Source organism: Nonomuraea sp. WAC 01424 (genome assembly GCF_003947315.1).
GTDB lineage: Bacteria > Actinomycetota > Actinomycetes > Streptosporangiales > Streptosporangiaceae > Nonomuraea > Nonomuraea spiralis.
The window spans coordinates 392975-450645 of record NZ_QHHZ01000008.1 but is presented as its reverse complement, the minus strand read 5'-3'; the positions used below and the strand labels follow the sequence as shown (position 1 = coordinate 450645).

47 protein-coding genes (2 of these 47 running past the window's edge) are annotated in these 57671 nt (G+C 71.1%); 30 read left to right on the top strand and 17 right to left on the bottom strand.

The genetic code is table 11. The features are described 5' to 3' along the window. On the bottom strand, window positions 1-975 hold the 5' portion of the coding sequence (locus tag DMB42_RS24175) for a sigma-70 family RNA polymerase sigma factor (protein WP_125637254.1). 663 nt of this gene lie to the left of the window's left edge; the window shows 975 of its 1638 coding nt (coding positions 1-975); it begins with the start codon at window positions 973-975; the stop codon falls past the left edge of the window. Window positions 976-1238: 263 nt separating this feature from the next. Between DMB42_RS24175 and DMB42_RS24170 the strand changes: the two genes are divergently transcribed. Genes DMB42_RS24170 through DMB42_RS24145 form a run of 6 tightly spaced genes read left to right on the top strand, consistent with a single transcriptional unit; the run spans window position 1239 to window position 5686 of the window. After that, window positions 1239-2291, top strand: coding sequence for an ABC transporter ATP-binding protein (locus tag DMB42_RS24170; RefSeq protein WP_125637253.1), 1053 nt, complete (start codon window positions 1239-1241; stop codon window positions 2289-2291). Beyond that, a complete protein-coding gene (locus DMB42_RS24165; protein WP_125637252.1) occupies window positions 2284-2961 on the top strand; it encodes an ABC transporter permease in 678 nt (225 codons plus the stop codon). Before DMB42_RS24170 ends, DMB42_RS24165 begins: the two co-directional genes overlap by 8 nt. Further along, window positions 2958-3650 carry an ABC transporter permease gene (locus tag DMB42_RS24160; protein ID WP_125637251.1) on the top strand — a complete coding sequence of 231 codons (693 nt, stop codon included), beginning with the start codon at window positions 2958-2960 and terminating at the stop codon, window positions 3648-3650. Before DMB42_RS24165 ends, DMB42_RS24160 begins: the two co-directional genes overlap by 4 nt. Window positions 3651-3690: 40 nt before the next feature. Further along, window positions 3691-4617 (top strand): ABC transporter substrate-binding protein, encoded by a 927-nt coding sequence (locus DMB42_RS24155; protein ID WP_125637250.1) that lies wholly within the window; start codon window positions 3691-3693, stop codon window positions 4615-4617. 37 nt (window positions 4618-4654) lie between these two features. Continuing rightward, window positions 4655-5137, top strand: a complete 483-nt coding sequence (locus DMB42_RS24150; RefSeq protein WP_260477900.1) for a flavin reductase family protein — start codon at window positions 4655-4657, stop codon at window positions 5135-5137. Further along, complete coding sequence (locus tag DMB42_RS24145; RefSeq protein WP_125637248.1) at window positions 5138-5686, top strand: flavodoxin family protein; 549 nt, start codon at window positions 5138-5140, stop codon at window positions 5684-5686. It abuts the gene before it with no gap. On the opposite strand, the gene sppA is transcribed toward DMB42_RS24145, so the two are convergent. The 6 genes from sppA to DMB42_RS24115 form a co-directional block, all read right to left on the bottom strand. Continuing rightward, complete coding sequence (gene sppA / locus DMB42_RS24140; protein WP_125637247.1) at window positions 5679-7376, bottom strand: signal peptide peptidase SppA; 1698 nt, start codon at window positions 7374-7376, stop codon at window positions 5679-5681. The genes DMB42_RS24145 and sppA overlap by 8 nt on opposite strands. 97 nt (window positions 7377-7473) lie before the next feature. Then, a complete protein-coding gene (locus DMB42_RS24135; protein ID WP_185844834.1) occupies window positions 7474-8832 on the bottom strand; it encodes a S8 family serine peptidase in 1359 nt (452 codons plus the stop codon). 153 nt (window positions 8833-8985) lie between these two features. Beyond that, window positions 8986-10377, bottom strand: a complete 1392-nt coding sequence (locus DMB42_RS24130) for a S8 family serine peptidase (RefSeq protein WP_125637245.1) — start codon at window positions 10375-10377, stop codon at window positions 8986-8988. Window positions 10378-10547: 170 nt separating this feature from the next. Further along, the gene (locus DMB42_RS24125; protein ID WP_125637244.1) at window positions 10548-12428 is read right to left on the bottom strand and encodes a S8 family serine peptidase; all 1881 of its coding nucleotides are present in this window, start codon (window positions 12426-12428) and stop codon (window positions 10548-10550) included. Between the two features lie 97 nt (window positions 12429-12525). Further along, the gene (gene glgB / locus DMB42_RS24120) at window positions 12526-14778 is read right to left on the bottom strand and encodes a 1,4-alpha-glucan branching protein GlgB (protein ID WP_125637243.1); all 2253 of its coding nucleotides are present in this window, start codon (window positions 14776-14778) and stop codon (window positions 12526-12528) included. Window positions 14779-14895: 117 nt separating this feature from the next. Further along, window positions 14896-18051, bottom strand: coding sequence for a BTAD domain-containing putative transcriptional regulator (locus DMB42_RS24115; RefSeq protein ID WP_260477899.1), 3156 nt, complete (start codon window positions 18049-18051; stop codon window positions 14896-14898). A gap of 73 nt (window positions 18052-18124) precedes the next feature. Here DMB42_RS24115 and DMB42_RS24110 point away from each other — a divergent pair, with 73 nt between their 5' ends. Beyond that, a complete protein-coding gene (locus tag DMB42_RS24110; protein WP_125637242.1) occupies window positions 18125-18979 on the top strand; it encodes an NAD(P)-dependent oxidoreductase in 855 nt (284 codons plus the stop codon). Window positions 18980-18998: 19 nt separating this feature from the next. Here the strand turns inward: DMB42_RS24110 and DMB42_RS24105 are convergent, their stop codons facing one another. From DMB42_RS24105 to DMB42_RS24095, 3 genes are all read right to left on the bottom strand, one after another. After that, complete coding sequence (locus DMB42_RS24105; RefSeq protein ID WP_125637241.1) at window positions 18999-20330, bottom strand: maltokinase N-terminal cap-like domain-containing protein; 1332 nt, start codon at window positions 20328-20330, stop codon at window positions 18999-19001. 3 nt (window positions 20331-20333) lie between these two features. Further along, window positions 20334-22034, bottom strand: coding sequence for a maltose alpha-D-glucosyltransferase (gene treS, locus DMB42_RS24100; protein WP_125637240.1), 1701 nt, complete (start codon window positions 22032-22034; stop codon window positions 20334-20336). Window positions 22035-22105: 71 nt separating this feature from the next. Continuing rightward, window positions 22106-24208: an alpha-1,4-glucan--maltose-1-phosphate maltosyltransferase gene (locus tag DMB42_RS24095; protein WP_125637239.1), complete on the bottom strand. Its 2103-nt coding sequence runs from the start codon at window positions 24206-24208 to the stop codon at window positions 22106-22108. Between the two features lie 293 nt (window positions 24209-24501). Between DMB42_RS24095 and glgP the strand changes: the two genes are divergently transcribed. Continuing rightward, a complete protein-coding gene (gene glgP / locus DMB42_RS24090; protein WP_125637238.1) occupies window positions 24502-27081 on the top strand; it encodes an alpha-glucan family phosphorylase in 2580 nt (859 codons plus the stop codon). Window positions 27082-27138: 57 nt separating this feature from the next. Then, window positions 27139-28035, top strand: coding sequence for a MurR/RpiR family transcriptional regulator (locus tag DMB42_RS24085; protein WP_125637237.1), 897 nt, complete (start codon window positions 27139-27141; stop codon window positions 28033-28035). Here DMB42_RS24085 and DMB42_RS24080 read toward each other — a convergent pair. Then, entirely contained in the window at window positions 27998-29908 is a 1911-nt protein-coding gene (locus tag DMB42_RS24080; protein ID WP_125637236.1) for an N-acetylmuramoyl-L-alanine amidase, read from the bottom strand. The genes DMB42_RS24085 and DMB42_RS24080 overlap by 38 nt on opposite strands. 181 nt (window positions 29909-30089) lie before the next feature. On the opposite strand from DMB42_RS24080, the gene DMB42_RS24075 reads away from it, so the two are divergent. From DMB42_RS24075 to DMB42_RS24065, 3 genes are all read left to right on the top strand, one after another. Continuing rightward, window positions 30090-30293: a hypothetical protein gene (locus tag DMB42_RS24075; RefSeq protein WP_125637235.1), complete on the top strand. Its 204-nt coding sequence runs from the start codon at window positions 30090-30092 to the stop codon at window positions 30291-30293. Between the two features lie 7 nt (window positions 30294-30300). Next, window positions 30301-30993, top strand: coding sequence for a CBS domain-containing protein (locus DMB42_RS24070; protein WP_125637234.1), 693 nt, complete (start codon window positions 30301-30303; stop codon window positions 30991-30993). A 249-nt stretch (window positions 30994-31242) separates the two neighbouring features. After that, window positions 31243-32301 (top strand): 3-deoxy-7-phosphoheptulonate synthase, encoded by a 1059-nt coding sequence (locus tag DMB42_RS24065; RefSeq protein ID WP_125637233.1) that lies wholly within the window; start codon window positions 31243-31245, stop codon window positions 32299-32301. A gap of 79 nt (window positions 32302-32380) precedes the next feature. Here DMB42_RS24065 and DMB42_RS24060 read toward each other — a convergent pair whose 3' ends face one another. Then, window positions 32381-32665, bottom strand: a complete 285-nt coding sequence (locus DMB42_RS24060) for a hypothetical protein (RefSeq protein ID WP_125637232.1) — start codon at window positions 32663-32665, stop codon at window positions 32381-32383. A gap of 114 nt (window positions 32666-32779) precedes the next feature. Here DMB42_RS24060 and DMB42_RS24055 point away from each other — a divergent pair, with 114 nt between their 5' ends. The 12 genes from DMB42_RS24055 (at window position 32780) to DMB42_RS24000 (ending at window position 46268) form a co-directional block, all read left to right on the top strand. Next, window positions 32780-33448, top strand: a complete 669-nt coding sequence (locus tag DMB42_RS24055) for a hypothetical protein (RefSeq protein ID WP_125637231.1) — start codon at window positions 32780-32782, stop codon at window positions 33446-33448. Window positions 33449-33476: 28 nt separating this feature from the next. After that, on the top strand, window positions 33477-34250 hold the full coding sequence (locus tag DMB42_RS24050) for an enoyl-CoA hydratase/isomerase family protein (protein ID WP_125637230.1): 774 nt from the start codon (window positions 33477-33479) through the stop codon (window positions 34248-34250). Between the two features lie 80 nt (window positions 34251-34330). Beyond that, complete coding sequence (locus DMB42_RS24045; RefSeq protein ID WP_125637229.1) at window positions 34331-34678, top strand: hypothetical protein; 348 nt, start codon at window positions 34331-34333, stop codon at window positions 34676-34678. Continuing rightward, a complete protein-coding gene (locus tag DMB42_RS24040; RefSeq protein ID WP_125637228.1) occupies window positions 34669-35874 on the top strand; it encodes a DUF6395 domain-containing protein in 1206 nt (401 codons plus the stop codon). Before DMB42_RS24045 ends, DMB42_RS24040 begins: the two co-directional genes overlap by 10 nt. Before the next feature lie 43 nt (window positions 35875-35917). Continuing rightward, on the top strand, window positions 35918-36760 hold the full coding sequence (locus tag DMB42_RS24035; protein ID WP_125637227.1) for a M55 family metallopeptidase: 843 nt from the start codon (window positions 35918-35920) through the stop codon (window positions 36758-36760). Between the two features lie 53 nt (window positions 36761-36813). Further along, complete coding sequence (locus DMB42_RS24030) at window positions 36814-38370, top strand: flavin monoamine oxidase family protein (protein WP_260477898.1); 1557 nt, start codon at window positions 36814-36816, stop codon at window positions 38368-38370. A 63-nt stretch (window positions 38371-38433) separates the two neighbouring features. Further along, window positions 38434-38946 (top strand): YbaK/EbsC family protein, encoded by a 513-nt coding sequence (locus DMB42_RS24025; protein ID WP_125637226.1) that lies wholly within the window; start codon window positions 38434-38436, stop codon window positions 38944-38946. Between the two features lie 127 nt (window positions 38947-39073). After that, entirely contained in the window at window positions 39074-41212 is a 2139-nt protein-coding gene (locus tag DMB42_RS55135; protein ID WP_312024754.1) for a protein kinase domain-containing protein, read from the top strand. Window positions 41213-41228: 16 nt separating this feature from the next. Continuing rightward, on the top strand, window positions 41229-42995 hold the full coding sequence (locus tag DMB42_RS56030; RefSeq protein WP_125637225.1) for a serine/threonine-protein kinase: 1767 nt from the start codon (window positions 41229-41231) through the stop codon (window positions 42993-42995). A 35-nt stretch (window positions 42996-43030) separates the two neighbouring features. Beyond that, complete coding sequence (locus DMB42_RS24010; protein WP_125637224.1) at window positions 43031-44254, top strand: serine/threonine-protein kinase; 1224 nt, start codon at window positions 43031-43033, stop codon at window positions 44252-44254. A gap of 261 nt (window positions 44255-44515) precedes the next feature. Continuing rightward, window positions 44516-45295 (top strand): electron transfer flavoprotein subunit beta/FixA family protein, encoded by a 780-nt coding sequence (locus DMB42_RS24005; RefSeq protein ID WP_125637223.1) that lies wholly within the window; start codon window positions 44516-44518, stop codon window positions 45293-45295. A 19-nt stretch (window positions 45296-45314) separates the two neighbouring features. Further along, entirely contained in the window at window positions 45315-46268 is a 954-nt protein-coding gene (locus DMB42_RS24000; RefSeq protein WP_125637222.1) for an electron transfer flavoprotein subunit alpha/FixB family protein, read from the top strand. A gap of 61 nt (window positions 46269-46329) precedes the next feature. On the opposite strand, the gene DMB42_RS23995 is transcribed toward DMB42_RS24000, so the two are convergent. From DMB42_RS23995 to DMB42_RS23985, 3 genes are all read right to left on the bottom strand, one after another. Beyond that, on the bottom strand, window positions 46330-46764 hold the full coding sequence (locus DMB42_RS23995; RefSeq protein ID WP_185844833.1) for a rhomboid family intramembrane serine protease: 435 nt from the start codon (window positions 46762-46764) through the stop codon (window positions 46330-46332). Between the two features lie 70 nt (window positions 46765-46834). Continuing rightward, entirely contained in the window at window positions 46835-48022 is a 1188-nt protein-coding gene (locus DMB42_RS23990) for an MFS transporter (protein ID WP_125637220.1), read from the bottom strand. Window positions 48023-48458: 436 nt separating this feature from the next. Continuing rightward, entirely contained in the window at window positions 48459-48968 is a 510-nt protein-coding gene (locus DMB42_RS23985) for a TetR/AcrR family transcriptional regulator (RefSeq protein ID WP_125637219.1), read from the bottom strand. Window positions 48969-49021: 53 nt separating this feature from the next. On the opposite strand from DMB42_RS23985, the gene DMB42_RS23980 reads away from it, so the two are divergent. Then, window positions 49022-50185 carry a cysteine desulfurase family protein gene (locus tag DMB42_RS23980; RefSeq protein ID WP_125637218.1) on the top strand — a complete coding sequence of 388 codons (1164 nt, stop codon included), beginning with the start codon at window positions 49022-49024 and terminating at the stop codon, window positions 50183-50185. On the opposite strand, the gene DMB42_RS23975 is transcribed toward DMB42_RS23980, so the two are convergent. Continuing rightward, complete coding sequence (locus DMB42_RS23975) at window positions 50178-51230, bottom strand: DUF695 domain-containing protein (protein WP_125637217.1); 1053 nt, start codon at window positions 51228-51230, stop codon at window positions 50178-50180. The genes DMB42_RS23980 and DMB42_RS23975 overlap by 8 nt on opposite strands. Window positions 51231-51297: 67 nt before the next feature. Here DMB42_RS23975 and mnmA point away from each other — a divergent pair, with 67 nt between their 5' ends. After that, window positions 51298-52356, top strand: a complete 1059-nt coding sequence (gene mnmA, locus DMB42_RS23970; RefSeq protein ID WP_185844832.1) for a tRNA 2-thiouridine(34) synthase MnmA — start codon at window positions 51298-51300, stop codon at window positions 52354-52356. On the opposite strand, the gene DMB42_RS23965 is transcribed toward mnmA, so the two are convergent. Further along, window positions 52353-52985: an MBL fold metallo-hydrolase gene (locus DMB42_RS23965; protein ID WP_125637216.1), complete on the bottom strand. Its 633-nt coding sequence runs from the start codon at window positions 52983-52985 to the stop codon at window positions 52353-52355. The two genes, mnmA and DMB42_RS23965, sit on opposite strands and share 4 nt — an antisense overlap. A gap of 24 nt (window positions 52986-53009) precedes the next feature. On the opposite strand from DMB42_RS23965, the gene DMB42_RS23960 reads away from it, so the two are divergent. The 4 genes from DMB42_RS23960 to DMB42_RS23945 form a co-directional block, all read left to right on the top strand. After that, window positions 53010-54002, top strand: coding sequence for a methionine synthase (locus DMB42_RS23960; RefSeq protein ID WP_125637215.1), 993 nt, complete (start codon window positions 53010-53012; stop codon window positions 54000-54002). A gap of 14 nt (window positions 54003-54016) precedes the next feature. Beyond that, window positions 54017-54436, top strand: coding sequence for a hypothetical protein (locus DMB42_RS23955; protein ID WP_125637214.1), 420 nt, complete (start codon window positions 54017-54019; stop codon window positions 54434-54436). A gap of 73 nt (window positions 54437-54509) precedes the next feature. Next, window positions 54510-56702, top strand: a complete 2193-nt coding sequence (gene ligA, locus DMB42_RS23950) for an NAD-dependent DNA ligase LigA (RefSeq protein ID WP_125637213.1) — start codon at window positions 54510-54512, stop codon at window positions 56700-56702. 249 nt (window positions 56703-56951) lie between these two features. Then, window positions 56952-57671 carry the 5' end (the start) of a bifunctional diguanylate cyclase/phosphodiesterase gene (locus DMB42_RS23945; RefSeq protein ID WP_125637212.1) on the top strand. The gene runs 1353 nt beyond the window's last position, so only the first 720 of its 2073 coding nucleotides appear in the window; the start codon lies at window positions 56952-56954; its stop codon lies off the right edge, out of view.

Sequence of the window (57671 nt, the reverse complement as noted above, 5' to 3'; positions counted from 1 at the left end):
GGCCGGCGCCGCAGGCCGGGGCCACGGAGCGGGCGAGGCGGTGAAGTCGCCCGTACTGAACGGCTGGACGGCGGGAGGCGCAGGCTGGGGCTCAGGCTGGGGCTGGGGCGGGGACTTGGGCAGGAAGGGCCGTACGGACGCCGCCCGCGCGGCCGGGTCGCGCAGGCTCGTAGAGTCCAGCGCCCCCAGCGGGTCCCGAAGCTTGGGCATGGGCGCGGTCGTCGCCTCGTGCACGGACGGCCGCCCCGGGGAGGGCGGCACGAGCAGGTCGGCCGGGAAGATCCCGGTGCTGGTCGCCGGGTCCGCCTCGGCGAGCGGCTGCGGCCACTCGGGCGGCGCGGGCCAGAGCGGCTTGACGAACAGCGGCCCGGGCTCGGCCGGCACCGAGCCGGCGAAGTGCACGCGCAGGATCGCGGGCGGCTCCGGCCAGGGCAGACGTCCGAGGACGTCCCGCAGCGGCGCGACGGCGAGCGCGCCGTACACGTCGGCGACCGGCTGCGGCACCCGGCCCTCGGCCAGCGCGGCGAGGGCCATGCCCAGGACCTGGCGGAAGCGCTGACCCGCGCCGACGGCCAGCTCTTCGGCGGTGTCGGGCGCGACGTCGAGCACCCAGGCCAGCTCGGCCATGCTCAGCCCGCACACCGCGCACAACACGAGCACCTCGCGCTGCTGCGGACGAAGCTCGCGCAGCACCCGCTCGACGAGCGCCGAGGCGGGGTCCACGAGCGGGTCCACGACGGGAGGGGCGTAGACGACGTCCCGGCGGCGGATCTGGCGGCGGGCGTAGGCGTACAGGGCGGCGCGGGGCGGGACGGCGTCGGGGACGCCGCCGAGCACGGACACCAGCACGTCGGACGCGGTGCCCGGATCGCCGAGCTGGTCCGCGCAGTACGCGAACAGCCCGGCGGAATGGCGGTCGTAGAGCTCTGCGATCAGTTCTGCTCGGGGGCGCTGACCGGTGAGCGGCTGGGACACGGGGCCGATCCTCTTGCTAAATGTGCGGGCGCTAGGGCGAGGGGTACGCGTCAGGAGATTGTGGAGGTAATCATGCCAACTTTCCCAGGTCCGGCGCACCACTCGATCGAGAATTTCAGTAAATCTCCCTGGTCAGTGAAACGCTTAAGCGATCCCCGGAGGGGACATGGAGGTGGGGACCGCCGTAGTCTTGTGGGCCAACGAGATCATGCGGCGGTCGTGGCAGGGGGGCCGCGGCCCTGCCATCGAGCGAGAGGTCACGCGTGATCACTTTCGACGCTGTCACCAAACGCTATCCAGACGGCACGACCGCCGTGGACGCCCTCACCCTTGAGGCGCCCACCGGCGAGATCACCGTGCTGGTGGGCCCTTCGGGCTGCGGGAAGACGACGTCCCTCCGGATGATCAATCGCATGATCGACGCTTCCGAGGGACAGATCCTCCTCGACGGGGTGCCCGTGAGCGGCATCGACCCGCCCACGCTGCGCCGCGGCATCGGGTACGTCATCCAGCAGGCCGGCCTCTTCCCGCACCGCAAGATCGTCGACAACGTCGCGACGGTCCCGTACCTGCTGGGGTGGGACAAGAAGAAGGCCCGCGCGCGAGCCATGGAGCTGCTCGAACGCGTCGGGCTCGACCCGGCGCTCGCCGGTCGTTACCCGTTCCAGCTCTCCGGGGGGCAGCAGCAGCGTGTGGGCGTGGCCAGGGCGCTGGCCGCCGATCCGCCCGTGCTGCTCATGGACGAGCCGTTCAGCGCGGTCGACCCGATCGTCCGTACCAGCCTCCAGGACGAGCTGCTCAGGCTGCAGGCGGAGCTGAACAAGACCATCGTGTTCGTCACCCACGACATCGACGAGGCGATCAAGCTCGGCGACCGCGTGGCCGTGCTGCGCGTGGGCGGGCGGCTGGCCCAGCTCGCCGACCCCAAGACGCTGCTGTCGGAACCGGCCGACGACTTCGTCCGCGAGTTCCTGGGCCACGACCGGGGGATCAGGCGGCTGCAGTTCGTCTCCACGAAGGGGTTGCGGCTGCGTACCGACCTGACCGTGGACGACCGGGTGGCGAGCGACGAGCCGTGGTCGCTGGTCGTGACCGCCGACGACCGGCCCGTCGGCTGGTACGCCGGCTCGCGGCCCGAGGAACTGGAGCCGTACGGGACGTTCGTGCTCGGGCGCGACTCGATGCGGTCGGCGCTGGACGCCGCGCTGCTGTCGCCCTCCGGCTGCGCGGTCGCCGTGGACGAGGACGGCAAGGTCGTCGGCGTGGCCACCCGGGAGGCCCTGGACGAAGCCCTGGCGGAGGCCGCCGATGCGTGAAGGTCCGCCCAGCATCTGGGAATGGATCGCGCGCAACTGGGACACCGGCCGCGCCGACAGCATCAGGAACCTGCTGACCGACCACCTGACCATGTCCCTGGTCCCGATCCTGGCCGCGCTGGTCCTGGCGTTGCCGCTCGGCCTGGCCTGCGTACGCTGGCGCTGGCTCTACCAGCCCACCTCGGGCCTGATGAACGTCGTGTACGCGCTGCCGTCGCTGCCGGTGTTCATGTTGCTGATCTCGGTGACCGGGTTGTCCCAGACGACCGTGATCATCCCGCTGACCTTCTACGGCATGGCCGTCCTCATCCCGGCCGTGGTCGACGGGCTGAACTCGGTGCCCGACCACGTACGCCAGTCGGCCGTCGCCATGGGGTTCACGCCCACGCGCCGCCTGCTCCAGGTCGAGCTGCCCATCGCGACGCCGGTGGTGCTGGCCGGGCTGCGCGTGGTCGCGGTCTCCAGCATCAGCCTGGTCAGCGTGGGCGCGCTGATCGGCCAGGGCGGGCTCGGCGGCCTGTTCACCCGGGCCTACCAGAACCCGTTCATGCCGCCGGTGGTCACCGGCATCGTGCTGATCGTCGCGCTGGCCCTGGTCGCCGACGGCCTGCTGGTCCTCGCCCAGCGCCTGCTGACTCCCTGGGTACGCGCGCGGAAGGGGACGTCGTGAACTGGTTGAGCGCGTTCTTCGGCTGGCTGGCCGACTTCTTCGGCACCGGGGCCAACTGGACCGGCCCCGACGGCATCCCGGCGCGGCTGCTGGAGCACCTGGAGTTCTCGGTCCTGGCCCTGGTGCTGGCGATGCTGATCGCGGTGCCGCTCGGGCTGGCCATCGGGCACACCGGCCGCGGCGAGGTCGTCGTGGTGATCTCGGCCAACCTGGCCAGGGCGCTGCCGACGCTCGGCCTGCTGGTGTTGTTCGTGTTGCTGCTCGGCACGTCCTCGATCTGGCCGGTGATCATCCCGCTGGTGTTGTTGTCGGTGCCGCCGATCCTGGTCAACACCTACGAGGGGATCAGGGGCGTCGATCCCGAGCTGCGCGACGCGGCGTACGGGATGGGGCTGCGCGGCGGGCAGGTGCTCGGCCGGGTGCTGGTGCCGGTGGCGCTGCCGCTGATCCTGCTCGGGCTCAGGTTGTCGGCGATCCAGGTGGTCTCCACCACGACGGTCGCCGCGTACACGGGGCTCGGCGGCCTCGGCCGGTTCGTGATCGACGGTTTCGCGACCAAGGATTACGCGAGCGTTGTGGGGGGTTCAGTACTGATCGTGCTGTTCGCGCTTGTCGTGCAGATCGTGTTCGCCCTCATCCAGAGGGTGACCGTTTCGCCGGGGGTGAGCCAGAGACTGAAGGTCCGATAGTCTCCGGTATTACCTCCCGCTTTAGAAGGGAAATTCGAAAATGAGACGCATGATCGGCACCGCGGCGGTGCTCATGTCGGCGATGCTGGCGCTGGCCGCCTGTGGTGGCGGTGGCGGCGGTGGGGGCAACCCGCTCGACACCACGAGCGCGGCGCCCAGTGGGACGGCTTCCGCGGCCGGGGGCAAGGCCGTCATCGGATCCTTCGACTTCGACGAGAGCGTGCTGCTCGCGTCGATCTACGCCCAGGCGCTTGAGGCCAAGGGCGTGCAGGTTGAGGAGAAGCCGCGCATCGGCAGCCGCGAGGCCGTCTACGACCAGGTCAAGAGCGGTGGCCTGACCATCGTTCCGGAGTACAACGGCAACCTGCTGGCCTTCATCGACCTGAAGAACACCGCCTCGACGACCGACGAGGTCAACGCGGCGCTGAAGGAGAAGCTCCCGGCCGAGCTGGAAGTGCTCGACTCCTCCCCGGCCGAGGACAAGGACAGCCTCTCGGTCACCAAGGACACCCAGACCAAGCAGTCGCTGAACACCATGGAGGACCTCGCCAAGGTCTCCAAGAACATGGTCGTCGGCGGCCCGCCCGAGTTCAAGAAGCGGTGGGAGGCACGCTTCAAGGAGGTCTACGGCATCGAGTTCAAGCAGTGGGAGCCGAAGGGCCCGGCCACGGCCGACGCACTGAAGGACGGCTCGATCCAGGTCGGCAACGTGTTCACCACCGACCCCAAGATGCTGGCGAACAACCTGGTGCCGCTGCAGGACACCAAGAACATCTTCCCCGCCCAGAACGTCACGCCCCTGCTGTTCAAGGCGGGCGCGAACGACGCGATCAGGACCACGCTCAACGCCGTCTCGGCCAAGCTGAGCACGCAGTCCCTGCTCGACATGATGCAGAAGATCTCCGTCAACAAGGACGAGCCCGCCACGGTGGCCAAGGAATGGCTGACCTCCAACGGCCTCGCCTGACGCCCGCGGCGGGGGCCTCCGGATGGGGGCCTCCGCTGTGAGCGAGTTCACGGAGGCGATGGCGCAACTGGCCGCGGGCGTCGCGGTGATCACCGTTCGCGACGGGCGCGACGACCTGGGCGTGACCGTGTCGGCGTTGATGTCGGTCTCGGCCGAACCGCCGCTCGTCGTGGTCAGCCTGGCCTCCAGCGGCTATCTCAGCGAGGTGCTGCTCCGGCAGGACCGGTGGGCGGCCTCGCTGCTGTCCTGCGGCCAGGCCGCGGTCGCCAGCCGCTTCGCCACCCCGGGCCGGCCCAGCGCCCGCCTCCTGGTGGCGGGCACCCCCCACCACCGCGGGACGCACACCGAGGCGCTGGTGATCGAGGGCGGCGTGGCGGCCCTGGAGGCCGAGACGACCCAGGTCGTCCCGGCCGGCGACCACACGCTCTTCATCGCGCAGGTCCTCGCCGTCCCCTATGTCGCCCCCGCGCTCCAGCCGCTGGTACGGCTGCGCGCCCGCTACCGGCCGATGGGATCCTGAATGCGCAGTTTCCTGTTCCTCCTGGGCAGCAGCCGTCTCGACGGCAACACCGAGACCCTGGCCAGGCACGCCGCCGCCGCGCTCCCGCCGGACGTACGGCAACGCTGGCTGCGCCTCGACGACCACCCGCTCCCGGCCTTCCGGGACATCCGCCATTCCGGCGACGGCGTCTACCCCGTCCCCGAGGGCAACGAGAGGCTGCTCGCCGAGGCGACCCTCGACGCCACCGACCTGGTGATCGTCTCGCCGCTCTACTGGTACAGCGTCTCCGCCGCCACCAAGCTCTACCTGGACTACTGGTCGGCCTGGATGCGCGTGCCCGGGTACGACTTCAAGGCGCGCATGGCGGGCAAGACCACCTGGGCGGTCACCACGATCAGTGAGGAGGACGAGTCGGTCGCCGATCCGCTGGTCGGCACGCTGCGCCGCTCGGCCGAGTACTTCGGGTCGTGGGGCGGCACGCTCGTCGGCTACGCCAACCGCCCCGGCGACATCCTGCACGACACCGGCGCCCTGGAACGGGCCGCGGCCTTCTTCGGCGCTACCTGATCACGTACCAACCGGGCAGAGAGAGCGGACCGGCCGCGGGCAGGCCCAGCTCGGCCGACAGGCGGGCCAGCGGGCCCCAGGCGTCCAGGCGCATCCTGGCCAGGGCGGCGGACCTGTCCTCGCTGGACTCCGGGCCCCGCAGGCGCTCCAGCGGGTTGAGCCTGGGGTAGGAGCGCACGGGGGCGTCGTCGGCCAGCCGGGCGCGTTCGCGGGCCAGGCCGAGTGCGTGCTCAAGGCCGCCCAGCTCGTCGACCAGGCCGTTGGCGTGGGCGTCCGCGCCGGTCCAGACGCGGCCCCTGGCCAGCTCGTGCACACGTTCGCGGGTGAGGTCGCGGCTCTGGGCCACCTTGCCCACGAAGTCGTCGTAGATGCGGTCGAGCCAGGCGTTCACCCGGTCCCACTGCTCGGGGGAGAAGCCGCGGGCCGTGGAGAACATGCCGGCGTTGGCCCCTTCCGCCACCAGTTCGGAATTTATCCCGATTTTTCGGAGCAAGTCGGTCATGACGGGCTTGCCGCCATATACGCCGATCGAGCCGGTCAGAGTGCCGGGCTGGGCCACGATCACGTCGGCGCCCATCGAGACGAAGTAACCGCCGGAGGCGGCCAGGTCGCCCATGGACACGATCACCGGCTTGACCTGCCGGGTCAGCATCACCTCGCGCCACACCGTGTCGGAGGCCACGTAAGAGCCGCCGGGGCTGTCCACGCGGAAGACCACGGCCTTGACGTGCTCGTCCCGGCGGGCCGCGCGCAGGGCCGCGCTGACCGTGTCCGAGCCCATCGCGCCGCCGCCGCCGAGCGGGCTGCGTCCGCTGCGGCCGGCCCTGATCTGGCCGCTGCCGTGAACGAGCGCGATGCCGTCGGCCATGGGGTGCGGCAGCTTGCGTACGGCCGCGCCGCGCGCGTACCGGGAGACGAACTGCAGGTGGGCCTCGCCGCCCGCGGCACGCTTGACCTCGTCGTACACCTCGTCCCGGTACGCGAGCCCGTCCACCAGGCCGGCCTCCTGCGCCTCGGCGGCGGTGAAGGGGCCGCGGTCGAGGAGTTCGCGCACCTTGGCGGGATCGAGCCGGCGGTTCTCGGCGATGCCCCGTACGAGCTGCTCGGCGACCGACTCCACGATGCGGGTCATGGACTCGCGGTGGGGATCGGTCATGTGGTGCTGGGTGAAGGTGTTGACCGCGGTCTTGTACTCGTGCCGCTGCCCGGCCTCGACCTCCACGCCCAGCTTGGCCAGCGCGCCCTTGAGGAAGCGCTGCTCCATGGCCACGCCCGTGAGCCCGACGTCGCCGCTCGGCTGGAGGTAGACGCGCTCGAACGCGGCGGCCAGGTAGTAGGGCACGGTCCCGCCGCCGAACTCCCCGAACGTCTCGGCGTAGGCCACGGTCAGCTTGCCGGAGGCGCGGAAGCCGGTCACGGCCTCGCGCAGCTCCTGCACCATGGCCAGGCCCAGGGGGTTGCCGCCGAGCTTGACCACCAGCGCCTTGACCCGGGAGTCGCGCCGGGCCCGCCTGAGCCCGGACAGCACGTCGGAAAGGCGGGTCTTGCGCATGGACAACACCGCGGCGACCGGGTCGGCCGGCGGTCCTTCCATGAGGCCCTCGGTGAGATCGAGCTCCAGGACCAGCGGGCCGGTGCGCCGCTGGCGAAGCTTGTCGACGGTTTCGAAGATCGCCCTGCCTGCGTCCATACAGCCACCCTAAGCGACACATTTCGAATCGTGCCCAAGGGAGACGTCCAGGCGGACGCGCGGGTGACGGCGTCCGCCTGGAATCGCGCCGGTGAGGTCAGTGGCGGTTGCGGAGGGCGGCGTGAACGTCGATGCGGGGAGTGGTGACCTGGGTTCCCGCGCTGGTGTAGGCGATGGGCTTGCCGGTGCGCTTCAGGGCGTCGAGAAGCTGGTCGGAGGTGGCGTGCGCGCGCTTCTGCCGCAGCAGCGCGAACGAGCCCGCGACGTGCGGGGAGGCCATCGAGGTGCCGTTCAGCGTGGCGTACGCGTTGCCGCTGATGGCCGCGGTGATCGAGACGCCGGGGGCGAACAGGTCGATCAGGGCGCCCCGGTTGGAGAAGGAGGCCACGGCGTCCTGCTTGTCGGTGGCGCCCACGGTCACCACGTTGGAGACGCAGGCGGGCCAGGAGACCGAGGCGTCGAACCCGTTGTTGCCCGAGGCGACGACGGTGGCGGCGCCCTTGGCCTGGAGCTTGTCCACCTCGGCCTTGAAGTCCGCGCCGTCGCCCTCGTCGCAGTACGCGTCGTACTTGCCGCCGCCCAGGCTCAGGTTGACCGAGGCGACGTCGTACTGGTCGGCCAGCACGTTCGCGTACGCCATGCCGGTCAGGACCGAGGAGTCGTAGGCCAGCACGCACGACTTCGCGGCGCCGCAGTAGGGGGAGTTGTCGAAGCGGCTGAAGACCTGGATCGCGATGATCTTCGCCTTGGGCGCGACGCCGGGGTTCGGGAAGTCCTTGGTGGCCTGGCCGGCGGCGATGCCGGCGACGTGGGTGCCGTGGTAGCACAGGCCGTACTGGGGTTGCGGGGCGTCCTTCACGCACGCCTGCGTCTCGGAGTTCGCCGCGCCGTCGCCGATCTGGAACTGGCTGCCGTTCGGGCACAGCGGCGTCGAGCCGTCGGCCGGGTCGGTGGCCGAGAAGCACGCCTGGGCCGCGATGCGCCGGCCGAAGGCGGGGTGGTCGTTGTCGATGCCGGAGTCGAGGATCGCGATGGCCGTGCCCTTGCCGGTGTAGCCCTGCCGGTGCGCCCGGTCGGCGCCGATCAGCGGGACGCTCTGGGCCAGCGAGGGCTCGTTGAGCCGGTCCTTGCGGATGGAGACGACGTCCTGCTGCTCGGCCACCTTCTCCAGCTCGGCGCGGGTGCCGCGGTAGACGAAGAAGTCCAGCTTGTCCGCCACCTCGGCGGGCGGCGTGGCCTCGACGTTCCGCCTGTCCTGCCTGACCCCTTCCGCGCCGGCCAGGGCCGACCGCACCTGGGCGGGCTGGCGTACGCGGACGATGACACGGTGCTCGCCGGTCGACGTGATCGCCGGGTCGATCTTGGACTCGGGGTCGGCCAGGGCGGGTGTGGTGATCAGCGTCGCAGCGGTGGCGGCGAGCGTGATCGCACCGGCCAGCAGAGACGTGAGTCTCAACTGATCCTCCGGGGGTTCAGGGGGTGTTTGTGTAAAGAAGTGTAGATATTGGACAAGGGATGTCAGAGAGGCGCTTGTGTTCTGTTATCGCTTCTTGTTCTGATACGCGAAAGGGCCGGATCATCCCGATCCGGCCCGTCCTTCGTGCTGCTGTCAGGCCCGGGGATCGCCCGTGGCCCGCGCGGCCGGCGTGGCCCTGGCCAGGTCGATGCGGGCCGTACGCACCTGGCCGCCGCCGGTGGAGTAGTCGATGTTGCGGCCCGTGGCCTGCAGCCGCTCCAGGGTCTGCGCCACCGTGAGATCCGGGTACGCCTGCCGCATCAGCGCGAACGCCCCCGCCACGTGCGGCGCGGCCATCGACGTGCCGCTCTTGTCGTCGTATGCGTCGTCCGGGACCGAGGACCTGATGTTCACGCCCGGCGCGAACAGGTCGAGCAGCGGGCCCCGGTTGGAGAAGTCGGCCACCGCGTCCCGGTCGTCGGTGGCGCCCACCGCGACGGCGGAGGAGATGCAGGCGGGCGCCGAGACGCCGTTCACGAAGCCGTTGTTGCCGGCCGCGACCACGGGCGCGACGCCGAGGGCGATGAGCGCGTCGAAGTCCGGCTTGAGCGCCGCCGCGCTCGGATCGGCGTCGCAGTTCTGCTGGTATGGCCCCCCGCCCCCCAGGCTCAGGTTCGCCGAGGCGACGTGCTGGGCCGTGGCCACCCGTGCGACGTACTCCAGGGCCAGCTTCTGGTCGGAGGTGTAGCTCAGGAAGCAGGGCGCGGAGGTGCCGATCATCGCGCACGTCATCGCCCTGTCGATGCGGCTGAAGACCTGGATCGGCAGGATGCCCGCGGCGGGCGCGACACCGTCGGAGGGGGCGCCGGGCGTCATCCGGCCCGCGGCGATGCCGGCCACGTGGGAGCCGTGCGAGCACGCGTTGACGCCGTTCACCAGGCATTGGGCGGTCTCGGCGTCCGCCGCGCCCGGTCCGGTCTGGCTCGGCTGGCTGTTCGGGCAGAGCGAGACCGAGCCGTCACTGGCGTCGGAGGAGGAGAAACACGCCTCGTCCACGATCCGGCCGGCGAAGAACGGGTGGTCGCGGTCGATGCCGGTGTCGAGGACGGCGACCGCCGTGCCCCTGCCCGTCCAGCCGGCCTGGTTGGCCCGGTCCGAGCCGATCACCCGCGTGCTGGTGTCCAGGAGGGCCGGGCGCAGCTCGTCCTTGTAGACCGCCTGGACGCGGTCGTCCTTCCCGAGCTGGGCCAGGGTCTTGCCGTCCAGCTCGGCCACGAAGAAGTGCGGCGACTGGGTCGTCTCCAGGACCCGGCTGCCCTCGGAGGCGAGTTCGAGGTCCTTGGCCACGGCCTGCACGTTCTGACCTGGTTTGAGCTGGATGATCGAGCGGACCTTGCTCTTCGCCTGGACCTCCGCGACCAGGGCCGGGCTGATGATGGGGTCGCCGGTGTCGTGCGCGTCGGCGTGCAGCGGTGGTGTCGCGCAGAGCACGGCGGATGTCGCGGCCAGCGCTGTGGCGCCGGCCAGCAGGAACCGTAGCCTCACTTAGTCCTCCGAGGTCAGACCGTCCGGTGTGAGGTGTGCATCCCCGGGTGTGACAAGTGTGATGTCAGTGACGTATGTGAAACCGGAGAAAGCTGAGCGGCTTTTTGCCTGGTCAGGGGAAATGGAGAGGGCCGGTCGAAAATGACCGGCCCTATCCGCGATGAGGGTGCTCAGAGGGACTTGAGCACGTTCTTCGTCGCCTTCTTCAGCGACGCCTTCGACGCCGTGCTGCTCAGCCGCACCTTCTCGGCGGCGGTCAGCACGGTCGTGCCGTTCGTGCCGTGCGCCCAGTTCAGCCAGGCCGTCAGCAACGCGCTGTCCAGCTTGTCCCTGGTCGTCTTCGTGCCCTTCAACACCCGGTACGCCTTGCCCAGCGACGACGCCTTCGTCAGCTCGGGGAAGATCTTGCTGGCCTTGCCGATCAGCTTCAGATAGCAGTTGAGCGTGTTGTCGGGGATCGTCCCGCTGCTGCGGTGGATCTCCACGGCCCACTTCCCGGCGTTCATCCGGGCGCCGGCCGTACCGCGGGTGCAGACGGCGGCGGACGACGGGGCGGGGGTCGGCGTGACGGTCACCGTCACCGTGACCGTCGGCAGCGGGACCGGCGTGGCCGAGGAGGTCGGAGCGGGCGCCGGCCGCTCCTCGTCCGTGGGGTCGGGCTCGGGCGCCGGGCCGCTGCTGTCCGTCGGGTCGGGCACCGGGTTCTGCGTCGGCGCCTGGGTGATCGGCGGCTGCGTGCCGGTGCCGGCCAGGGCCGCGCCCACGTCCAGGCGCGGCGTGGTGACCTGGGCTCCGTTGGCCTCGTACTGGTACGGGCGGCCCGTCGTCTTCAGCGTGTTGATCAGGTCGGCGATCGGCGTCTGCGGCGAGGCCGCCTTCATCAGCGCCAGCGCGCCCGCCACGTGCGGCGTGGCCATCGAGGTGCCGCTGTGCACGGCCATCTGGTTGTCCGGCACCGAGGACTCGATGTCCACGCCCGGGGCGAAGAAGTCGACCAGCGAGCCCCGGTTGGAGAAGTCGGCGATGGTGTCGGACCCGTCGTTCGCGCCGACCGCGACCGCGGAGGAGACGCAGGCGGGGTAGGAGGCGCCCTCGAAGAACTCGTTCCCGGCGGCGACCACGGTCGCGATGCCCTTGGCCAGCAGGGCGTCGATCTTCGGCTTGAAGACCGTGCCCTCCTCGGTGGCGTCGCAGTCGCCCTCCGACAGCGCGCCGCCCAGGCTCAGGTTCACCGCCGCGATGGGCTGCGTCAGCGTGCCCACGTAGTCCATGGCCAGCCGCAGCGACGACTCGAAGGCCAGCAGGCACGACGACTCGCCCATGCAGGTGTCCTCGTCGTTGACCCGGCTGAACACCTGCACCGCGATGATCCCGGCGCCGGCGGCCACGCCGCCGCTGCCCGCCGCGATGCCGGCGACGTGCGTGCCGTGCTCGCACAGGTTCACGCCGTCGGCCAGGCACTTGGCGGTGGTGGCGTCGGCCGCGCCTTCGCCGGTCTGCTGGGGCTGGCCGTTCGGGCACAGCGACTCCACGCCGCTCTCCACGGCCGAGAAGCACGCCTCGGCCACGAGCCTGCCCCCGAAGTACGGGTGGTCGCGGTCGATCCCGGTGTCCAGGACGACCACGTTCTGGCCCGCGCCGGTGAAGTTCTTCTCGTGGGCCTTGTCCGCGCCGATCTGGGTGAGGTTGGAGCTCACCTCGGCGGGGGCGTAGGTCCGGTCCCGGTGGATGGAGGTCACGCGCGGGTCCTCGGCCAGCTTGGCCAGCTCCTCGGCGGTGCCCTCCACCACCATGAACGGCTGGCTCTGCGGTTGCAGCAGCACGTCCACGCTCTCGGCCGCCGCCGTTCCGGCCACGGGCTCGTGCTGGGCGGCGTCGGTCAGCTCCACGATGGCCCGGGTGGTGTCACCGTCGAGCGCGAGGCCCTCCTCCAGCTTGCTCTGGGAGGGCGTCGGAGTCGGCGTCGTGGTGGGGTCGTCGGCGAACGCCGGGACCGAGGCCGGCAGCAGGGCCAGGACGATCGAGCACACGATCAGGGGGCGAAATCGCACACGTCCTCCGAGGGGGATGATCTCGGAGTTTAGGGCGATTTATCCCGCTGGCACAGGCCCCAGCCCGGTTTCTCATTGAACTTTCAGCGCACACACCTCAAACGTCCAACGAACCGGACGGTGTCCCCTCGACCTCGGCCGGCGCCTCGCCGCTCGCGGCCGGTGTCTCGGTGCGCTCGGCCAGTGTCTCCTTGGCCGCGGCCGGCGCCTCCTTGGTCAGCCATACCGCGCCGAGCGGCGGCACCCGCAGCGTCGTGGAGAACGGCAACCCGTGCCACGGCTCGGCCTCGGCCTCCACGCCGCCCATGTTGCCCACGCCGCTGCCCCAGTAGTCGTAGGCGTCGGTGTTGACGACCTCCGCCCAATGACCGCCGTACGGGAGCCCGAGCCGGTAACTCTCGTGCGGCCCGCCGCTGAAGTTGACCACGCACGCCGCCGCCGACCCGTCGGCCGCGTACCGGACGAACGAGAACGTGTTGCCGGAGGCGTCGTCGGCGTCGATCCAGCGGAACCCGTCCGGCGTGGCGTCCTGCTCCCACAGCGCCGGGGTCTCCTTGTAGATCCGGTTGAGGTCGCGGACGAGCCGCTGCACACCCTTGTGCCCGTCGAACTCCAGCACCCACCAGTCGAGCCCGCGCTCCTCCGACCACTCCGAGCCCTGGCCGAACTCGCCGCCCATGAACAGCAACTGCTTGCCCGGATGCGCCCACATGAACGCCAGCAACGCCCTGAGCTGCGCGAACCGCTGCCATTCGTCGCCCGGCATCTTGCCGAGCAGCGAGCCCTTGCCGTGCACGACCTCGTCGTGCGACAGCGGCAGCACGTAGTTCTCCGAATAGGCGTAGATGAGCGAGAACGTCATCTGATGGTGGTGGTACTGCCGGAAGATCGGCTCGCGGCGCAGGTATTCGAGCGTGTCGTGCATCCAGCCCATGTTCCACTTGAACCCGAACCCGAGGCCGCCCAGGTGCACCGGCCGCGAGACGCCCGGCCAGGCCGTCGACTCCTCCGCGACGGTCGAGATGCCCGGAGCCTCCCGGTAGCACACCGAGTTCATCTCCTTGAGGAACTCGACCGCGTCGAGGTTCTCCCGGCCGCCGTAGACGTTGGGGGTCCACTCGCCCTCGCGGCGCGAGTAGTCGAGGTAGAGCATCGAGGCGACCGCGTCCACGCGCAGGCCGTCCACGTGGAACTCCTGCAGCCAGTAGAGCGCGTTGGCGACCAGGAAGTTCCTGACCTCCCTGCGCCCGAAGTCGAAGACGTAGGTGCCCCAGTCGGGGTGCTCGCCCCTGGCCGGGTCGGCGTGCTCGTACAGCGGGGTGCCGTCGAAGCGGGCCAGGGCCCAGTCGTCCATGGGGAAGTGGGCCGGCACCCAGTCCAGCAACACGCCGATGCCGTGCTGGTGCATGCGGTCCACGAAGTGCCGGAACTCGTCCGGCGTGCCGAACCTGGCCGTCGGCGCGTAGTAGGACGTCACCTGGTAGCCCCACGACCCGCCGAACGGGTGCTCGGCCACCGGCAGCAGCTCGACGTGCGTGAACCCCATGTCGGCCACGTACTCGGAGAGCTGGTCGGCCAGCTCCACGTACGACAGCCCCGGCCGCCACGAGCCCAGGTGCACCTCGTAGACGCTCATCGGCCCGAGCTGCGCCGGCCGCTCGCGCCGGTCGGTCATCCAGGCGTCGTCCTCCCAGGCGTAGGACGACTGGTCGACCACCGAGGCGGTCATCGGCGGCACCTCGGTGCGCCGGGCCATCGGGTCGGCCTTGTCGCGCCAGAGCCCGTCCGCGCCGAGGATCTGGAACTTGTACCGCTCACCCGTGCCCAGCCCCGGGACGAACAGCTCCCACACGCCCGACCGGCCGAGCGAGCGCATGGGGTAGGCGGTGCCGTCCCAGTGGTTGAAGTCGCCGACGACCCTGATGCCACGCGCGTTCGGCGCCCAGACGGCGAACGCGGTGCCGTCCACGTCCTGGTGTTCCATCACGCGGGCGCCGAGGACCTCCCACAGCCGCTCGTGCCGCCCCTCGCCGATGAGGTGCAGGTCCACCTCGCCGAGCGTGGGCCAGTGGCGGTAGGGATCCCTGACCTCGTACGGCTCCCCGCCGGTGTAGCGGACGCGCAGCGTGTAGTCGGGCACCTTGTCCAGCCCCGCGACGGTGGTCTCGAACACGCCGTGGGCCTGGTGCCTCATGTCATGGGCCGTGCCGTCGTCGAGCACCACCTGCACCCGCTCGGCCAGCGGGCGCAGCGCGCGGAACACCACGCCGCCCGAGACGGGATGCGCTCCGAGCACGGAGTGCGGATCGTGGTGTGCCCCGCCAGCCAGGCGGTCGAGCTCTGTCCTCATGGGCATGCTCCCAACCCTGCCTTATGATGACCGTCCATCCCAGGCACTGCCCGCTTTCACGGTGACAATCACCGAAAGTGCAAAATCCCGGGATGATCCCAGAAGGATGCAGGATCGTCATGGATGATCCTTGGGCGTGTCGTGGCCCGGTACGGCCTGGAGAAGGTCGTCCACGGAGCTGCCGGCCCCCTCGGTACGTCCGGCCGCCAGTGCCGTGTCTCCCAGCGCCGCAGCCACGGCCATGGTGATGCGGTCCACGTCGCCCCGCTCGCCCGCCGGGAGCGGCGCGCCCGCGGACTCCCTGAGCGCGGCGGCCTTGCCCAGCAGCCGTGCGGCCTCCGCGTACCGGCCGCCGAGCGCCCGCGCCCCCGCCAGGCCCTCCAGCGCGAGCGCGGTCGCGCGCGGGTCGCCGACCCGGCGCGCGGCCGCCAGCCCGCGAAGCTGGTACGCTGGCGCGCCCGCCGCGTCGCCGCGCAGTTCGGCCACGAAGCCCAGCTCCGCCAGGATCAGCGCCGCCCCCGGCTCGCCGGACACGTCCACCACCCAGTCCAGCCAGCGCAGCAGCCGACGTTCGGCCTCGTCGAGGCGTCCCTGCCGGCGCGCGCCGAGCGCCAGCCCGATCTCGGCGAACTCCTCGGCCGGACGGTTCGACTGCGACACCGCCAGCCGCCTGGCTCGTTCGTGGTGCTCCTCGGCCGTGGCGTGGTCACCGCGCAACATCGCGAGCCTGCCCAGGCGCGACAGGGCGTCGGACACCGAGCTCCACAGGCCCAGCTCCTCGGCCATGCGCAGGCCCTCGGCGCGCAGCCCGGCGGCGCGGTCGTAGTCGCCGATGATCTCGGCGTGGTTGCCCAGGGACTCCGCCGCCCGCAACTCGCCCCAGCGGTCCCCGGTCTGCCTGAACAGCGCGAGGCCGCGTTCGCCGTCGCGCCGCATGCCGTCCAGGTCGCCGCGCATCCCCGCCCACCTGGCCCTGATGACGAGCGCGGCGGCCATGCCCCACTCGTCGTCCAGCCCGCCGAACTCCGACAGCGCGGTCTCGATCATCCCGGTGCTGATCGACAGGTCGTCGTACCCGAACAGGGCGAAACCGACGAACCACCGCGCCCTGGCCCGCTCCCGCGGGTCCGTGATCGCGGCGAACAACTCCGTCACGTCCGGGCCGGGCGGCTGCCCCACCAGCAGCCGCATCCCCGCCAGCCACGCCCGCGCGACCGCGACCCCGGGCCCCCCACCTGCGGCTCCTTCACCCGCCGGGATCGCGAGCGCCGTCTCCAGCGCGCGGTTGCCCTCGCCCAGGCGGCCGCGCAGGATCCAGTACCAGGCCAGCGCGTTCACCAGGCGCAGCGCCTCGGCCGGCGCGCCGAGCCGCACCGCCGTCTCCAGCGCCGCCCGCAGATTGCCGCCCTCCGCGTCGAGCTGCTGGACCGCGAGCCGCTGCCCGTGCCCCCTCAGGTACGGCTCCACCCGCTCGGCCAGCCCCGTGTAATGCCGTACGTGCCGGAGCCTGACCTCCTCCAGCTCACCCGCCTCGCCCAGCCGCTCCACGCAGTACGCCGCCACGGACTCCAGCAGCCGGAACCGCGGCCCCCCTTCGCCCCGCGCCCGCACCACCAGTGAACGGTCCACCAGCCGGGCCACCACGTCCAGGACGTCCACACCCGGCTCGGCGCAGACCTCCTCGGCCGCCTCCAGCGTGCACCCGTCGGCGTGCACGGCCAGCCGCCGCAGCACGACGCGCTCATCCTCGCCCAGCAGCTCCCAGCTCCAGTCGATCATCGCCCGCAACGTCTGCTGCCGCGCGGGCGCGCCCCGCCGGCCGGAGGCGAGCACCCTGAACCGGTCGTCCAGCCGTTCGGCGAGCTGGCGCGGGGTGAGGGCGCGCATCCGGGTCGCGGCCAGCTCCAGAGCCAGCGGGATGCCGTCGAGGCGTTCGCAGATCTCGGCGACGTCGTCGTCGGGCTCGATGCCCGCGCGCGCGGCGAACAACTTCGCCGCCGCCTCCCGTCCGAGCGGCGGCACGCTCCACAGGGCCTCGCCCTCGATGCGCAACGACTCCTGGCTGGTGGCCAGGACGCGCAGCCCGGGCGCGGCCCGCAGCAGCCGTCCGGCCAGCGCGGCGACCTGGTCGACGACGTGCTCGCAGTTGTCCAGGACGAGCAGCGTCCCCGTGCCCTCCGGAACGCCCCGCAGAACTCCCGCCAGCCGGGCGGTCAGGTCCGCCTCGGCGCCGGCCACGTCGTCCCGCAGGCCGAGCACCCCGGCCACCGCCTCGGCCACCTCGACTGCGGGCGCCCCGGCACGCAACCCCGCCAGCTCGACCAGCCACACGCCGCCGCCGAACCCGGCCGGGCCGGGGGTGTCCGCCGCGGCGAGCGCGAGGCGGGTCTTGCCGACCCCGCCGGGGCCCGTGAGCGTGACGAGCCGGTTGGCCCGCAGCAGGTCGCGCACCTCCGCGACCGCCTCGTCCCGCCCCACGAGGCCGGTGAGCGGCGCGGGCAGGTTCGTACGCCGCCGCGCCGGTCCGTCGAGCGCCGGGTCCTGCTCCAGGATCGCCTGGTGCAGCGCCACCAGCTCGGGACCGGGATCGAGCCCCAGCTCATCGGCCAGCCGCGCCCGCAGGTCGGCGTAACTGGCCAGCGCCTCGCCCTGCCGCCCGGCCCGGTACAGGGCCCGTACGTGCGCGGCCCGCAGCCGTTCGCGGAACGGATGCTCGGCCACCAGGTCGGCCAGCTCGGCCGCGAGCAGCCCGTGCTCGCCCAGCCCGAGCCGCGCCTCGGCCAGCTCCTCCACGGCGACCAGCCGCTGCTCCGCCAGCCTGGCCACGGCCGCCCTGGTGAACTCCTCGTCGGCGAACTCGGCGTAGGCGGGCCCGCGCCACAGGTCGAGGGCCTGCCGCAACAACCCGGCGCGGGCTCGCGGGTCGGCGCTGTGCTGCGCCTGCGCGACCAGGGCCGCGAACCGTCCCGCGTCCACGTCCTCGGGCTCCACCCGCAGCACGTAACCCGGCGCCCGGTACGCCACCAGCTCCCGGTCACCCAGCGCCCGGCGCAACTGCGACACCTTCACCCGCAGCGCGGCCAGGGCGTTCGCCGGCGGCCTGCCGCCCCACAGGTCCTCGACCAGGCGATCGGCGGAGACCGGCCGCCCGGCGTGGACCAGCAGGTCGGCCAGCAGCGCCCGGACCTTGACCTCCGGCACCTGGACCGGCTCGCCCCCTGGCCCCCACACGGCGAGCGCCCCCAGCACCTCGAACCGCAACTCGCCCCCCATAAGCAACTCCGAATCAGACCATAACCCCCCGCGTGCAGGGTGAACGCATCAGTCGAACCTAAGGAATCGTGAGATGTCAGCAGATATTTCGGTGATCGGACTCGGCCTCATGGGCGCGGCGCTGGCCGGCGCCCTCCTGGACGCCGGGCACCGGGTCACGGTGTGGAACCGTTCGGCGGACAAGGCCGAGCCCCTGGTCGCCAAGGGCGCCACCCGCGCCGCGACGGTGGCGGAGGCGGTCGCGGCGCGGCTGCGGGTGATCGTCTGCGTGCTCGACTACCCGGCCGTGTACGAAGTGCTGGCCGACGTGCCGCTGGAGGGCCGGGTCGTGGCGAACCTGACCACCGGCCGGCCCGTCGAGGCCCGCGAGGCGGCGGACTGGGTGACCGGACGCGGTGGCGACTACCTCGACGGCGGCATCATGGCCGTGCCGCAGATGATCGGCCGGCCCGGCGCGCTCGTGCTCTACAGCGGCTCCCGGCAGGCGTACGACCGCTTCGAGGCGGTGTTCGGCGCGCTGGCCGGCGTCCGGTACGTGGGCGACGACCCGGGCATGGCCCCGCTGCTCGCGCTGGCGATGCTGACCGGCATGTACGGCCAGATCGCCGGCTTCCTGGAGGCGGTCGCGCTCGTCGAGTCGGCCAGTTACCCGTTGAGCGAGTTCACCAGCACCCTTCTGGTCCCTTGGCTCAACGCGATGGCCGCTGGGCAACCGGAGTGGGTGCAGTCCATCGAGTCGGGTGACTACACGACCCTGGTGTCGAACCTGGAGGTCAACAGGGCGGGCCTGGAGACCCTGGTCCGCACGTTCAGGGAGCAGCGCGTCAAGCCCGACCTCCTGCTGCCCATGAAGACCATCATCGACCAGCGCACCGCCCGCGGCCACGCCACCGAAGGCCTCCCCAGCCTGATCGAAGAACTCCGCTAACCCCCGGCGTCCGGGTGGGTCAGGTGGGGCGGGGGCGGAAGGCAGCCAGGGGGATGGAGACCCAGGACGGGCGGTTGCGGGCCTCGTAGACCACCTCGTACACCGCCTTGGACAGCTCGAACGCCCGCAGCAGCGCGGCGTCCCCCACCGTGATCACGCCGCCTCCCTCGCGATACCCGTCCAGGAAGGCGGTGCGGTTGCGGTCGGCCCACGCCTCGGCCCGGGGTTCCAGCTCGGCGGCCTGCGAGTGGTCGGCCAGCAGGTGCCGGGCCGCGTAGTCGAACGAGCGCAACATGCCCGCGACGTCCCGCAGCGGCGACGACAGCGCCCGGCGTTCGGCCAATGGTTGCCCGGGTTCGCCCTCGAAGTCGAGCACGACCCAGTCGGTGGGCGTGCGCATCACCTGGCCGAGGTGGTAGTCGCCGTGAACACGCTGCACGGGCACTTCCCTGGTGAGCAACTCCACCTGGTGATAGGCGTTCTCCAGGGCCGGTACGTGACGCCGCAACTCGGGCACCTCGGCCACGGCCCGGCCCAGCCGCCGCCTGAAGCCCTCGGCCATGCGCTTGACCTCGTGGATCTCGACGAGTTCCGTCGCGAAGGACTCGGCCAGCTCGTGGTGGACGCGGGCGGTGGCGACGCCGAGCCGTACGGACTCGGCCGCGAAGTCGCCGCCCGCCTCGGCGGCGGTGACGCCCGGCAGCGAGGCGTAGAGGTCGCGGACGCTGGCCAGCGCGAGGTCCCAGCCGTCGTTGGCGTTGGACAGGTACTCCTGCATGAAGGCGAGCGTGGTGTCCGTGCCGTCCACGTCGGCCTCGATCCACCCGTACGGCTGCGCGATGTGCGGCGCGCGCCGGGCCGCCAGCGCGCTGATGATCTCCAGCTCGGGGTTGATGCCGGGGATCAGCCGGCGGAAGAGCTTGCAGATGTAGGAGTCGCCGTACACGAGCGAGGTGTTGGACTGCTCGGCCCCCAGCACCAGGCTGCGCTGGGAGGTGTCGATGGTGACGCCGGGGGCGTGCCGCATGCGCAGCCCGCTGCGGGTCTCGTCGCCCGCCATGCCCTCCAGCAGCCAGCTCATCCGGTCCGCGTCATGGACGGCGTCGTACAGATAGGTGTCGCCGACGGTGCCGATGAGGGCGTGGGTGAGCCGGTCGGGCAGTTCGTGCCGCTCGCCCATCAGGAGCTGGTAGCGGTCCCGCGAGCCCTCCTGCCAGACGGCCACGATCAGGTGTCTCAGCCCCGGGGTCAGCTCGACGTCCGCGTCGATCGACAGATCGTCGATCGGGCGCCCCTTGCCGCCGAACCAACGCTGGCGGCCGATCCATGCAGCAAGGAGCTCGTCTATCACGCCCTACTCCTCCTGGGTGTGTGCCGGTGGGAGTGTGAACCAATAGAACCCATGCCCGGGAAGCGTCAAAAGATACGGTAGTTCGCCAATTGCCGGGAATGGGACCCCTCCCATGGTTTCCACGGGGGAGACGCCGACGAATCTGCGCAGGTCAAGCTCGACCGGCTGCGGGAAGCGCGACAGGTTGTTGACACACAACATCCGGTCGTCGCCCAGTTCCCGGACGAACGCGAGCACGCTGGGGTTGGAGGAGTTGAGTTCGGCGAACTCGCCGAGCCCGAAGACGGGGTGGCGCTTGCGGATCTCGATCATGCGCTTGGTCCAGTGCAGGAGCGAGCCCGCGTTCTTCTGCTGCGCCTCGACGTTGATCGCGTGGTAGCCGTAGATCGGGTCCATGATCACGGGCAGGTAGAGCCGTCCGGGGTCGCAGTCGGAGAACCCGGCGTTGCGGTCGGGGTCCCACTGCATAGGGGTTCGGACGCCGTCGCGGTCGCCGAGCCAGATGTTGTCGCCCATGCCGATCTCGTCGCCGTAGTAGAGCACGGGGGAGCCCGGCAGCGACAGGAGCAGGGCGGTGAACAGCTCGATCTGGTTGCGGTCGTTCTCCAGCAGGGGCGCCAGCCGGCGACGGATGCCGACATTTGCCCGCATACGCGGATCTTTCGCGTATTCGGTGTACATGTAGTCGCGTTCTTCGTCCGTCACCATTTCGAGCGTCAGCTCATCATGGTTGCGGAGGAAAATCCCCCATTGGCAGTGTTCCGGAATTTTCGGCGTTTGTGCCAAAATTTCCGAAATGGGGTAGCGGGACTCCCGACGGACTGCCATGAAAATGCGGGGCATGAGGGGGAAATGGAAAGCCATGTGGCATTCGTCCCCGCCGCCTACCGGGTCGCCGAAATATTCCACCACGTCCGAAGGCCACTGGTTCGCCTCGGCGAGCAGCACCCGGTCCGGGAAGAGCCGGTCGACCTCGCTCCTGGTGCGCTTGAGGTACTCGTGCGTCTTCGGCAGGTTCTCGCAGTTGGTGCCCTCCTCCTCGAAGAGGTAGGGCACCGCGTCCAGGCGGAAGCCGTCGATGCCGAGGTCCAGCCAGAACCGCAGCACCTCCAGCATGGCCTCCTGCACGTCGGGGTTCTCGTAGTTGAGGTCGGGCTGGTGGTGGAAGAAGCGGTGCCAGTAGTACTGCCCGCGCACCGGGTCGTAGGTCCAGTTGGACGTCTCGGTGTCGACGAAGATGATCCGGGCGTCCTGGTACTTCTCATCGGTGTCCGACCACACGTAGAAGTCGCCGAACGGGCCCTCCGGGTCGTGCCGGGAGGCCTGGAACCAGGGGTGGGCGTCGCTGGTGTGGTTCATCACCAGGTCGGCGATCACCCGCATGCCGCGTTTGTGCGCCTCGTCGACCAGCTTCACGAAGTCTCCCAGGTCCCCGAACTCGGGCAGGATCTTCATGAAGTCGGCGATGTCGTAGCCGCCGTCACGCAGCGGCGACTCGTACAGCGGCAGCAGCCAGAGGCAGTCGACGCCGAGCCACTGCAGGTAGTCGAGCTTGCTGATCAGGCCCTTGATGTCCCCGGTGCCGTCGCCGTTGGAGTCGGCGAACCCCCTGATCAGGACCTCGTAGAAGACGGCGCGCTTGTACCAGTAAGGATCGCGCGGCTTCTCCTCGTCGAAGGTGTTGGGAATGGGTGTGGAGCTCATGGGCTCCCCCACGAGGGGCTCATGAGGAGGGCGCTTTCACACACGTTGAAGACTCCCCGCTGAATTCTGTTCTACCGTGGCGCGGCTCGTACGGTGAGAATGTGGGCAGGCTGGATGTGAGGGTCGAGACGCACATAGTTGGTCTGCCTCCAGCGGTAGGACTCGCCTGACAGCTCGTCGTCCACGACGAACTCGGCGTTCCAGTCGAGACCGATGGCGGGCAGGTCGAGATCTACCGTCGCCTCGTGGGTGTGGTGAGGATCAAGATTGACAACCGCCAGTACGACGTCGCCCAGCCCGTGCCTTCGTGTGGCCGTGTCGTAGGCGCCCGGAAGTCGTTTGGAGAAGCAGACGATGTCCGGATGGTCGACCCTGTGGAACCGTAGGTTACGCAATTCCTGCAGCGCGGGATGCGCTCTTCGGAACAAATTCAGATGGGTGATGAGCGGGGCCAGGGTCCTTCCCTCGCGCTCGGCCGCCACCCAGTCGCGGGGCTTGTACTGATATTTCTCGCTATCGAGGTACTCCTCGCTGCCGGGACGTACCGGGACGTTCTCCCCCAACTCGTACCCGGAGTAGACCCCCCAGGTCGGTGACGTGAGGGCCGCCAGCACGGCCCGGATCCGGAACGCCGGCCCGCCGCCGTGCTGCAGGTATTCGTGCAGGATGTCGGGGGTGTTGACGAACAGATTCGGCCGCAGGAAAGCGGACGTCTCATGCGCGAGTTCGGAGAGGTACGTCTCCACATCCCATTTCGAGTTCTTCCACGTGTAATACGTGTACGACTGGTGGAATCCCGTCTTCGCCAGCGTCTGGAGCATCGCGGGCCGGGTGAACGCCTCCGCCAGGAAGATCACGTCCGGGTCGGTCGTGTGGATGTCGGCCAGCATGCGCTCCCAGAACGCCACCGGCTTGGTGTGCGGGTTGTCCACCCGGAAGATCCGTACGCCGTGGTCCATCCAGTGCCGCAGCACCCGCCGGACCTCGGCGAAGATCCCCTCGGGATCCCGGTCGAAGTTGATCGGATAGATGTCCTGGTACTTCTTCGGCGGGTTCTCGGCGTACGCGATCGTCCCGTCCGCCCGGATCGTGAACCACTCCGGGTGCTCCTTGACCCACGGGTGGTCCGGCGCGCACTGCAGGGCGAAGTCGAGCGCGACCTCCATGCCCAGCGCGCGGGTCTGGCCGACGAACTCGTCGAAGTCCTCAAGGGTGCCCAGATCTGGATGGACCGCGTCGTGGCCGCCGTCCTCGGAGCCGATCGCCCAGGGCGAGCCGGGCTCGTCGGGCTCCGGGCTGAGGGTGTTGTTGCGGCCCTTACGGAAGGTCTGGCCGATGGGATGGATCGGCGGCAGGTAGACGACGTCGAAGCCCATCTTGGCGATCGCGGGCAGCCGCTTCGCCGCGGTCTGGAAGGTGCCCGACCTGGCGACGCCCAGCTCGCTGACGACCGCGCCCTCGGACCTGGGGAAGAACTCGTACCAGGAGCCGTAGAGCGCCCGGCGCCGGTCGACCCGTACCTTGTAGGGCTTCGCCCTGGTCACCAGCTCGCGGAACGGATGCGCGTCCAGCAGCGCGGCCGTCTCGGGGAGCTGGGCGATGGAGAGTCTGGCGCGCGGGTCGAGCTCGTCGTCACGCAGCGTGGCCGCGACCGACAGCAGCGCCGCGCGGTGGCCGCACGCGCTGTCGCCGTTGCCGTTGCCCTTGCTGTTGCCCATGCCGTTCCTGGTGTGGCCGCTGCCGGCGCCCGTCTGGCCGTTCTGCACCGGGCAGTCGGCCGTACGGACGGCCTTGGCGGCCCGTTCGAACAGGCGGGCGCCTTCCTCGCACATCAGGTCGGCGTCGAGGCCGCGCGGGATCTTGATCTCCGCGTCGTGCAGCCACGAGCTGATCGGATCGCTCCACGCCTCCACGCGGAACAGCCAGTCGCCCTCGGCCGGCAGGCTCACGTCGACACCCCAGCGGTCGGTGCCGGGGGCGAGCTCGCGCATGCGTCTCAGACGACCACGTTGTCCATCGGGCGCGGTGAGCACCACACCCGCGGCCACGGCGTCGTGGCCTTCTCTGAACACGGTCGCCGAGACCTGGAAGGTCTCGCCGGCGACCGCCTTGGCGGGCCACTGCCCGCAGTCGACGACGGGGGAGATGTCCGTGATGGGAATTCGTCCGATCATCGCATTCGCAGGGTTTGCGGCGGCGCGCTCGGTGCCGCCGGAGGCTTTCCGTAGGTGCAAGATTTCGCAACCGCGAGGGGCCGATGGATACGGCCTACCCCGCCGGTAACGATCCTTGCACGTAAATAGTGGACAGCAGCGGATAGACCTCCCGAGTGTGTTCCCGGGAGAGCCAACAAAGAGGAAAGTTGCCCCAATCGTCCGTCTTCATGCTTGTTTCCTGGAGGGGTTTGAAGGGGCTTCGTGGGGGTGAAGGACTGAGAGGTCCCTCCTAGCCCGTAGGGTGCAGAAACGTGAGAGCTATCCGCCGGTTTACCGTCCGCACCGTCCTGCCCGCGGAGCTGGCCGCTCTGGGCGAGCTCGTGCACAATCTCCGTTGGTCATGGCACCCGGAGACGATCGACCTCTTCGCCGAGGTCGACGCGGCCCTGTGGGAACAGGTCGGTCACGATCCCGTGGCCCTGCTCGGCGCCGTCACACCGGCCCGGCTCAACGAGCTGGCCGCCGACCGCCGTTTCCTGCGCCGCCTCGCCGACGCGGTCGACGACCTGCGCGAGTACATGACGTCGCCGCGCTGGTACCAGACACTGCCCGACGTCGCCCGCGCCATCGCCTACTTCTCCCCCGAGTACGGCATCGCCGCCGCGATGCCCCAGTACTCGGGCGGTCTCGGCATCCTCGCCGGAGACCACCTCAAGGCGGCCAGTGACCTGGGCGTGCCGATCCTCGCGGTCGGCCTGCTCTACCGCCACGGCTACTTCACCCAGTCGCTTTCGCCAGAGGGCTGGCAGCTTGAGCACTACCCGGCGCTCGACGCCGACGGCCTGCCGCTGACCCTGCTGAAGGACGGCGACGAACCCGTCAAGATCCGGCTCGGCCTGCCGGAGAGCCGCGTCCTGCACGCCCAGGTGTGGGTGGCGCAGGTGGGCCGGGTGCCGCTGCTGCTGCTCGACTCCGACGTGGCCGAGAACGACACCGCCGCCCGCGACGTCACCGACCGCCTCTACGGCGGCGGCACCGACCACCGGCTCATGCAGGAGCTGCTGCTGGGCGTGGGCGGCGTACGCGCGATCCGGGCCTACTGCCGCATCACCGGCCACGCCGCGCCCGAGGTCTTCCACACCAACGAGGGCCACGCCGGCTTCCTCGGCCTGGAACGCATCCGCGAGCTGACCGAGTCGCGCCTGTCGTTCGACGAGGCGCTGGAGGCCGTACGCGCGGGCACGGTTTTCACCACGCACACGCCGGTGCCCGCGGGCATCGACCGTTTCCCCTGCGACCTGATCGAACGCCACTTCGGCGGCGAGGCCGCCTGGCCGACCGTGCCCGTCGAACGCATCCTGGCCCTGGGCGCCGAGGCCGAGCCCGGCCGGTTCAACATGGCCGTCATGGGCATGCGCCTGTCCCAGCGCGTCAACGGCGTCTCCGAGCTGCACGGCGAGGTCAGCCGGGAGATGTTCAAGGACCTGTGGCCGGGCTTCGACCTCGACGAGGTGCCCATCGGCTCGATCACGAACGGCGTGCACGCGCCCACCTGGGTCGGCCGCGAGTTCATGGAGCTGGCGGGCCGCGAGCTGCCCTCGCTGATCGAGCGCGCCCGCGGCTGGGAGGGCATCCAGAAGATCTCCGACAGCGAGATCTGGGAGATCCGCGGCAAGCTGCGCGGGCGGCTGGTCGAGGGCGCCCGCGAACGGCTGCGCAGGTCGTGGCGCGAGCGCGGCGCGTCGGTCGCCGAGCTGGGCTGGATCGACGAGGCGCTCGACCCCGACGTGCTGACCATCGGCTTCGCCCGGCGGGTGCCGTCGTACAAGCGGCTCACGCTCATGTTGCGCGATCCGCGGCGTCTGGCCCGTCTGCTGCTCGATCCGGACAAGCCGGTGCAGATCGTGATCGCGGGCAAGGCGCATCCGGCCGACGAGGGCGGCAAGAAGCTGATCCAGCAGATCGTCAAGTTCGCCGACCAGCACAACGTGCGCCACCGGATCGTCTTCCTGCCCGACTACGACATGACCCTCGGCCGGCTCATGGTCCAGGGCTGCGACGTGTGGCTGAACAACCCGCTGCGCCCGCTGGAGGCGTCCGGCACCTCGGGCATGAAGTCGGCGCTGAACGGCGGGCTCAACCTGTCGATCCGCGACGGCTGGTGGGACGAGTGGTACGACGGCACCAACGGCTGGGCCATCCCGACCGCCGACGGGGTGAGCGACCCCGACCGGCGTGACGAGCTGGAGGCCGGCGCCCTGTACGACCTGATCGAGCACGAGGTGTCCGACCGCTTCTACGACCGGCCCTTCGACGAGCTGCCGCGCCGGTGGATGGAGATGGTCAAGCACACCCTGGCCTCCCTCGGGCCCAAGGTGCTGGCCGGGCGCATGCTGCGCGACTACGTGGTCGGCCTCTACACGCCGGCCGCCCAGTCGGCCCGCGCGTTGTCGGCCGACTCCTACGCCCCGGCCAAGGCGTTCGCGGCCTGGCGCGTCCGGGTCGCGAGGGCCTGGCCCGGTGTGCGGGTCGAGCACGTCGAGGCGTCGGGCGTGGGGGACACCCCCGAGGTGGGCGCCTCGGTCGAGCTGCGCGCCACGATCGCGCTCGGCGACCTGGAGCCCGGGGACGTGCTGGTCGAGGCCGCGTACGGCAAGGTCGGTCCGCACGACGAGCTGGTCCACCCGCGGTACGCGCGGCTGTCCCTGGAGTCCCTGGAGGACGACGGCCGGGCCCACTGGACGGGCCGGGTTCCGCTCGACCGTACGGGGGCTTTCGGGTACACCGTTCGGGTTGTTCCGTATCACCCGTATGCCGCCACTCCTGCGGAATTGGGGCTGATCGCCGTTCCTGAGGAGCCTGTGGGGATGACGAACGGGACCTTGCGCTGATATGTCCGATCGCCGGACCAGCCCGGCCCGGCGATCGGGCGGTGCATAATCAGGACCGTGGACGACAGCGGGAACGGCCTGCGGGCCGACAATCTGGTGGCCACGGTCCGCGGTGTGCTGCCGTCCCTGACGCCTGCCGCGCAGACCGTCGCCCGCCTCATCCTGGAAAATCCGGCCACGGTCGCGCGCAGCACCATCACGGAGCTGTCGGCCGCCTCCGGCACCAGCGAGGCGACGATCGTACGCACCGCGCGGCTGCTCGGCTTCGCCGGATATCCGCAGCTCAGGCTGGCCCTGGCGGCGGCCGCCGCGCAGCCCGACCGGCTCGTGCCCGGCGACCTGGCGCCCGACGGCCCGCTGTCGGAGGTCATCCAGAAGGTGGCCAGGGCCGAGTCCGAGGCCATCAACGACACCGTCGCCCAGCTCACCAGCGAACGCCTGGGGCTGGTCGTCGACGCGATCGTGGGGGCCAGGCGCATCGACGCCTACGGCGTCGGCGCCTCGGGCTTAGTCGCCGAGGACGTCGCCCAGAAGCTCCTGCGCATCGGCCTGTCCAGCCACGCCTTCCAGGACGCCCACCTGGCCCTGACCAGCGCCGTCCTGCTGAAGACGGGTGACGTGGCGATCGGCATCAGCACCTCCGGCGAGACCCCCGACGTGATCGAGCCGCTGCGCCGGGCGGGCGAGGCGGGGGCCACCACGGTGGCCGTCACCAACAACCCGCGCTCGACGATCGCGGAGCTGGCCGAGCACGTGCTGATCTCGGCCGGGCGCGAGACGGAGTTCCGTCCCGGCGCCCTGGCCAGCCGGATCAGCCAGCTCCTCGTCGTCGACTGCGTGTTCGTCGGCGTCGCCCAGCGTACGTTCGACTCCTCTCAGGAGGCGCTCGCGAGCACCAGGCGCGCCGTCAAGGAGTTCACCCGGAGAACGTCACCTGCACGTCGTCAGCCTTGACGTACATCACCCGGTGCCCGAACTGGATCTCCAGGTACTTCGTCTTCCCCTTGACCACCTTGTGGTCGGCCAGGTTGAAGGTGACCGCCCGGTAGTACTCGGTGGCGGCCGGCCCGGCCAGCGTGTACTTCTCGCCCGCCGAGAACGTGTACTGCAGCGGCGTCACCGCCTGGTACGGGATGTCGGCCGGGTAGGCCTCCTGCTCCGGGTAGGCCCGGCCGTACACCGGGACGGTCGCCTTGCCCGCCTTCGGGGTCACGACGAGCCCCATGGACGGGACCGCGGTCGGGGCCGCCGCCGGGTTGTGGAACCACCCCTTCTGACCGAGGTACCAGATCGCCGTCCAGTCGCCCTGCCGGTCGGCGACGGCGAAGCGCTGGCCCGTGCTGGCCCTGGCGCTGTGGTCGTACACGCTGTAGAGCGAGCCGCCGGTCGGGTGCTTGCCGATGTCCTTGATCAGCGGGGCGTCCTCGCGGGGCTCGGTACGCAGCCACACCGTGCCGGCGCTGAGCGGCGGGCAGGCCGCCTCGGGGTTCTTGCGGTCGCAGCCGTAGAAGTAGGGCTTGTTGGTGGCGAAGTCCGGCTTGATCATGACCGAGCCGGACCTCGGGCCGCCGAGCTGGTGCAGCGGCGCGCCCATGAGCTGGAAGTAGTGCGCCCAGTCCCAGAACGGCCCCGGGTCCTCGTGCATGCCGCGTACCGTGCTCGGGATCGTGCCCGGGACGTTGTCGTGGCCCAGGATGTGGGCGCGGTCGAGCGGCACGCCGTGCTTGAACGCCAGGTAGCGCACGAGGCGGGCCGACGAGCGGTACATCGCCTCGGTGTACCAGGTGGCACCCTCGGCCAGGAATCCCTCGTGCTCGATGCCGATGGACTTGGCGTTGATGTACCAGTTGCCGGCCTGCCAGCCGACGTCCTTGGTCTTGATGTGCTGGGCGATGTGCCCGTCAGTGGAACGGACCGAGTAGTGCCAGCTCGCGCCGTAGTTGGGGTCCTGGTTGAGCTTGATCGACGGGAGGAAGTAGCCCTCCATGTCGTGGATGATGATGTAGTCGACCTTCTGGCTGACCGGGCGGTTGGCCAGGTCGTAGTGCCCGTAGTCGTCCGGCGGGAGCTCCTGGTAGGCCGACGGGATCCACTCGCAGGAGATCGAGGCCGGGCACTCGACGCCGTCGCGGCGCGGGGCCCTCAGGCCGAGCTTCTCCAGCCACTTCTCGATCTTCTCCAGGTCCGGGACCTTGGGCAGGGTGACCTTCTGCCCGTCGTCCGTGGTGCGCTCGGCGCCTTCCTGGATGGTGGCGTAGACCTCGTCGGCGAAGAACTTGGCCGCGTCGGACTCCTCCGCGCCGGAGTACTTGGCGACGGCTCCGTACCATTCGCCCGGGTTGGCGCTCAGAGGCGCGCCGAGGCTCTTCTGGTAGTCGGCGAGCAGCGCCGCGCCGCCGCGGATGTTGGCCGCGTCGTCGGTGCGCAGCCGCTCGTGGCTCTCGCCGGTGAGCTGCGCGGCCCGCTCCATCGTGCGCAGCGAGGCGGGGATGTCCGCCGTGGCGGGGACCGGGGTGGGGGCGAGGGGCCTGCTCTCGTCGCCGCGGGCGTCCTCCTCGCCGTCTCCGTGGTGGTTCGAGTCGGTGTACGCGGCCGCGTCCGTGAGGTGCATCGGGCCGAAGCCGGCGTCGCTGGACGGCTGGCCCGCGTGGGCGTCCCAGCGGGACTCCAGGTAGGAGACGCCGAGCAGCACGCTCTCGGGGACCTTGAACTCGTCGGCGGCGGCGGCGAACGCCTGCTGCCGGTCGGCGGGCTCTTCGGCGTTGGCCGATGGAACTTGGGTTAAGGGCAACAAGGCGACGACCGCGATCGCCAGCGCTCTGCGCATGAACCGCTCCTTGACTGGGGGGGCGTGGTGCGAGATCAGCGTCTCAACATTTTCCTTCGCTGGCGAGAACTTTGCGAAGATATTTTTCATCCCTTAACGGGGGTCCGATCAGCCCGGAGGGCGAAGGACTACCGGGTGGGGGGCGGGGTAGCGGGGCATCGGGAGGAGAGGGGGACCTGTCATGCCTCGACCCGGAAGTCACGCGTACGACAACGAGCGCCGCCGGCTCCGCAAGCAGCTGGACCGGCAGGGGATGAGCGAGCAGGAGCTCAAGAAACGGGTGGCCAGGAAACTGCAGTCGGATCCGGACAAGAGCCCGCGCAAGGTGGGCGGCGACCGCGCCGAAGGACCCAAGTCCGAACGGCCCCGCCGGGGGGAGGGCTGAGCGCCTGATGACGGACATCATCGACCGCGAGGGCGTCCAGGACCTGCTCGCGAGCCGCGGGGCCCAGCTCGCCGAGGTGCTGCCCGAACGGGAGTACGCCTGGGCCCACCTGCCCGGAGCCGTGCACCTGCCGCTCGGCTCGCTCGACCGGCTGGCCGGCGACCTGCTGGACCGCACGCGGCCGGTCGTCGTCTACTGCCACGACTGGCTCTGCGACCTGAGCCCGCGCGCGGCCCACCGGCTGACCCGGCTCGGCTTCGCCGACGTGCACGACTACGGCCTGGGCAAGATGGACTGGTTGTCGGCCGACCTGCCGTACGAGGGGGAGGCCGTGCTGGTCGCCTCGGGCACTCGGCGCGACCCGGTCACGGCCGGACTGGAGGACCCGCTGGAGGAGCTCACCGAGCGGATCGTCGCCGACCCGGCCGGGCTCGCGGTCGTGGTGGACCGGGACGACGTCGTCCAGGGGGTCATCGGGTCGCGCGAGCTCAAGGGCGCCGACCTGACCGGCACCGCCGAGTCCGCCATGAACACCGGCGTCACCACCGTACGGCCCAGCGAACAGCTCGACGACCTGGCCCGGCGCATGGAGGGCGCGAACGTCGACCACGTCGTCGTCACCCGTGCCGATGGCACCCTGGTCGGCCTGTACGGGCTCGGGGACCTGCGCGAACCCGGCTGGGAATCCGATCTCGGATAGCGGACCGGATTTGGAGCGGTCACCCGGCGTCTGCTAGCGTCAACACCATGTCAGTGATCAGCCGATTTTGGCGCTATGTGCCGGCTCCGGGTGGAGCCGAGGGTCACATGCGCTGACTTACTGATCACCCGGAGCCAAAGGCAGAGACGTCCCGTCTCTGCCTTTCGTCGTTCAGGCGGACGGTTCCGGGGGCCACGGACGTGGGCCGTACCGCCTTCGAACTCCTGTCGAAAGCGGAGGACACAGCCCATGACCACGACCAGCGACCTGCGCATCACCTCGTTCGAACCCCTGCCCACGCCCCACGACCTGATCGGTGAACAGCCGCTCGGCCCCGAGCGCGAGGCCCTGGTGGCGGCGAGCAGGAGCGCGGTGCGCGACGTGCTCGCCGGCGATGACGACCGCCTGCTGCTCATCGTCGGCCCGTGCTCGGTGCACGACCCGGAGGCCGCGCTCGACTACGCCCGCCGCCTGGCCGCCGCCACCCGCGACCTCGGCGACGCCCTGTGCGTGGTCATGCGGGTCTACTTCGAGAAGCCGCGCACCACCATCGGCTGGAAGGGCCTGATCAACGACCCGGACATCGACGGCGGCCACGACGTCCACCGCGGGCTGCGCCTGGCCAGGACGGTGCTGCTCGACGTGCTCGACACCGGGCTGCCGGTGGGCTGCGAGTTCCTGGAGCCCACCAGCCCGCAGTACATCGCCGACGCGGTCACCTGGGGCGCGATCGGCGCGCGTACGCCCGAGAGCCAGGTGCACCGCCAGCTCACCTCCGGCCTGTCCATGCCGGTCGGCTTCAAGAACGCGACCGACGGCGACGTGCAGGTGGCCATCGACGGCGTCAAGGCGGCCTCGCACCCGCAGGTGTTCTTCGGCATCGACGACGAGGGCCGGGCCGCGGTCGTCTCGACCACCGGGAACCCCGACTGCCACATCATCCTGCGCGGCGGGCGCACCGGCCCCAACTACGGCCCCGAGCCCCTCGCCGACGCGCTCGCGCTGCTGGCCAAGGCCGGGCTGCCGGAGCGGCTGATCATCGACGCCAGCCATGGCAACAGCGGCAAGGACCACGTGCGCCAGGCGGCGGTGGTGCGTGAGGTGGCCGGCCGTCTCGCGGCGGGGGAGAAGGGCATCGCCGGGCTGATGGTGGAGAGCTTCCTGCTGCCGGGGCGGCAGGAGCCCGGTCCGGTGGAGGGCCTGACGTACGGGCAGAGCATCACCGACGCCTGTGTCGGCTGGGAGGAGACCGAGCGCCTGCTGGTCGAGCTGGCCGACGCCGTACGAGCGGGCCGCGACGCGGTCTGACGGCGCGGGCTGACGGCGCAGGCTGACGGCGTCCGGGCGGCCCGCCCGGATGTGAGGCGGGCCGCCGGGACGGTCTCGGTCAGGTCCGCCGGTCCAGCCGGAACGTCGGGTGCCCCGGCGTGCCCGGCTGGGCGTCCAGCGACTTGTCGTCGAGGATGGGCGCGGCGTCCTCGGCCACGAAGACGCGGACGTCCTCCTGCTCGATGACCTGGTCGCCGGCGTACGGCGTGCTGGCGAGCGACACCTCCAAAGTGCCCGCCTCGTCCGGTTTGGGAGCGATCCGCAGGCCGGCGTTCGCGGGCACGTCCTCACCGACCATCAGGTCACGGATGGCGACCACGGCGTTGTCAGTCAATGTCAGCACGATTGCGCTCCTTCTCCCTGAGACCCCCCGCCTCCCCTGTGACCAGGGCGGCAAACGCCCGCGGGCGGGGATGAGCGCGGGGCGCCGGGGTAGCGGACCGTCATGGCTGACGTCATGGCTGAGAAGAACGCCGTCAAGGACAAGGACGTGCTGGACGCCCTGCTCGACCGGTGCGGCCAGTCGTTCGCCGCGGAGGCGGGCATCAGGCTCGCCGACCGGCCGAGGCCGCTCTACCAGCTCCTCGTGCTGGCCACGCTGCTCAGCGCGCGCATCTCGTCCGGGGTGGCGGTGGCGGCGGCGCGTGAGCTGTTCGCGGCCGGCTGCCGTACGCCGCGTGACATGGCACGGGCGAGCTGGCAGGACCGCGTGGACGCCCTGGGCCGCGGCCACTACAGACGGTACGACGAACGCACCTCGACCATGCTGGGCGACGGCGCCGAACTGCTGCTCGACCGCTGGAAGGGCGACCTGCGCAGGCTGCGGGACGAGGCCGGGGGCGACCCCGGGCGCATCGGCGAGCTGCTGCGGGAGTTCCCCGGCATCGGGCCGACCGGCGCCGACATCTTCCTGCGCGAGGTCCAGGGCGTGTGGCCGCAGGTCGCGCCGCACCTGGACCGGCGGGTGCTGGACGGCGCGGCCCGGCTCGGGCTGCCCCGCCAGGAACGCGGCCTGGCCCGCCTGGCCCGCTCGGGCGACGACCTCGTCCGCCTGTCGGCGGCGCTGGTGCGCGTCTCGCACGACAGGAAGGCCGCCGACGAGGTACGGGCTGCCGCGGCGGGGTGAGCGGGGAGCGCTCTGTTAGGTTCGCATCATGGCTGAGTTTGTGAGCGTCGAGGTGGCCGACCAGATCGCCACGATCCGTCTCGACCGTCCGAAGATGAACGCGCTCAACGTCCAGGTGCAGCGGGAGCTCGTCGAGGCGGCGCTCCAGGTCGACGCCGACGCCGAGACGCAGGCGGTGATCCTCTACGGCGGCGAGCGGGTCTTCGCCGCCGGCGTGGACGTCAAGGAGATGGCCGACATGTCCTACGCCGACATGTCCACCCATTCCCGTACGCTCCAGGCGTGCTTCACCACGGTGGCCCGCATCGGCAAGCCGGTCATCGCCGCCGTCACCGGCTACGCCCTGGGCGGCGGCTGCGAGCTGGACCTGTGCGCCGACTTCAGGGTCGCGGGCGAGTCGGCCAAGCTCGGCCAGCCGGAGGTCCTGCTCGGGCTCATCCCGGGCGCGGGCGGCACCCAGCGCCTGCCCCGCCTCGTCGGCCCGGCCCGTGCCAAGGACCTGATCTTCAGCGGCCGGCACGTGCCCGCCGCCGAGGCCCTGGACATCGGCCTGGTCGACCGGGTGGTGCCGGACGAGCAGGTGTACACGGCGGCCCTGGAATGGGCGGCCACCTTCGTCGGCGGCCCGAGCGTGGCGCTGCGTGCCGCCAAGCAGGCCGTCGACCAGGGCGTCGAGGTGGATCTCGACTCGGGCCTGGAGATCGAGCGCCTGCAGTTCGCGGGCCTGTTCGCCACCGACGACGCCAGGATCGGCATGCGGGCCTTCGCGGAGAAGGCCAAGCCCAAGTTCACCGGACGGTGACCGCCGGCCCACCGTACGAATCCGTCCCATTGGCGTAGCTCGTCCAAGGGGAAGCGGGTTTGCCAGTATGGTGGCGTTCCATGATGCGCGTCCCGGTCCCCGCCCGGCTGCGTAAAGCCGTGCGTACGTGGTTCGACTCCCGTTACATCTCCGTCGCCGACCACCGGCAGGACATCCGGGACGCGCTCTGGGAGGTCCAGACCCTGCGCAGGGAGATGGCGACCCTCCAGGGGGAGGTCGAGCGGCTGCGGAACCTCCGGCCGCCGGTGGCCGACAAGGCCAGGGCCGACGACACGTACCGGCTGGCTCAGGAGACCGCGAAGGCGCTGGACAACGTGCTCCAGAACGAGGTCCTCGTCTGGCAGGCGATCGACGACCTGAGGGCCCGCGTACCGGGGGCCGCCGAGGGGGGCCGGCCGTGCGCGTGACCTGGTCCGGCGGCAGGCTGACCTTCCGCCTCGACGCCGAGGACGAGATCACCGGCAGGGCGGCCGACGACCATCCCGTCAAGCTGGCCACCAACTCCTGCTCGATCGGCGGCGCGCCCGCCGACGCCCACCCCGACCTGTACGCCGTGGCCGCCTGGACGATCGTGGCGCCCTGGACCAGGCGGCGGATCACGTTCGACCGGGCCGTCTCCGCCGAGGTGGCCGCCGCCCTGTACAACGGGTGGGGCATCGAGGCCGGGCCGGTGGGCGCCGAACCGCGCAGGACCGGTGCCCGGCTCGCGATCTCCTACAGCGGCGGCGCGGACTCCGTGGCCGCCGCGGCCATCCACCCGTCCGCGCCGTTCGTGCACTTCCGCCGGGTGCCGCACCCGAGGGTGCCCAACCGGTGGCCGCACTACCGCTCGGACGTGCTGGCCAAGCTCGCCGAGCGCACCGGCCGCGAGCTCACCACCGTCACCTCCGACCTGGAGTTCACCCTCGCCGAGCCGCGTCCGGGTTATCCCGAGCACCACGCCGTCGCGGCGGGCGCCCTCCTGCTCGCCGACCGCATGAACCTCGGTGGCCTGGCCTTCGGCTATGAACTCGGTTCACGCTGGCTCGGCGGTGACCGCTACTTGTTGCGCTTCACGCCTGACAACCCCATGTGGGCACCGCACGGCGCGTGGGGCCGGTTGTTCGCCGCGGCGGGCGTGCACATCGTGCTCCCGGTGGGCGGGGTGAGCGAGGCCGTCACCATGCGGCTGGCCCTGAACTCCGAGCTCAAGGAGCAGGTCCGCTGGTGCCTGCGCGGCACCGAGGGCCCCTGCCGTACCTGCGGCAAGTGCCTGTACAAGGAGCTGATCCAGGCGGCCGTCGAGCGCCGCCCGCTGGACACCCCCGTCACCGCCGACCGGCCCGTCGCCCGCAAGTGGCTGCAACCGCCCCCGTACGGCGGCCAGGAGATGATCGAGTACGGCCTGGCCCGCGTCCCCGGCATCGAACGGTCCCTGTTCGCCAAGGCGCTGGACCACTTCGAGGCCACCGAGGAGTCCACGAGCTGGCTCGACCACTGCTACCCCCCGGCGATCGAGGAGATCCCCGAGCCGTGGCGCGCGGAGGCGGCCGCCTTCCTGACCTCTCAGGTCGGCCTCATGACCGAGGCCGAGGTGCGGCGGGTGGAGACTTGGGGCGCGTGACCGCTTTCGGGGCGGATCCGGCGAAGTGCGAGGAGTTGACTGCGTGAAGGTCTATCTGTCGGTGGACATGGAGGGCGTGACGGGGTTGACCGACCCCGAGGAGATGCACGCCGGCGGGCGCGGCTACGACCGCGGCTGCGAGCTGATGACCGCCGACGCCAACGCCGCCGTCCAGGGCGCGTTCGACGCGGGCGCCGGATCGGTGCTGGTCAACGACGCGCACGGCTCGACCAAGAACCTGCGGATCGACCTCCTGGACCCGAGGGCCACCCTGATCCGCGGGCCGGGCAAGGCCCAGCGCATGGCCCAGGGCATCGACGGGACGTTCCAGGCCGCGTGCTTCGTCGGCTACCACGCCAGGGCCGGCGTCCAGCACGGCGTGCTCAACCACACGTGGATGGGCAAGGAGATCCAGAACGTCTACCTCAACGGCGACGTGTGCGGCGAGACCCGGCTGGTCGCCGCGTGCGCGGGCTTCCACGGCGTGCCCGTCGTGCTGGTGACCGGTGACGAGGCCGTCGGCGAGGAGGCGCGCGAGCTGCTCGGCGACGTCGAGACGGTCGCGGTGAAGAGCGGGATCGACAAGTTCTCGGCCGAGTTGCTGCCGCCGAGCGTCGCCCAGGCAAAGATTCGTGAGGCGGCGGCGCGCGGGCTTTCGCGGTTGAGCGACTTCACGCCCTATCGGGTGGAGGCGCCGTACACGCTGGGGGTGGAGTGGAACTCCACTGCCATCGCCGCCGCTGTGGCGCTGGTGCCCGGTGTGAAGTCCGTCGGTTCGCGGCACATCGAGTTCACCACTGACGACTTCCGCCAGATCATGGCGCTGTTGGGGATCTTCGCCACCATCGGCGGCCAGGTGGCCTGCGGCAGCGGGCCGTACGGCTGAGCTGCGGCGGGCCCTACGGCTGAGATGTCGGTAACTGCTGATCTAGGGAGCGGGTGACGGTGGAAGGCGCGGCGCTGACCCGGCGGGGGCTGCTCGTCGGGATCGGGGCGGTGGGCGGCGCGGGCGCCATGTACGCCGCCATGGGCGCGCTCGGGCCCGCCCCCTCCGACCAGAACAAGGAGTTCGCCGCGCCACGGCCCGGCGACTTCTCCCTGCGCGGCAAGGGCGCGGCCAAGGTGGTGATACTCGGCGCGGGCGTCGCCGGGCTGACCACCGCGTACGAGCTGGGCAAGGCCGGTTACGACTGCACGCTGCTCGAAGCCAGGGACAAGGCCGGCGGCCGGAACCTCACGCTGCGCGGCGGCGACCGGCTGACCGAGCTGAACGGCCCGGCCCAGGACGTGAAGTTCGGCGAGGGTGTCTACTTCAACGCCGGCCCCGGCCGCATCGCCCCCTGGATGGTCACCCTCGACTACTGCCGGGAGCTGGGCGTCCCGATCGAGACGTTCGTCAACAACAACGCCTCCGCGTACGTCCACACCAACGGCCGGACCGTGCGGGCCCGCACCGCCCGAGCCGACATGTACGGATATGTCGCAGAACTGCTGGCCAAAGCCACAAATATCGGCGCGCTCGACAAGGTCATCACCGCCGACGACCAGCAACGCCTGCTCGAATTCCTCCGCCGGTTCGGCGACCTGGGGCCCAAGCTCGACTACGAGGGCTCGACCCGGCGCGGTTTCACCAAATATCCGGCGCTCGACACCGGCACCCCCATCCCGCCCCCCGGCAGCCTCCACGACGTCCTGGCCGCCGCCACCGGCCGCGCCATCACCAACGACTTCGGCTACGACATGGCCACCCCCATGTTCCAGCCGGTCGGCGGCATGGACGCGATCGTCAGGAAGCTGACCGAGGCCGTAGGGGCCGACCGGATCAGGACCGGCGCCAAGGTCACCAAGATCACGACCCTGGACGACGGCGTCGAGGTGACCTACAGCGGCGGCAGCGTCAAGGCCGACTACTGCGTCGCCACCCTCCCGCCGCACCTGCTCGCCAGGATCCCGCACAACCTCGGCGCCCAGGTCACCAGCGCCCTCAGCACCCCCATACCGGTCTCGGCCGGGAAGATCGGGCTGGAGTACGGCCGCCGCTGGTGGGAACTGGAGGACCGCATCTACGGCGGCGTCACCGAGACCGACCTCGACATCACCCACATCTGGTACCCCTCCCACGGCTACCACTCCGAACGCGGCCTGATCGTCGGCTACTACAACACCGAGCAGAACGCCGACCTGTACGGCTCCCTCACCCCCGAGGACAGAAGGAGGAAGGCCCTCACCCAGGGCAGGAAGATCCACGGCGACAAATACCGCCAGAACCTCCTCGGCAGCGTCTCGATCGCCTGGCACCGCCAGGAGCACATCCAAGGAGGCTGGATGTACTGGCCGTCCTTTGATTCGTCCTTCACTCTTCTGCAACGCCCCGCCGGAAGGGTTTACTTCGCGGGCGACTGGCTCACCCACTTGATCGCCTGGCAGGCAGGCGCCATGGAGTCGGCCCGCAGCGCCGTCACCCTGCTGCACCAGCGGGTGTTGCAGTCCACGTGACGTCGCACGCTGCTCCCGGGACCGGCATAGGGTCGGTCGGGGAGAGCGATCGAGGAGACGAGGATGACGTTGCACTGGGTGCCCGCGACCGACCGCGGCGACCTGCTGGCCGATCCGGTGGCGCTCGCCGTGCCAGGCATCGAGGGTGCCGAGGTGACGGAGATCGACCCGGACCTGGCCGACACGGCCGCCTTCTGCGAGCGCTACGGCATACGGCTGGACGAGTTCGCCAACTGCGTGGTCGTGGCCGCCAGACGCGGCGGTGAGACGCGCTACGCCGCGTGCATGGTGCTCGCGACGATGCGCGTCGACGTGAACGGCGTGGTGCGCAAGCACCTCGACGCCCGGAAGGCGAGTTTCGCGCCGATGGCCGACGCGGTCGAGCTGACCGGAATGGAATACGGCGGCATCACGCCGATCGGGCTGCCCGGCGACTGGCCGATCCTGGTGGACGCCCACGTCGCCGGCCATCCCAGAGTGGTGATCGGCAGCGGCCTGCGCAGGTCGAAGCTCGCCGTGCCGGGAGCCACGCTGGCCGGGCTGAAGGGCGCCGAGGTGCTGTCCCTGACGACCTGAGGTGCCCCGAAGCCGAACTGAAGCCAATTCGAGACCGTTGGATGGGAAACCGATGAGGCCGTATCGGACGTTGTACGACTGGGAATGTGGCCTCATGGTTCATCTCGTGGGCGGGGATTAAGCCGGTATGGTGCTTCATGCCATGAACGATGACCGACTAGGCCCTTACCGGCTGCTCAGGCGGCTCGGTGAAGGCGGGATGGGCGTTGTCCACCTCGCTGTCGACCCTCAGGGGCGGCAGGTGGCGGTCAAGGTCCTGCGCGGAGAGGTCGCCGGCGACGAGGTCGCCAGGCGACGGCTTTCGCGTGAGGTCGAGACCATGCGCCGGGTCCGCAGCAAATTCATCGCGGAAGTGCTCGATGCGGACGTGACCGGTCATCGTCCCTACATCGTCACCCGTTACGTGCCCGGCCGTCCCCTCGACGAGATCGTCAACGACGACGGGCCGCTCGACCTGCCCGCGCTGGTCCGGGTCGCGCACGGCGTGGCCTCGGCGCTGGCCGTCGTCCACTCCGTCGGCGTGATCCACCGCGACCTCAAACCGGGCAACGTGCTGATCCTCGACGGCGAGCCCGTCCTGATCGACTTCGGCATCGCGCAGGCGGTCGACGCGACCAGGCTGACCCAGACCGGCATGTTCATCGGCACGCCCGGCTACCTCGCGCCCGAGATCATCGAGGGCCAGGAGGCGGGCCCCGAGGTCGACATCCACGCCTGGGCGGGCACGCTGCTCTACGCCGGCACCGGCCAGCCGCCCTTCGGCAAGGGCACGCTGGAGATGATCTTCTACAACATCACCGCCGGCAAGGCCGACATCAGCGGCGTGCCGTCCGAGCTTCAGCCGCTGCTCAAGGCGGGCTTCCAGCGCAACCCGGCCAAGCGGCCCAAGGCCGCCGACCTGGCCGAGCAGACGGCCCGGATGTTGCCGCGGCCGCCGCAGGGCGCGCCCGAGGAGATCTCCACCGTGCCGCGGCCCGACGCGCCCCCGGCCGAGGACTACCCGACCAGGCGGCCGCCGTTCCTGGGGGAGAAGCCCTCCTACGACATCTCCACGCCGCCGATGACGCCGCGCCGGCTCATCGAGGGCCAGGAGCAGCCCGTCCCGCCGTCCGCCGACCCGCACTACGTCTCCCTGCTGCCCAACCAGGGCGCCGGGTCGCCCGGCCAGGCGGTGCCCAACCAGGCGGTGCCCGGCCAGGGGCTGCCCGGCCAGGGGCTGCCCGGCCAGGCGCTGCCGGGCCAGGGCGCCGGTGACCCGTGGCCGACCCGCCGGGTGTCGCCGGAGGAACTGCGCCAGATCCAGCGCGAGGCCGGCCCCAGCCAGCCCTGGCCGCAACAGCAGCCCCCGCCGCACCAGCACTCCCAATCGCACGCGCAGCAGTCGTACGCGCAGCCGCAGCCGCAGCCGCAGGTCAACCATTACGAGGCCGACGTGCCCACCCGGCGCGTACGCCCGGACTCGGCCGAGTTCGGCCGCCTCAACGCCGGTCCCGACCATCTGGACCACGGCCGGATGAACGCGGGCCCCGACCAGTCCGACTACGGCAGGCCCGGCCCGATCCCCATGCAGCCGCCGCCCTACATCCCGGCGCAGCAGCAGCAGTATCCGCCCCAAGATTCGCAGGCCAATCACGAGCCGTACGCCCAGGGCGCCCGTCCGGGGCAGCCGTTGCAGCGCTCGAAGGCGTACGGCGTGGCGAGCGCCATGCTGCTGATCCTCCTGATCGTGGCGGCCGTGACGGCGCCCGTCCTGGTGGCGGCGGTGGCGATCCCGATCGCGGTGCTGCTGCGCGCGGCCGACCTGGCCCAGCCCGCACTCAACAGCCGCAGGCCCGCCGGGGCCGCCGCGCTCGACGTGCTCAGGGTCTTCGCCCTGCCCCAGGCGCTGGCCAAGTCGGTGGGCATCACGCTCGCCCTCGTCCTGTACGCCCTCATCCTCGGACTGCCGGTGACGCTACTGCTCAGCGTGGTGGTCAAGATGGACTCGGCCAACGCCCTCGCGTGGGGCGCCGCGGTCGCGCTCTGGACCGTCTGCGCCGGTCCGGGCGTCGAGGGTCCGGGGCGGCAGATGCGCAGAACGCTCTCATCGCTCGTACCCTCGAGAACAGCGGCCATGGCGATGGCGGGAGTGTTGGCGGCGGGCGCCGCGCTCTCGCTGATCCTCGCCTACGGCACGTTCGGGGACACGCCAAGGGGGAGTGTATGGAGTCCGCTGGACGTCACACCCGTGACGAAGGAGCTCACCAGCCTGAAGACGGGCGGCTGAGCCGAGGAAGGTGGCGATGAGCATCCAAGCGCCGGAACGCCTCGGCCCCTACCGCATCGTCAGGAAGATCGGCGAGGGCGGCATGGGGGTCGTCCACCTGGGTCTCGACGGTGAGGGCCGCGAGGTCGCCATCAAGGTCCTCCACCCCCATGTCGCCGCCGACCTCAAGGCCCGCGACCGGCTCACGCGCGAGGTCGAGACCATGCGCCGGGTGCGCAGTCCGCACGTCGCCGAGGTCATCGACGCCGAGCTGGTGGGGGGCCAGCCGTACGTCGTGACCCGCTTCGCCCCGGGTCGCACGCTGGAAGAGACCGTGCTGAGCGAGGGGGCTCTGGAGGCGCGGCAGGTCATCAGGCTGGCCCAGGGGCTGTGCCAGGCGCTGGTCGGGATCCACGCGGCCGACGTGATCCACCGCGACTTCAAGCCGTCCAACGTCATGCTGGTCGACGGCGAGGCGCTGGTCATCGACTTCGGCATCGCCCACCTGGTGAACGCGACCCGGCTGACCCAGACGGGCATGTTCGTCGGCACGCCGGGCTACCTGGCGCCCGAGATCATCCGCGATTCCGAGATCACCCAGGCGGCCGACGTGCACGCGCTGGCCTCGACGGTGTTCTTCGCCGCGACGGGCGCGCCGCCGTTCGGCACCGGGACGTTCGAGGCGGTCTGCTTCAACATCATGGAGGGGCGCGCCCAGCTCGACCGCGCGCCCGCGTGGTTGCGCGGCTGGTTGTCGCGCGCGCTGCGGGTCGATCCCGCCGACCGGCCGGGCGCGCAGGAGCTGCTGCGGATGGCCAGGGCGCTCGACCCGTCGGTGACGACGTTCAACGAGATCGAGGGGCCGACCGGCACCAAGCGCATGGGCGGCGGCACGCGCGCGATGGACACGTTCTCGGACCTGCTGCCGCCGGTCGAGTACCGCAAGCCGGCGCCGCCACCGCCCCCGCCGCCGCCCGCGCGGCGGGAGGAGCGGCCGCCGCCGTACGTGCCCGCGCCGACGTCCGCCCGCCCGGTGCCCCGTACCGACCAGCGGGTGGCGGGCTACCCGGCGCCACCGCGGCAGCCGCCCCCGTACACACCGCCGCCCCAGCCGCGCGGCCACGTGCCTCCGGCGGAGCGGAAGAGATACCTGTTCGGCAGCCAGGTGACCGGGTTGCTGCTGCTGGCCACACTGGTCGCGCTGACCGTCATGATGCCCGTGGTGATGGGCGCGGTGGCCGTCGCGCTGGCACTGGTGCTGCGGGTGGGCGAATACCTCTTCGGCGACATGGTCAAGCGGCGCCAGATCCGCGGCAGCAGCTCGGCCGACCCGCTGCTCGCCCTGGTCGGCACGCCGTGGGCGCTGGTCAAGGCCGCGCTGGTGACGGTGGTCCACACGCCGCTCGCGCTGCTGTTCGGCGCCTGCGTCTGGGGGGCGCTCCACTGGGCCGGCGGGATGGGCACCAACCAGGCCGCCGCCTTCGCGGCGGGGGCGTTCGCGGGTGGCCTGTTCGTGCTGCCGGGCGGCGGCGCGCCGCGCAAGGCCGTGACCCGTACGCTCACCGGCGTGCTGCGCAGCCCCGGAGCGGCGCTGGTCGCGGTCGTCGCGGTGGGCACGGCGGCGCTGTTCGCGGTGATGTTCGCGCTCGGCCAGGACCCGGTGTGGGCACCCTGGCGGGCTCCGCAGAGCGTGATCGACAACCTGGCGAGCGAGGCCAGGCAGAGCACCGTCGGATTGATCACCGGCCTCATCGAAAGTCTGCTCGACGGGCTGGGGTTGGGGTTCCTGACTCCGTGGTCCTGAGTGTCCCCGTCGGCTCGGCGGGGGAGAGGTGAGGTATGAGCGAGCGCCTCGGCCCTTATGAGCTTCTCTCCAGGCTCGGCGCGGGCGGGTTCGGCGAGGTGCACCTGGCGCTCGACGCCGAGGGGCGTACGGTCGCGGTCAAGGTGCTGCATCCCCATGTCGCGGCCGACGGCCTCGCCCTCGCCAGGCTGGCGCGCGAGGTCGAGACGATGCGCCGGGTCGGCGGGCCGCACGTGGCCGAGGTGCTGGACGCCTCGCTGGAGGGCTCCAGACCCTACCTGGTGACCCGGTACGTCCAGGGGCGTCCGCTCAGCGCGGTGCCCGTGCCCGTCGCCGGACTGGGCCCGCTGGCCTCGGGCCTGGCGGACGCGCTGCTCGCGATGCACGAGTCCGGGGTCGTCCACCGTGACCTCAAGCCGGCCAACGTGATGATGAGCGAGGACGGCCCGGTCGTCATCGACTTCGGCATCGCCAGCGCGCTCGACTCGCTGTCGGTCACGGCCTCGGGCGCGGTGGTCGGCACGCCCGGCTACCTGGCTCCCGAGATCCTCGAAGGCGGCGCCGCGGGCGTCGAGGCCGACGTGTTCTCCTTCGGCGCGACGCTCGCCTTCGCCGCGACCGGGCGGCAGCCGTACGGGCAGGGTCCGGCCTCGGCGGTGGCCTACCGGGTCGTGCACCACCCGCCCGACCTGGACGGCGTGCCCGACTGGCTGGCGCCGCTGTTACGCGAGTGCCTGTCCACCGACCCCGCCGCCCGGCCCACGGCCGCCCAGATCTGCGCCCGCCTGGGCGTCGCCCCCGTTTCGCACGTCCCCCAGTCCGGCCCCCACCCGTCCGCCGCGGCGGCGCGCCCCCGGCCCGCGGACGACATGAGCACCAGGGAGTGGCGGCCGGGCGCCGAAGGACATCGCCGGTCGGTGGAGGAGTCGCGGGCCCGGCACCGGGAGAAGGTGCGCAGGCGGTGGCTGATCGGCTCGGGCCTGTTCGTGTCGCTGCTGGCCGCGGCTGCCCGCGAGCCGCTGCCGGAGGTGGCGCTCTTCCTGCTGGCCGCCTACGCGCTGGGCGTCGTGAGCGACGCGGGTGTGGCGCTGTTCTCGCGCGGGCCCCACCGGCGGGCCCGGATGATCGTCGACCTGGCGAGCGTGGCCGGGGCGGTCGGGATGTGTTTCGGGCTGGCCGCGGTGTTCAGCACGTTCACACTTGCCCTGTTCGCGGGTACGGCTCTGGTGGTGGGCATCGTCTTCCTGCTGTCCGCCTGATTCGCCCGGGGTGACACGGCCGTACCGAATAAAGTTCGGTATGGTGGGAACGGACAGGGCTTATCGGGGCCGGTCGCACGGAGCTGCCGGTTTGCGCGTAAGCTACCCATGGGTAACATGACCGCGGGAGCCAGGGTACGACTCTGACCCACCCCGTGTCAGGAGCCCGCCGGGAACCTGGCAGTCTGGTCAGCATTGCATTCGGCGCCTATCGCAGCGACGCGGTGGGCGCACGCGAACACGGGAGGTCGGCCACCGGCCATGAACATCGTCGTCTGCGTGAAGCAGGTCCCCGATACGGCGACCGAGCGCAAGCTGCGGTCCGATGACAACACGCTCGATCGTGACGCCGTCGACGGCGTGGTCAACGAGCTTGACGAGTACGCGGTCGAGGAGGCATTGAAGCTCAAGGAGGCCCACGGTGGCGAGGTGACCGTGCTCACCATGGGTCCGGGCAGGGCCACCGAGACCATCCGCAAGGCCCTGGCGATGGGCGCCGACAAGGCCGTCCACCTGAGCGACGACGCCCTCCACGGCTCCGACGCGCTGTCCACCTCGTACGCGATGGCCCAGGTGCTCAAGAAGATCGGGTTCGACCTGGTCGTCCTGGGTTCGGAGTCCACCGACGCCCGTACCGGCGTGCTGGCCGCGATGCTGGCCGAGCGCCTCGGCACGGCCCAGCTCACGCTGGCCAACAAGGTCGACGTCGAGGGCTCCTCGATCACCGTCCAGCGCCTCACCGACTACGGCTTCGACCGGGTCCAGGCCTCGCTGCCGGCCGTCGTGTCCGTGGTCGAGAAGATCAACGAGCCGCGTTACCCGTCCTTCAAGGGCATCATGGCGGCCAAGAAGAAGCCGGTCGAGACGCTCGCCATCGCCGACGCCGAGATCGACGCCGCGCAGGTGGGCCTGGGCGCCGCCTGGTCCGAGGTGGTCGACTTCGCCGCCGCGCCGCCGCGCGCCGCCGGCACGATCGTCAAGGACGAGGGCGACGGTGGCACGAAGGCCGCCGACTTCCTCGCTTCCAAGAAGTTCATCTGAGAACGGGGGTTTTACTGATATGTCGGAGATTCTCGTTCTCGTGGAGCAGGTCGAAGGCGAGGTCAAGAAGGTCACGCTCGAACTGCTGACCCTGGCCCGCTCGCTCGGCACGCCCGCCGCCGTCTGGGCCGGTCCCGGCCTCGGCGACGCCGCCAAGGCCAAGCTGGCCGAGTACGGCGCCGAGAAGATCTACGACGCCGCGTCCGCCGACATCGTCGACCACGTGGTCACGCTCAAGGCCGAGCTGCTGGCCCAGCTCGTCGCCGAGAAGTCGCCCGCCGCGGTGCTCGTGGCCGCTACGGCCGAGGGCAAGGAGGTCGCCGGTCGCCTGGCCGTCAAGACCGACTCCGGCGTCATCACCGACGCCGTGGGCCTGTCCGAGGGCTTCGTGGCCGACCAGTCGATCTTCGGTGGCGGCGTCAACGTCCACTCCAGGGTGAGCAAGGGCACGCCGATCGTCGCCGTACGCCCGAACTCGACGGCCCCGCAGGCCGCCGCGGGCGCCGGCGCGGTGGAGGCGGTGTCGGTCGCGCTGAGCGAGGTCGCGAAGGCCGCCCGCATCGTCGAGCGCGTCAAGCAGGAGAAGGGCGCCCGGCCCGAGCTGACCGAGGCCGCGATCGTGGTCTCGGGCGGCCGGGGCGTCGGCTCCGCCGAGAACTTCTCCGTCATCGAGGGCCTGGCCGACGCGCTGGGCGCGGCCGTGGGCGCCTCGCGCGCCGCCACGGACGCCGGCTGGTACCCCCACCAGTTCCAGGTGGGCCAGACGGGCAAGACGGTCTCGCCGCAGCTCTACATCGCGGCCGGGATCTCGGGCGCCATCCAGCACCGGGCCGGCATGCAGACCGCGAAGACCATCATCGCGATCAACAAGGACCCGGAGGCGCCGATCTTCGAGCTGGCCGACTACGGGGTCGTGGGTGACCTGCACCAGGTCGTCCCGCAGCTCACCGAAGAGGTCGACAAGCGCAAGTAGGTTCCACGCGAAGGCGGCGCCGCACGACGTGCGGCGCCGCCTTCGGCCGTTCCCGGCAGTTTCACGCGGTCCTCGCGGGCGTGGTCCGGGCGTACGCGCCGGCCCATCCCGCAAGGACGCCCGCCGGCAGCGCGAAGCCGTGCAGGTCGGCCAGGCCGCACAGGGCGATGGAGTTGCCGGCGCCGGGGTCGTTCAGGAGGTAGCCGGCGGCCTCGCCCGCGATCGCGCCCGAGGCGTACAGCAGGAGCCAGCGGCCGGGCCCGAACGCGCGCTCGGCGGCGTAGCCGATCACCGCGAGGAACGCCAGGTTGAACAGGACGCCGAACACGCCGCCGTCCTGGACCACGAGCGCCGTACCCAGCCGCCACCACTCGCCGCCCGAGATCGCGGCCGGGTCCCGCATCCACGCGGGCTCCAGCCCCGGGAGGGCGAACTGGAGGAGGCTGGGAACCGCCGTGACAACGAACACGACAGCGGTGACATATGGCTTGAACACGGCAAGAGCCTCGCACGCCCGCCCTGAATCAGACATGGACGGATGTACGAGGCTTGCCATGACAAATGTCCTACGCGGCGACCTTCACCGGCTCCCGGACGGGAACGGCCGCGAACACCGGCGTCTCCTTGCGCGGCAGGAACCGCGAGGCCACGGCGATCAGCACACCCAGGACGACCGCGATGCCGAGCGCGCCGCGCAGCGAGGTGGCGTCCGACAGGAAGCCGATCACCACCGGGCCGAGCAGCAGGCCCGCGTAGCCCATGGCGCCCGCCTGGGCGATCGCCGGTCCGGGCGTGTCGGTCGCGGTGCCCGCCAGGGACAGCGTCAGCGGCGCGATCGTGGCCACGCCGAGCCCGACGAAGAACATCGCCGAGACCGCCACCAGCGCCGCCGGGGCCATCAGCACGACCGCGAAGAACCCGGCCGTGGCCACGCCCGACACGCCCAGCATGCCGCGTACCCCGAACCTGGAACGCAGCCGGTCACCGCCGAGCCTGGCCAGCAGCATGCCCGCCTCGAACACCGGGTAGCCGAGCGCGGCCAGTGCCTCGGGGGCGCCGAGCTCGTTGCGCATGTAGAGGCCGTTCCAGTCGGCGACCACGCCTTCGACCATGAAGGCGAAGAACATGATCGCGCCGAGCAGGTAGACGATGGCCGGCATGCGGCTCCTGGCCGTGCGCGTGGCCTCCGTCATGGGGGCCTCGGGCAGGTACGTACGCCCGATCAGCACCGCGACCGGCAGCGAGACCAGGGCGACCAGCGCCAGGTTGGCGGTGAACGACAACCCGGCGGCGATCGACAGGCTGCCGAGGGCACCGGCCGAGATGGCGCCGACGCACCAGCCGGCGTGCATGCCGTTCATCAGCGGTCGGCCGTACGCCTGCTCGACGGTGGAGCCCTGGGCGTTCATGGCGACGTCCACGGTGCCGAAGGCCATGCCGAAGAACGTCGCGGCCAGGATGAGCAGGGGCAGGTTGGGGGCGAAGGCGACGGCCAGCAGGCCGACCGCGGTGAGTGGGGCGCCGATCCGCAGAACCGCCCTGCTGCCCGCGCGGGCCATGATCCGTCGCATTGACTGCATGGTCACGAGGGCGCCGAGGCCCCATGCGAGGAGCACCGCGCCGACCGTGGACTCGGACAGGCCGAGTTTGTCGGTCAGGGCGGGGATGCGCACGGTCATCGTGCCCACCATCAGGCCACTGAGGACGAAGGTGAGGATCGCCCCGTAACGGGCCGTCCTCAGGTCGCGGGTCATAAGGCACACCTCTCACAAGCTTGTTATTTCGCCATAAAACGGGCGCTCCTCGTACGGGAGCGCCCGGACAACCATGGGGGGAAGGAGAACTCGAAGGGACGGCGCCACGCGGCACCGGACCACCCCGCTCGTCGAGCGGGGCGGACGGGGGGAGGGTGCGACCGGCTCAGGCAGGTCGGGGGTCACGTCGCGCGGCCGGGCACGCCGTCCGGGCGCGACCGTCAGGGACGCGCGGGGCTCAGCGGCCGGTCGGTGGGACCACGGTCGCAGGGGGACAGGGACCAGGCAGGCCGGGGTACGTCATCGCGAGGTCGCCTCCCGTCACTCCGAGTCCGCCACGGGAGCTTCGGGCGAAGCTCCGACATCGGAACCAGAAGTGACGCCCGCGCATTCCCGGGGCGAAAGTGACCCGCGACACGTTGCGGAACGGGACGGGTCAGCCCGGTTTGAGCAGGGCTCTCAGCCGGGCTTCCAGGGCCTTGAGGTCCGCCTCGGAGTTGAGCTGCGGGTCATGGCTCGCCACGTCCCACAGCCCTTCGCAGGCCAGGCGTACGATCTGGGAGGCCAGCGGGTCGGGCTCGTCGCCCAGCCCCTCGCGGTGCCAGCGGGCCATCGCCTCCCGCAGCGGTGCGAGCAGGAAGAGGTTGCCCGACGCGCCCGTGACGACGGCCCATCGTCGCAGCCGGCCCGAACGCACGGCGGCCAGCGTGGCGCCGAGGTAGCGCTCGGTGTACGTCCCGCCCTCCTGGGCGGCCGTCAGGTCGTCGAACTCTTCGATCAGCCGTTCGACCATGCCCCTGATCAGGGCCTCTTTGGTGCCGAAGTGGTAAAGAAGACCGCCCTTGCTCACGCCGGCCCGGTCGGCCACGGCGGACAGTGTCAGCGCGGCCGAGCCCTGGTCGCACAGGAGATCCTCCGCCGCGTCCAGCAACTCGTCCCTTCTCATACCGCTACTGTACCGTCCGGACGGTACAGTAGCAAACGAGATACCCTGAGCGGGTGACACGACCGTCGGCCTATCTTGATCATGCGGCGACCACGCCGATGCTGCCCGAAGCGATCGAGGCCATGACGGAGCAACTCAAACGCGTCGGCAACGCCTCCTCGCTGCACGCCGCGGGCCGTCAGGTGCGCAGGGTCGTCGAGGAGTCCCGCGAGACCATCGCCGACGCCCTGGGTGCCCGGCCGAGCGAGGTGGTCTTCACCTCGGGCGGCACCGAGGCCGACAACCTCGCCATCAAGGGCCTCTACTGGGCGCGCAGGCCGCGGCGGCGCATCCTGATCAGCTCCGTCGAGCACCACGCCGCCCTCGACCCCGCCGCGTGGCTGGCCGACAGCCAGGGCGCCGAGGTCGAGCTGCTCGACGTCGACGAATACGGCCGCGTCCACCCCGACACGCTGCGCGCCGCCATCGAACGCGACCCCGACGGCGTCGCCATGATCAGCGTCATGTGGGCCAACAACGAGGTCGGCACGATCCAGCCCGTCCACGTGCTGGCGGCCGTCGCCCACGACCACGGCATCCCGTTCCACACCGACGCGGTGCAGGCGATCGGGCTGCTGCCGGTGTCGTTCGCCGACTCGGGCGCCGACGCGCTCACGCTGACCGGCCACAAGGTCGGCGGGCCGATGGGCGTGGGGGCGCTGCTGCTGGCCAGAGGGCTGACACCGGTGTCGGTGCAGCACGGCGGCGGTCAGGAGCGCGACGTACGCTCGGGCACCCTCGACGCGCCCGCCATCGCGGGCCTCGCCGCCGCCGTCCGGACCTCCGTGAAGGAGCAGGAGGCCCTGGGCCGCCGCCTGACGTCGCTGCGCGACGAGCTCATCGAGCGTGTACGCCAGGCGGTCCCCGACGTCGTGCTCAACGGCGACCCGGTCAACCGCCTGCCCGGCAACGCCCACTTCTCCTTCCCCGGCTGCGAGGGCGACGCGCTGCTCATGCTGCTCGACGCCAAGGGCGTGGAGTGCTCGACCGGCTCGGCCTGCTCGGCGGGCGTGGCCCAGCCCTCGCACGTGCTGCTCGCGATGGGGGCCGACGCCGCCGCCGGCCGCGGCTCGCTCAGGTTCACCCTCGGCCACACCTCGACCAGGGACGACGTCGACCGCCTGATCGAGGTGCTGCCCGCGGCCGTCGAACGCGCCCGCAGGGCCGGGCTCAGCTGAGGAAGGGGGAGACCGCGGTCCAGGCGGGGTCGGTGGCCACGTCGACCCGCGGCTCGCCCTCCTCCCAGCTCACGATCAGCTCCTTGGCGTGGATCGACGCCTCGGAGGTCGGGTCGGCGTAGACGTGGATGACCCGGTGGCCCGCTGCGCTCAGGTGGGCGGCCAGCAGGGCGTCGTCACGCAGCTTGAGCAGGCGGGTGGCCAGGCGTTCCTCGAAGTCGCGCAGCGCGGTCAGCGAGTCGCCGACCGGCAGGCCGTTCTCGTCGCGGTGGGCGTACGGGAGCGTGATCTCGATGTGCTGGTCGAACAGCGGATGGTCGACGGGCCGCAGCGGGAAGCGGGCGGTGGCGACCAGCGGCGCGCCCTCGCCGGTCTGGCCTTCGAGCAGCACCCACTCCTCGTCCTGGTAGCCCGAGGCGAGGTCGGCGACCACGGCGGGCACGTGGACGGCGGCGACCGCGTCGATCGGCTCGTGCGTGGCGGGTGTGATCTCGCCCACCCACCTGGCGACGTCGTCCTCGCCCAGCAGCCAGTCGAGGGCGAGCAGCGCCGCCTCCAGGCGGGTCTCCTCGTCGAGCTCGGCGAAGATCGGGTGATAGGCGGACACGTCGACCCGCGGCTGGTTGCGCGGCACGCGCAGCCCGAACTTCAGCTTGTCGAGCGCGAACTCGAAGCCGCCGACGTCGAGCGTCAGCTCCAGCGCCTGCGGGTTGGCCTGGCGCGACGGGTGGAACTCCCACAGCAGGTCGGCCGGCGGTGCCGCCCTGGCCCAGCGGTGGGCCAGCGAACGCAGCTCGGCGTCGCCGGCCGCGGTCACCACCAGGATGTGCGCGGCGTTCCTGCCGGGCGCCACCTCCCAGACCAGGCCGGGATCGAGCGCGGCCACCGCGGGGGCGACCAGCTCCTCGATGCCCTCGGCCGTGCCCGCCGCCACCAGCGAGTCGAGCCGTGGCCTGGCCTCCTGCCACCACACCCAGAACTCGGCGACGCCGTCGCCGGGCCCGTCGGCCTCTTGCTCTTCGTCCTTGCGCCCGAACAGTCGCATGCGCTGAATCCTTCCAGACGGAGCCGATGGCCGCGCACTCCCCGCCGGACAGTACGCTGGAACGGTCATGGGACTGCGTGTGCTTGCCGCCATGTCGGGCGGCGTCGATTCCGCCGTGGCCGCCGCCCGGATCGCCGAGGCCGGTCACGACGTCACTGGTGTGCATCTGGCCTTGTCGGCCAACCCTCAATCCCACCGTACGGGCGCGCGAGGCTGCTGCACGATCGAGGACTCCCGCGACGCGCGGCGGGCCGCCGACGTGATCGGCATCCCGTTCTACATCTGGGACATGGCCGAGCGTTTCCAGCGCGACGTGGTGGAGGACTTCGTGGCCGAATACGCCGCGGGCCGCACACCCAATCCGTGCCTGCGGTGCAACGAGAAGATCAAGTTCGAGGCGGTGCTCGACCGGGCGCTCGCGCTCGGCTTCGACGCGGTCGCGACCGGCCACCACGCCAAGTTGTCCGGCGGCGAGCTGTCCAGGAGCGTCGACCAGGGCAAGGACCAGTCGTACGTGCTGGGGGTGCTCACCCGTGAGCAGCTCAGCCACGCGATCTTCCCCCTCGGCGACTCCACCAAGGCCGAGGTGCGCGAGGAGGCCGCGCGGCGCGGCCTGACCGTCGCCGACAAGCCCGACAGCCACGACATCTGCTTCATCGCCGACGGCGACACGCGCGGTTTCCTGGCCGGCCGGCTCGGCGCCGAGCAGGGCCCGATCGTCGACCAGGAGGGCGCGGTCGTGGGCACCCACCAGGGCGCCCACGGTTTCACGGTGGGCCAGCGCAAGGGCCTGCACATCGACCGCCCGGCCGCCGACGGCAGGCCGCGCTACGTGTTGTCGATCGAGCCGGTCTCCAACACGGTCACGGTCGGCCCGCGATCGGCACTTGAGGTCACCTCGATCACCTGCGCCCGCCCGGTCTGGAACGGCCCGTCCCGCTTCGACGACCTGACCGTGCAGCTCAGGGCCCACGGCGAGGTCTACGCCTGCCGCTTCGACGAGATCGACGGCGGCCTGCGCATCGACCTCGACCGCGCGGCCACCGGCGTCGCCGCGGGCCAGGCGGCGGTGCTCTACTCCGGTGACACCGTCATCGGCTCGGCCACCATCGTCTCGGCCGCCTAGGGCAGGGTCACCGACTCGCCGACCTTGAGCCGGCGCATGTCGGCGCCCTGCTTCTCGGACTCCAGCTCCAAATAGGTGTCCACCAGCGACAGGCCGATGTCGTTGAGCAGGCCGTCATGCGTGGAGAACGCGCGGGCCGGCCGCACTGTGCGCAGGTATTCGACCATCTCGCTGAGCTTCATCCAGGGGGCGTTGGTCGGCGCCAGGAGGGTGGGCACCTCGACCCCGGGCAGGGTGAGCGCGTCACCCGGATAGAACACCTCGTCGTCGAGCATGAAGCCGACATTCGATACGACAGGCGCGTCCGGGTGGTTCTTGGTGTGCCACTCGCCGAACGCCTTCACCCGGAAACCGGCCGCCTCGAACGAGTCGCCGTGCCGGACCACCTCGACCTTGACCGGCACGTCCGTCAACTGGGCCGCGACGCCCTCGCAGGTCCAGACCTCGATGCCGGCCGGGGCGGCCTTCAGCTTGTCGATGTCGAAATGGTCGAAGTGCTGGTGGGTGATGAGCACCGCGTCGACCCCGTCGAGCACCGGCTCGTCCGAGAACGTGCCCGGGTCGATGACCAGGATCTTGCCGTTCTTCTCAAGGCGTACGCAGGCGTGCGTGAGTTTGGTGAGCTCCATTCGGCAGAGCCTACGCTTGTGACCATGTCTACGTGGGAAGCCACCGGGGTCGGTTCGCATCCGGGTGAGGATCATCTTGAGGCGATCCGTGTCGTGTTCGGCGAGGTGCCCGGCCTGCCGTACCTGCCAGAGTTGCCGGCCCGCGGGGTCGGCGGCGACATGATCGGCAGGACGGCCGGGCTGCTGGTCGACCTGCCGGTCGAGGTGCAGCCGTCCGGGTGGCGGCTGGCCGACCGGCCGGGCCGCGACCACCATCGGGCCGTCGATCACCTGCGCCGCGACCTCGACGGGCTGGAGGAGGTCGGCCACGACTACTCGGGGCCGCTCAAGCTGCAGGTCTGCGGGCCGTGGACGCTGGCCGGGGCCCTTGAGCTGAAGTTCGGCGACAAGATGCTCTCCGACGCGGGGGCCGTGCGCGACCTGGTCGCGTCGCTGGCCCAGGGGGTCGCCGACCACTGCGCCGAGGTGCGGCGGCGGCTGCCGGGCGTCACCGAGATCGTGTTGCAGCTCGACGAGCCGGGGCTGCCCGGCGTGCTGGCGGGCACGGTGCCGACGGCCTCGGGGTTCGGGCGGCTGGCGGCCGTGGAGGAGTGGCGGGTGGAGGAGTCGCTGAAGCTGTTCCCCGACCCGGTGGTCCACTGCTGCGCGCGGGGGGTGCCGTACGCGCTGCTGCGGCGGGCCGGGGTGCGGGGCGTGTCGGTCGACGCGGCGCTGCTGCGGCGCAGGGACGACGAGGAGTTCGGCGAGCTCTTCGAGGCCGGCGTCGCGTTGCTGCTGGGCGTCGTGCCGGGCAGGGACGTCGCGCTGCCGGACACCGGCGTGGTCGCCAGGCCCGCGGTGGAGTTGTGGCGGCGGCTCGGGTTCGCGCCCGACGGGCTGGTCGGGAAGGTCACGCTGACGCCCGCGTGCGGTCTCGCCGGGGCCTCGCCCCGATATGCGCGGGCGGCGCTGGCGGCCTGCCGGAAGGCCGCCCAGGTGCTCAAGGACGATCCGGCAAGCGGGATGCAAGGCGGGTGAGTAACGTCCGGTTCATGATTGTTCGCGCTCTGGCCGCCGGTGCCGCCATGCTGATCGCGTCCGCCTCGATCGCCGTTCCCGCCAGTGCCTCGGCCAACCCCGAGACGTGGAGCTGGGGGTCGATCTACTCCGCCGACCGGGCAGGGAAGGCGAAGGGGCAGGTCCTGCTCGACCGGCCCGGGTTCGTGGTGAGCGGCAAGCTGTACGACTTCCCCGGGCGGCCCGGGTGCTCCTGGCTGCAGTTCCGCTGGGAGAAGGACGGCGGCGGCAAGGGGCACAAGACGTACCGCAACTGCTCGGGCACCCGGCCGCTCGAGTTCTCGGTCGCGACCGGCTACATGCTCTCCATCGAGGGCCGGGTCTGCCGGGGCACGGCAAGGAAGATCACCGGTAACTGCTCGGTCTGGGAAGGCGTCTGGGCCCAGGGCGGCTGACCCGCGAAGTCGTTCCTGTCGGAGCCCGGCGGTAGCGTTTCCTCAGCGTGTTGGACGTGGAAGGAGACCCTGCGTGAGCGAGCGTGACACCGAGGTCGGGGGCGTGCCCGTGGCCGCGCTCAAGCGGCATGCCGAGCTGAGCGAGCAGGTCGAGGACGCGCGCTGGCGCTACTACGTGCTCGACCAGCCGACGGTCAGCGACGCCCGGTTCGACGAGTGGTTCCGCGAGCTGCTCGCGCTGGAGGAGGCCCACCCCCCGCTGCAGACGCCCGACTCGCCCACCCAGAAGGTGGGCGCGCCGGTCTCGGGCGACTTCGCGAAGGTCAGCCACCTCAACCGCATGGAAAGCCTCGACAACGCCTTCAACGAGGCCGACATGGCCGCCTGGATGGCCCGGGTCGAGCGGCTGGCCGAGCGTGATCCGGGTCCCTACCTGTGCGAGCTGAAGATCGACGGGCTGGCCATCGCGCTGGTCTACCGCGACGGCAAGCTGGAGCGCGGCGCGACCCGTGGCGACGGGCGCGTCGGCGACGACGTCACGGCCAACGTGCGCACGATCAAGGGCGTGCCCCACCGGCTCAAGGGCGAGGGCGTCCCGAGCCTGGTCGAGGTGCGCGGCGAGGTCTACATCCCGGTCGAGGGCTTCCAGCGGCTCAACGAGCAGCTCGTGGAGCAGGGCAAGCCGCCGTTCGCCAACCCGCGCAACTCGGCGGCCGGCACCCTGCGGCAGAAGGACGCGCGCGTCACCGCGCAGCGGCCGCTGCGCATGCTCGTCCACGGCATCGGCCTCTGGGAGGGCTCGGCCGTGCCGCGCGCCCAGTCGGAGGTCTACGAGCGGCTGCGCGAGTTCGGGTTGCCGGTCAGCGACCTGTTCCAGGTGGTCCCCGGTCTCACCGGGGTCGACGGGTTCATCGAGCACTACCGCGTCCACCGGCACGACCCGGCGTACGAGATCGACGGGGTCGTGGTCAAGGTCGACGACTTCCGCATGCAGCGGGAGCTGGGGTCCACCTCGCGCGCCCCCCGGTGGGCGATCGCCTACAAATACCCGCCGGAGGAGGTCAACACCAAGCTGCTCGACATCCAGGTGGGGGTCGGCCGCACCGGGCGGGTGACGCCGTACGCGGTGATGGAGCCCATCGTGGTCGCGGGCTCGACCGTCGAGCGGGCCACGCTGCACAACGCCGCCACGGTGATCAAGAAGGGCGTGCTCGTCGGCGACACCGTGGTGCTGCGCAAGGCGGGCGACGTCATCCCCGAGATCGTCGGCGCGGTCACGGCGTTGCGCGACGGGTCCGAGCGGGAGTTCGTCATGCCGACCCACTGCCCCGAGTGCGGCACCGAGCTGGCGTACGAGAAGGAGGGCGACGCCGACCTGCGCTGCCCCAACGCCCGCAGTTGCCCCGCGCAGATCCGCGAGCGCCTCTACTTCGCGGCCGGGCGGCGCGCGCTCGACATCGACGGGCTGGGTTACGTCGCGGCGACCGCGCTCACGCAGCCGGTGCCGCCGCAGGAGCCTGTGCTGCGCACCGAGGCCGACCTGTTCGACCTGACGATCGAGCAGCTCATGCCGATCCGGTCGGTCGTCCGCGACCAGGACACCGGCCTGCCCAAGCTCGACCCGGAGACCGGCGAGCAGAAGGTCGTCTCCCTGTTCGCCAACCTCGACGGCGGCCCCAGCCAGGCCGCCCGCACGCTGGTCGAGGAGCTCGACCGGGCCAAGGCCGCGCCGCTGGCGCAGGTGCTGGTCGCGCTGTCGATCCGGCACGTCGGCCCGCCGACGGCCCGCGACCTCGCCGAGGCCATGAGGTCGATCGACGCCATCATGGACGCCTCCGAGGAGGAGCTGGCCTCGGTCAAGGGCATCGGGGCGCGGGTGGCGACGACGATCCGCGAGTGGTTCGAGGTCGACTGGCACCGGGAGATCGTCGAGCGGTGGCGGGCGGCCGGAGTGCGGATGGACGACGGTCCCGCGCCGGAGAAGACGGAGCCCCAGATCCTGGAGGGGCTGACGTTCGTGGTCACGGGCACGTTGGAGGCGTACACGCGGGACACCGCGTCCGAGGCGCTGACCAGCCGGGGCGGGAAGGTGGCCGGGTCGGTGTCGAAGAAGACGTCGTTCCTGGTGGCGGGGGAGAACGCCGGGTCGAAGTATGACAAGGCGGTCGGGCTCGGGGTGCCGATCCTGGACGAGCAGGGGTTCGCGGTGCTGCTGAACGAGGGGCCGGAGGCGGCGGCGCGGGCGGCGGTCACCGAGGAGCCGTAGCGGCGTCCGGGGCCCGGTTCGCGTCCCGCAGGGGGGGTTGCGGTTGGGCTCTGGTTTGGTGGCCTCGGGGATGGGCGCGGTACGGGTGGGGGATCAGAATTGTGTACGCGCTGTCGATGTCCGCGCTACCCAGGGTGGTTTTTGGGTATATGTCGGAAAGGAGAAGTGACGGAACGTACGCAATCGGTTTCGTGAAGTGGGGTGAAGGTCGTACCCTCCCATAGTGACCTAATGGGGGTTCTGTTACCGATGACTGACCCAACCGACACCCGCGACACCGGCCCGCGCGTCGGCACGCCGCTCTGGGCGTTCCTCGCGGGCATCACCGTGATCGGCTTCACCGCGCTGATCGTGGCCATGCTCAGGCTGGATCCGGTCGCGCTGGTGGAGCTGGCCCGCACGCCGCTGTTCTGGGTGCTGGCGGTTCTGGTGGTCCTGGGCGAGCTCAGGCCCGTCATGGTGTCCTCCGCGACCGCGGTGGGCGGCACCTACCCGTCCACCATGTTCACCTTCGCGGTGCTGCTGCACTTCGGGCTGCCCACCGCCGTGCTCATGCAGGCCGTCGCCATCGCCATGAACAGCGTCGTGACGCGCAAGGCGTGGCATCGGGTCATGTTCAACGTCGCTCAGTCCACTCTCGCGCTGACCGGCGCCGCCGTGATGCTCGGGCTGTTCGGCGTGGTGCCCAGCCCGGCCGTGCCGTGGACGCCCGAGGGGGGCGACCTGCCGGCGATCACGCTGGCCGGAGTGGCCTACTTCGCGACCAGGGCCGCGCTGGTGTCCGGGGCGGTCGCGCTGCACGAACGGCGTTCGATCGTCCGGGTGCTGAAGGTCACCGCGGGGCCGCAGGGGCTCGTCTACACGGCGCTGCTCGGCCTCGCGCCGCTGGTCGTCGTGGTGATGGACCATTCGCCCGGCCTCGTCCCGCTCTTCGTCGCCCCCCTCGCCGCCGTCTACTTCACCGCCACG

Bases quoted from the DNA above. Each gene is read 5' to 3' on its own strand.
- DMB42_RS24165 (WP_125637252.1), top strand. From the start codon at position 2,284: ATGCGTGAAGGTCCGCCCAGCATCTGGGAATGGATCGCGCGCAACTGG.
- DMB42_RS24155 (WP_125637250.1), top strand. From the start codon at position 3,691: ATGAGACGCATGATCGGCACCGCGGCGGTGCTCATGTCGGCGATGCTG.
- DMB42_RS24145 (WP_125637248.1), top strand. From the start codon at position 5,138: ATGCGCAGTTTCCTGTTCCTCCTGGGCAGCAGCCGTCTCGACGGCAAC.
- sppA (WP_125637247.1), bottom strand. From the start codon at position 7,376: ATGGACGCAGGCAGGGCGATCTTCGAAACCGTCGACAAGCTTCGCCAG.
- glgB (WP_125637243.1), bottom strand. From the start codon at position 14,778: ATGAGGACAGAGCTCGACCGCCTGGCTGGCGGGGCACACCACGATCCG.
- DMB42_RS24115 (WP_260477899.1), bottom strand. From the start codon at position 18,051: ATGGGGGGCGAGTTGCGGTTCGAGGTGCTGGGGGCGCTCGCCGTGTGG.
- DMB42_RS24110 (WP_125637242.1), top strand. From the start codon at position 18,125: ATGTCAGCAGATATTTCGGTGATCGGACTCGGCCTCATGGGCGCGGCG.
- treS (WP_125637240.1), bottom strand. From the start codon at position 22,034: ATGAGCTCCACACCCATTCCCAACACCTTCGACGAGGAGAAGCCGCGC.
- DMB42_RS24095 (WP_125637239.1), bottom strand. From the start codon at position 24,208: ATGATCGGACGAATTCCCATCACGGACATCTCCCCCGTCGTCGACTGC.
- DMB42_RS24080 (WP_125637236.1), bottom strand. From the start codon at position 29,908: ATGCGCAGAGCGCTGGCGATCGCGGTCGTCGCCTTGTTGCCCTTAACC.
- DMB42_RS24075 (WP_125637235.1), top strand. From the start codon at position 30,090: ATGCCTCGACCCGGAAGTCACGCGTACGACAACGAGCGCCGCCGGCTC.
- DMB42_RS24070 (WP_125637234.1), top strand. From the start codon at position 30,301: ATGACGGACATCATCGACCGCGAGGGCGTCCAGGACCTGCTCGCGAGC.
- DMB42_RS24065 (WP_125637233.1), top strand. From the start codon at position 31,243: ATGACCACGACCAGCGACCTGCGCATCACCTCGTTCGAACCCCTGCCC.
- DMB42_RS24055 (WP_125637231.1), top strand. From the start codon at position 32,780: ATGGCTGAGAAGAACGCCGTCAAGGACAAGGACGTGCTGGACGCCCTG.
- DMB42_RS24050 (WP_125637230.1), top strand. From the start codon at position 33,477: ATGGCTGAGTTTGTGAGCGTCGAGGTGGCCGACCAGATCGCCACGATC.
- DMB42_RS24045 (WP_125637229.1), top strand. From the start codon at position 34,331: ATGATGCGCGTCCCGGTCCCCGCCCGGCTGCGTAAAGCCGTGCGTACG.
- DMB42_RS24025 (WP_125637226.1), top strand. From the start codon at position 38,434: ATGACGTTGCACTGGGTGCCCGCGACCGACCGCGGCGACCTGCTGGCC.
- DMB42_RS55135 (WP_312024754.1), top strand. From the start codon at position 39,074: ATGGTGCTTCATGCCATGAACGATGACCGACTAGGCCCTTACCGGCTG.
- DMB42_RS56030 (WP_125637225.1), top strand. From the start codon at position 41,229: ATGAGCATCCAAGCGCCGGAACGCCTCGGCCCCTACCGCATCGTCAGG.
- DMB42_RS24010 (WP_125637224.1), top strand. From the start codon at position 43,031: ATGAGCGAGCGCCTCGGCCCTTATGAGCTTCTCTCCAGGCTCGGCGCG.
- DMB42_RS24005 (WP_125637223.1), top strand. From the start codon at position 44,516: ATGAACATCGTCGTCTGCGTGAAGCAGGTCCCCGATACGGCGACCGAG.
- DMB42_RS24000 (WP_125637222.1), top strand. From the start codon at position 45,315: ATGTCGGAGATTCTCGTTCTCGTGGAGCAGGTCGAAGGCGAGGTCAAG.
- DMB42_RS23990 (WP_125637220.1), bottom strand. From the start codon at position 48,022: ATGACCCGCGACCTGAGGACGGCCCGTTACGGGGCGATCCTCACCTTC.
- DMB42_RS23985 (WP_125637219.1), bottom strand. From the start codon at position 48,968: ATGAGAAGGGACGAGTTGCTGGACGCGGCGGAGGATCTCCTGTGCGAC.
- DMB42_RS23975 (WP_125637217.1), bottom strand. From the start codon at position 51,230: ATGCGACTGTTCGGGCGCAAGGACGAAGAGCAAGAGGCCGACGGGCCC.
- mnmA (WP_185844832.1), top strand. From the start codon at position 51,298: ATGGGACTGCGTGTGCTTGCCGCCATGTCGGGCGGCGTCGATTCCGCC.
- DMB42_RS23965 (WP_125637216.1), bottom strand. From the start codon at position 52,985: ATGGAGCTCACCAAACTCACGCACGCCTGCGTACGCCTTGAGAAGAAC.
- DMB42_RS23960 (WP_125637215.1), top strand. From the start codon at position 53,010: ATGTCTACGTGGGAAGCCACCGGGGTCGGTTCGCATCCGGGTGAGGAT.
- DMB42_RS23955 (WP_125637214.1), top strand. From the start codon at position 54,017: ATGATTGTTCGCGCTCTGGCCGCCGGTGCCGCCATGCTGATCGCGTCC.